The organism is Sphingomonas sp. 67-41 (assembly GCF_001899725.1).
Classification (GTDB): domain Bacteria; phylum Pseudomonadota; class Alphaproteobacteria; order Sphingomonadales; family Sphingomonadaceae; genus Sphingomonas; species Sphingomonas leidyi.
The window spans coordinates 57,407-115,077 of record NZ_MKWJ01000004.1 but is presented as its reverse complement, the minus strand read 5'-3'; the positions used below and the strand labels follow the sequence as shown (position 1 = coordinate 115,077).

Here is a 57,671-nt window from a genome sequence, read left to right as displayed (position 1 = left end):
CGGCGGCGGATCGGCCTGGCCCGCGCGCTGCTCTCGCGCCGGCCGCTGCTGCTCTGCGACGAGCCCACTGCCGATCTCGATCGCGCGAGCGCGGCGGCGATCGTCGCGCTGCTGCGCGAAGTCGCGGCGGAACGCGCGGTGCTGGTGGCCACGCACGATCCCGCCCTGGCCGCCGCCGCGCGGCTGGTGGTGGCGCTGTGAGCGCGCTCGCCCTCGATCCCGCCGGCCGCCGCTGGCTGCGCCGCGCGCGCATCGCCGCGATCCTCGCCGCGCTCGCGGGAGTGCTGCTGCTCGCGGTCTCGGGCTGGTTCCTCACCGCCGCGGCGCTGGCCGGCGCGGCGGGCCCGATGGCCGCGCTCGGCTTCAACTATCTGATCCCCAGCGCCGCGATCCGCGGCCTCGCGATCCTGCGCACCGCCGGCCGCTATGGCGAGCGGCTCTTCTCGCACCAGGCTGCACTGGGCGCGATGGCGGCCCTGCGCGCCGGCCTGTTCGCCAGGCTCGCCGCGCAGGACGGCCGTACCGGTCCGGACCTTGCCGGCGGCGATGCCAGCGCCCGGCTGATCGGCGATATCGATGCGCTGGAGGAACTGATCGTCCGCGAGCCCGTCCGCTCGGCGAGCTGGGTCGCGGCGGGCGCCGGCGTGCTGCTGGCCGGGCTCGCGGGCTGGGCCGCGGCATTGGCGCTGCTGCTGCTCCTCGCCGCGCTGCCGCCGCTGCTCGATCGCGCCGCACGCCGCCTCACCCGGCAGCCGGCGCACGATGCGGCCGAAGCGCTCGGGGCGCTGCGCACCCGCTATGTCGAATATGCCGCCGCCCGGGCCGAAATCGCCGCCTATGGCCTTGCCGATCGCGTGACCGGCGACCTGTCCCGCTTCGCTGCCGATCTCGATGCCGCGCGAGCACGCCTGCATCGCGGCGAGGGCGTGATCGCGGCGCTGCTCGCCGGCTATGCCGCGCTGGCGGCGGCGCTGGTGCTGCGCCTCGCCGACGCGCCCGCGCCGCGCGTCGCCCTCGCCTTGCTGGTGGCCGCCGGCGCGGTCGAGGCGATGGCCGGCCTGGCGCGCACCGCCTTCCGCCGGGCCGGGGTAGCCGCGGGCCTGCGCCGGCTCGACGCCCTCCTCGCCTTGCCCGAACCCGTTGCCGCACCGGCTTCCACCGAAGCGATGCCGCTTCGCCTGGGCGGGCTCGATCTCGCGCCGGGGGCACGGGTCGCGGTCACCGGCCGCTCGGGCTCGGGCAAGACCGTGCTGCTCGAAACGCTGGCCGGGCTGCGCGGGGCCGCGGTCGATGCAGCCGTCGGGGGGCTGGCACCCGCCGCCTGTTCCGGCGCCATGCTCCGCGCCCAGTTTGCGCTTGCGCCCCAGGATCCGGCGCTGATCGCCGGAACGATCGCCGACAATCTCCGCCTGGCCCGCCCCGGCGTCGACAGGGAGTCGATATGGGCCGTTCTGCGCGTCGTCGCGCTCGAGGATCGGATCGGGGGGTTTCCGGAAGGGCTCGATACGCGCCTGGGCGAGGCGGGCGGAACCCTCTCCGGCGGCGAGCGCAAGCGCCTTTCCCTCGCCCGCGCACTGCTTGCCGGCCGCCCCTGGCTGTTGCTCGACGAGCCGACCGAAGGGCTTGATCCCGCGACGGAATACGAGATGGTTGCGCGGCTCGACGCCTGGCTGGCGGCTTCCAACACCGGCCTGGTCCTCGTCTCGCACCGCCGCGCGCCGATTGGGCTGGCCGGAAATGTGGTGGCGATCGAGGATATCGCGACAAGTCCTTGCCGAACAAGGGTTTGACTCGGATCAAGGCGCTCCCGGCCCCGGCATGCGCAGGGAAGGCGCCATGTGGACCTATCATCCCGACCTGCTCGCCACCGCGGTGCCGCGCTACACCAGCTTTCCCACGGCGGCGGAGTTCGGCGACGATGTCGGCCCGGCCGACATGGAGCATGCGCTCGCCCGGGTGCATGAAGACGAGCCGGTCTCGCTCTATCTCCATATCCCCTATTGCCATGAGATCTGCTGGTATTGCGGCTGCAACACCGGTGCCGCCAATCGCGCCGCGCGCGTCGCAACCTATGTCCAACGCCTTGGCGAGGAAGTGGATCTTGTCGCGGCCAGGCTCGCGGGGCGCGGCCGGGTCACGCGTATCGCCTGGGGCGGCGGCAGCCCCAACGCCTTGGTCCCCGCCCAGTTCGACGCGCTGATGCACCGTATCCGCGACGCCTTTGCCTGCACGCATGCCACCGTCTCGGTCGAACTCGATCCGCGCGGCTTCGACTGGGGCTGGGCCGAGTGCCTCGCCCGCAACCGCGTGACCCGCGCCAGCCTTGGCGTGCAGACCTTCGCGCCGCACATCCAGCACGCGATCGGCCGCGTCCAACCGGTCGAGGCCATCGCCTGCGCCATGGGCCGCCTGCGCGCCGCCCGTATCGAGTCGATCAACTTCGACTTGATGTACGGCCTGCCCGGCCAGTTTGCCGCCGATCTGGAGGAGACCCTCGACATCGCGCTGTCGATGCGGCCCGAACGTTTCGCCGTGTTCGGCTACGCCCATGTCCCGCACCTATTGCCCCGTCAGCGCCGGATCGACGCGACCCGCCTGCCCGGCCCCGCCGCGCGCTTCGCCTTGGCGCGGCAGGCACATCGGCATCTGCGCGACGCTGGCTATGACCCGATCGGCTTCGACCATTTCGCGGTACCGCAGGATGCGATCGCGCGTGCCGCGCGCAGCGGGACGCTGCGCCGCAACTTCCAGGGATTCACCGAGGACCAGTCCGAAGTGCTGATCGGCCTGGGCGCTTCGGCGGTCAGTGCGTTTCCGGGTGCGTTGCTGCAGAACGAGAAGCGTGCCGGCCGCTATCACCTGTGCCTCGCCAAGGGCCGGCTTGCCACCGCGCGCGGCATCCGGCGCAGCCCGGGCGACCGCCGCCGCAGCGCGATCATCGAAGCGCTGCTCTGTCGCGGCGAAGCGGAATGCACGGGCCTGAGCGACTTGTCGGACACCCGCGCTCGCCTTGCACGTTTCGAGGAGCGCGGGCTGCTCGCATGGGCGGGAACACGCCTGCTCCTCGACAGGAACGCCCTCCCCTATGCCCGCGCCGTAGCCGCGGCCTTCGATCCCTGGCGCGCCGCCAGCGCCGCCCGATTCAGCAGCGCCGTCTGACCCGCGGCTTCGCTGGGGCGGTATGGCGAGACGAAACAATGGGCCACCCGCGGGCGGCCCATTGTCCATTGCATCTCCTGCGATGCGCGATCGTGCCTAGAAACTATAGCTCAGGTTCAGCGAATAGACCCGGCCCGTTTCGATATAGCCGCCCTTGCGGTCGTTGGAGAGATAGGCCGGCCGCTGGCTGGTCGTTGCCCAGTAGGTATGGGCGTTCAGCAGGTTCTCGATCGACGCACCGATCGCAACATGCTTGCCCAAGGTATAGCCGAGCATCAGGTTCATCTTCGATACGGGCTGGATATAGGTATCCGGCCGGCTGGAGCGCAGGTCGTACAGCTTGTCGCCCGTGTAGTTATAGTTGAGCGCCGCCTGGAATCCGCCGTGATTGTAGAACAGCTCGACATTGTACATGAGGCGCGGCGCCTGCGGCATGCGCTGGCCACGCCACTGGCCGTTCACGAACACCTTTGCCTGGGCCCGCTGGAGCGTGATGTTGCCGCCGACGCCCAGCCCGTCGAACAGTCCCGGCAGATCGCGGAAACTGTATCGACCGACCAGCTCGATGCCATAGACGTCGCCCTTCCCGCTCGTATCCAGCGTCGAGGTCTCCACGCCGTTCACCTTGATCGGGCTGCTGGTTCCCCAGACGTTGAGGTCGCCGCCCGCATTGGTGGTACCCGTCGAGAACAGCACATGGTTGATGCGCTTGTAATAGGGGCTGATCGAGAAGAAGTCGGTGCCCTCTCCCTTCAGCTCGACCGACGCATCGACGTTCCAGGCCGTCTGCGCGTCGAGATTGGGATTGGGAATGAACACCGACAATGTGCCGTCGTCGCTGAGCGAAACCTCCGTCGGCCCGAGCAGCAGGTCGAAGGCCGGGCGCGAATAGCTGCGGCGAACCGAAGCGCGATAGACGACGCGATCGCTCGGGCGATAGCTGGCGATCACGCTCGGCAGCCACTGGTTGTAGCTGCGCGCCGTGGTGACGAAGCCGTTGCCCGTCTTTTCGTTGCTCTGCCAATAGGTGCCCTCGAAGCGGTTATGCTCGAAACGCACGCCGGGAATGACCGTCAGATCGCCGGTACGGAACGTTGCCATGGCATAGGCGCCGATGCGCTGCTCCTTGCCGTCGAGCCGGTTCTCCTTCAGCTTGACCGGGTTGAGGCCGGCGAGCTTCGGCGTCGACAGGCGGCGAACCTGGTCCTCGATGAATTTGGTATCGAGCAGCTTGATCGGCACCTGCGCGGAATTGTGCATGAAGCCGCCCAGCATCTCGCCCGGAATGGCCGCCACCGACGGCCCTTGCGCGTCGTAGCGCGGGGCGTTGCTGCCATTGGCGAGCGGGAAGTAATATTGGAGCGCACCGTCGTCGCCCAGGCTGTTCGCATAGCGCTTGGTCCCTTCCGCCTTGGCGCCGGCCGCGATCGATTCGAGCCCCTGATCGGCCAGCTTCCAGGTCGCGTCGAGCTGCCCTTCCAGGCGGCGCTCCCAGGTATTCTCGAACTGCTGCGTCACATACCATTGTTTCAGCGTCGAGAGATTGAGCAGGGCCGCGCGCGCCGCGTCGGTCAGCACCACTTGCGGGCTGGTGCGATCGCCGATGCTCGTCACCATCCGCGTGATCGCTAGGCCGCTATTGTCCGCGGTGCCGATATAGGGCTTCCCGGCGAAGCCCGACTGGATGCGCAGCGGATAGTCCTGCTCGCCGCGCGAATAGGCGGCATGATAGTCGAGCGTGAGGTCGCCGATACGCGACTGGCCGCCGAACTTGGTCGAGAACAGCTCCTGGTTGGAGTGCTCGGTACGGAAATAATGGGTGGCGGTCAGTCCATAATCGGCGCGGAATCCCGCCGCGTCATAGGATCCCGTATTGCCGGGATTGGGGTTGATCTGGCCGGGCGCGAGATCGGTCTGGCGCAGCGCCGTCTGGTCCATCCAGCTCTTGAGCTTGTAGCGGCCATAGGTGGTGTACGAATAGAGATCGAGATCCTCTCCCTTCCAGTCGAGGTTCAGCGTGCCACCCAGCCGCTCGATCCGATTGCGGAAGACGTTCCACTGCACGCCGCGCGGAGAGATATTGTCCAGATTGTCGCGGATCATGCCGGGGATCTTGTTGTCGTACTTCTCCCAGTCAGCTTGCATCGCGGTCGATTCACCCAGCGTGTGCTTCAGGCCGTAATAGACCGACGCATAGATACCGAGATTGCCGAGACGCTGCGCCGTTTCGATCTGCGCCGTGCCGCCCCACGGATTCTGCCCGCGTGCCGCGGCGCGGCCTGCGACCTGGCCCTGCGCGCGGATCTGCACGTGGCCGGCCGGCAGGTTGAAGGCCGAAGCAGTGCGCAGGTCGATCACGCCCGCGATCGCGTCGCCATCGAAATTCGCGGTCGGCGCCTTGTTCACGCGCGCTTCGGCGACGGAGAAGGGCGACAGCAGGTTCATCGAGATGGCGCGGGTGCGCGCATCGGTCTGCGCGAGGCGCACGCCGTCGAGCATATAGGCATTATAGGCAGTATCGAGCCCGCGGATCGACAGATACTGCGCCTCGCCCGTCGCCGCCGCATTGCGCGACTGGTCCACGGAAGAATTGACGCCCGGCAGGCGCGTCAGCAGGTCCGCCAGATTCTGTTGCGGCTGCGCGCGCAATTCCTCGCCCGAGATGATCGAAACGAACGAAGAACTGCGGATTTGCGCGTTCTGCGTGTCCTGAACGGCGTGACGGCGGCCGTTGACCACGATGTCGTCGTCCTGCTTCTCGATCCGGTCCTTGTCCTGGTTCCCGCTCCGGTCCTGATCCGGTGCAGGGACGGGGTCGGCCGGCTTGATCGTCTCCGGGCCGACCGGTGCTGCCCAGGCCGGGCCAGTGGCGAGCAGCGCCATCGCCGTGCCGGACAGAAGATACAGCGCGCGAAGATGTGCCGTCGAGATGGTCATCATTGCTTACCCCCAAAGAAACTGGATCGGCAGCGGCACCTTGCCCGCCGCCGCCGGCCGGCTAGGGGCGGCCAATTACGCATTGATGACAAAATGACCGTATCAATTAATTTTTGACCATATCCTTGGGGATCAAATCGATTTCATCGCGCCATCGATCGCAATGTCATCAAATTGACCCTTCGAGGCCGCATGGGTTCGCGAATGATTCTCATGGCCCGCCCCCTCCTCGCCCTCTTCGCCGGCGGTGCCATGCTGCTCCCCGGCCCCGCCCTTTCGGCCTCGTCGCGGCCGAAGGGACTTGCCGTCGAGCGAGTCGTGATGGTCATGCGCCATGGCATCCGGGCGCCGCTTGGGGGCGAAGTGCCGGACGGCACGCGCACCGCCGCGCCCTGGCCGCGATGGCCGGTGGAGGAGAGCCGGCTCACGCCGCACGGCATACGCGCGCTCGAGACGATCGCCGCGGCCGATCGCCAGCGCCTCATCGCCCAGCGCGTCCTGCCCCGGAACTGCGCCGCGGCCGGCACGATCCGCATCCGGACCAACGTCTCCGACCGGACGATCGCCAGCGGCGAGGCCTATGCGCGAGGCATTGCGCCGGGCTGCGGCCTCGCGCCGGAGCATCTGGGGGCGGGCGCGATCGACCCCATCTTCGAGCCCCTGCGCGCCCGCGCCACGCGCTTCGATGCGAACGAAGCCGTCGCCGCGATCGAGCGGTTCACCGGCGGGATGGCGGCGCTTGCGAGCCGGCATGCCGCCGCGATCGCATTGCTCGACCGCGTATTGGGATGCGCGCCACGCAACACGGGCTGCACGCCGGCATTGCCGGCGCAGGTCCGCCCCGCGCCGGATGGCCATGGGATCGAACTCCAGGGCCCGATTCGCGACACCTCCGGCATCGCGCAGGTGCTGCTGCTGCAATATGTCGAGGGGCTACCCCGACGGGACATTGGCTGGGCGCGCGCCGATCCTGCCACGCTCGTCCGGCTCGGCGCGTTGCACGCGGCACTGTTCGACGTCTTCACGCGCTCGCCCTATATGGCCTCGCATCAGGCCTCGATCCTCGGGCGGCATGTGCTGGAGACGCTCGCCGACCCGGCAGGCCCGCGCATCGAAGTGCTGATGGGCCACGACACCAACGTCACCGCGCTGGCGGCCGTCCTGCGAACCAGCCTGTCCGCACCGGGCTATGCGATGGACGACGTACCGCCCGGCGGGGCGATTCTGATCGAGCAGTTGCGCGATCGGGAATCGGGGCGTCGATATGTCCGCCTTTCCTATCGCACCCAGTCGCCGGAGGTGCTGCGCCGCGGCGGCTCGGCCGCATCGATCGGCGCGCTGAAGATGGGGGGATGCGCGCGCCTCTGCCCGGCCGGCCGCTTCGACAGGATATTGCGCAGCCGTCTTGCCGAATGAGCGCGCCGCTCAGGCCGTCACCCATTCCGTCCGCGTCAATACCGCATCATAGCCATCGGGCGGCGGGCAGTCGGCAACCACAAGGTCGACCGACTGGAAGTCCGCGACGCTCAGCGTGCCATATCGCCCGAATTTCGAGGCATCGACGGCGATCAGCACGCTTCGCGCCCGCGACACCATCAGCCGGCAGACCCGCGCCTCCCCGGCATGATAGGAGGTGAAGCCGTGATCGAGGTTCACGGCCTCGACCGAGATGATGGCGAGCGAAGGCGTGGACAGCGACAGGAAGTCGGTCGCCGTCTGATCGAAACAGGCGCGATAGTCATAGTCCATCTCGCCACCGGCCAGCAGGACCCGGTTGCCGTTGCGCCCGCCAAGCTCGGTCGCCACGCCCACGGCATTGGTGACGACCGTCAGGTCGCGATGGTCGCGCAGGGCCTGGGCGACATAATGGCCGGTCGTACTCGCATCGATGTAGATCGTCTGCCCATCCGCGACGAGCGGCGCGACGGCGCAGCCGATACGGCGCTTCGCATCGGCATTGCGCTGGAGCCGCACGGCGAACGATCCCTCGGTCTCGACGCGCGCCAGCCGAACCGTGCCGTGCGCACGCATCACCTGGCCGCCCGGTTCCAGCGCGCGGATCTCCCGCCGGATCGTTTCGTCCGACACGTCGAGCGCCTTGGAGAGCGCCGGCACGCTCCACACATCGCCGGCAGCCAGCAGTTCCAGCAACCTTTGCTGCCGGCGAAAACGCTTGGTCATCATCATTCCATGGTTGGGAGGCCGAGTGCCGGAGCGCCGCAAGCTAGCGCACACGGACAAATGGTCAACAATCGATCGGATTACGCGAGGATGTAATCAAGATCGGGCAATCGACGGTCATGAAGAGCTCCCATATCGACCGCCGCACCTTCGTGGCCAGCGCCGGCGCCCTCGCCGCCGCGCCCGCGACGCTTGCCAAGCCCGCCCGCGCGCGCGGCACGCTCGCGGATGTCGAGCATGTCGTGATCCTGATGCAGGAGAACCGCTCCTTCGACCATTATTTCGGCACGCTGCGGGGCGTGCGCGGATTCGCCGATCCGCGCCCGGCCATGCTGCCTTCGGGCCGGACGGTCTGGGAGCAGCGGCAGGACGACAAGGATGGCGGCGCGATCATCCGCCCCTTCCATCTCGACACCCGCGCCACCGCCGCCGGCTGCATGCAGGGCCTCGACCACAGTTGGAAGGGAAGCCATGCCCGGTGGAAGGACTGGGACGTGTGGATGCCGGAGAAGGGCCCGTTCGCGATGGGCTATATGACCCGCGCCGACCTGCCCTATTATTACGCGCTCGCCGATCAGTTCACCATCGCGGACGCCTATCACTGCTCGGTCCACGGGCCGACCGGCCCCAACCGCCTCTATCACTGGACGGGCACCAGCGGCCTTACCGTCGGGCGCGATGGCGCGTTCATCGTCTCCAATGACGGCGTCGATCCGAACGAGACCGCCGATATGGGCCGCGACGATATCAAGGCGCATGCGCTGGACTGGACGCCCTATACCGCACGTCTCTCGGCCGCGGGGGTCCGGTGGAAGCTCTATCAGGAATACGACAATTACGGCGACAATCCCCTGGCGCTGTTCGCCCGGTATCGCGGGATCGCGAAGGATAGCGCCGAATATGCGGCGGCGCGTGCCTGGGTCGACGGTTCCACCCGCGCGAATGCCGGCACGTCGCGCGGGGAGCATCTGGTCCGCGCCTTCGCCGCCGACGTGATGGCGGACCGCCTGCCGCAAGTGTCCTGGATCGTCGCCCCCTTCCACATGTGCGAGCATCCCGACGCACCGCCCGCTTATGGCCAGGCGCTCAGTGCCCGGCTGATCGCCGCCCTCGCCGCCAATCCGAACGTCTGGGCCAAGACCGTCTTCATCCTCAACTATGACGAGAATGACGGTTTCTTCGACCATATGAGCCCGCCTCTTCCCGCTACGCTGCCGGGCATGGGGGCGAGCACGGTTGCGCTGGACGGCGAGGAATATCGCGGCCAGCCGGTCGGTCTCGGGCCGCGCGTGCCGATGCTGATCGCCTCGCCATGGACGCGGGGCGGCTGGGTGAACTCCGAACTGGCCGATCACACCTCCGTCCTGCGCTTCCTGGAGCGCCGTTTCGGCGTGCCGGAGCCCAATATCAGCCCCTGGCGGCGCGCCGTGTGCGGCGACCTTCTGTCGATGTTCGACTTCGACCTGTCGTCCGCCGCGCGCCGGGACATGTCCTGGTTCGCGGCGCTGCCGGCAGTGGACGGGTATGTCGCCGGCAGCGACGCTGCCTGCCGCCAGGCGAAACCGGCCGTCGCCGAAGCGCCTCCGCCCGCCGGCCAGGAACCGGGCACCCGTCCGGCCCGCGCCCTGCCCTATGATCTCGACCTGGAGCAGCGCTGGGAAGCCGGCCGCCTGCGCCTGGTCTTCCGCAACCGCGGCACGCGCGCGGCCATATTCTGCGTCACCGGTTCCGCCGACGACAATGGGCCCCGCCACTATACGGTAGGCGCGGGCCGGTCGCTCGACGACAGCTGGCCCGTCGACGCCGCCGCACCGCGCACGCTGACGGTGACCGGTCCGAATGGTTTCCATCGATCGATCATGACGGGTACGCGCCTCACCAGCCATGCCGAGCGGGTCGGCGCGGCAACCCACGTCCATATCGCCAACCGCGATACGGCGCCCGTGGCGCTGCGGATCGTTTCGCGCCATGCCGCCCCCAGCATCGGCCGGCTCCGCCTCTCTCCAGGAGAAGAAGCCACGGTGAAGCTGGCCCCCGTCGACGCGCATCGCTGGTACGACATACGCGTCGAAACCGGCAACGGCACCGTCCACGGGCTCGCGGGGCATTGGGAAACCGGCGCTCCGGGCATCAGCGAACCGATGACGGGAGAGCAGGCATGATCCGCACCCTCGCATTGCTGGCGATCGCCGCCGCCTCCGGCACCGCGGTGCCGCCACGCCAGGATCTGCGGCTCGATCAGGTGCAGCTCATCGGTTCGCACAACAGCTATCGCCCCTATCCTTCGCCGCAGCTGCGCGCGCGCCTCGCCGGTGCGGGCCCGGCGGAGTGGGCGGGCCTTGCCTATGGCCATCCCCCGCTCGAGGCCCAGCTTGCCCTTGGCTTGCGACAGCTCGAACTGGACGTGGCGCCCGATCCCGACGGGAGCGCCTATGCCGCACCCTATGGCAATGCCGATGCGGCAACCCGCCGGATCATGGCAGCGCCGGGCGCGAAGGTGCTGCACATCGCCGGCTTCGATACCGAGACGCACTGCCTCACGCTGCGCCTGTGCCTGGCGACCCTGCGGCACTGGTCGGACCAGCATCCGGGCCACGGCCCGGTCATGGTCCTGGTCAATACGGGGGATGCCGGCGGGGCGCGCTTCGATGCCGGCAACCTGGCCGCACTCGATGCCGACATCCTGGCGGAGATCGGGCGCGAGCGGCTCGTCACGCCCGACGATGTCCGACACACGCTTCCGACCCTGCGCGCCGCGGCGATCGCGCACCGCTGGCCGAGCCTGGCGCGGGCGGCCGGCCGCTTCCTGTTCGTTCTAGACGGCAGCACCGCGCATGAGGACGCCTATCGCGCCGATCACCCGTCCCTGCGCGGCCGGGCGATGTTCGGCTTCTATCCCGACGACGCGGACGAGGCGGCGGTGTTCAATATCCAGGATCCGGTTGCGGAGGGCGAGCGTATTCGCCGGCTTGTGCGCGCCGGGTTCATCGTCCGCACCCGCGCGGATGTGGGCCTGAAGGAAGCGCGCGCCGCCGATCGCCGGCGGCTCGACGCCGCCATCGCCTCCGGCGCGCAATGGATCAGCAGCGACTTGTACGAAGGCGCCACGAACCCGGAGCGGCTGGCCTATCGTGCCGCGCTGCCGGGCGGGGTCCTCTCGCGCTGCAATCCCGTCACGGCGCGGTGTTGAGGCGCCATGGCATTCTAAACGCGCGCCTCTCGCCGTCGAATGCCCGCAGCGCCAGCGACACCAGCACCGCACTCCCGGCGATGCCGGCATGGATCGCCCAGAATGTCGCTATCGGCACCCGCTCGTACAGGGCGCCCAGCGATCCGACCACCAGATTAGCGAAGAAGCCGTGCAGGTAGAATATGCCGACCATCACGCCTGCGAGCCGCTGCGGCGTTGCGCCGGTGATGATCGCCAGCCCCGCGGGCCAGACCAACGCCACGCCGAGATCGAGCAGCAGCAGCACCGCCAGCGGCCCCGCCATCGAACGTGATCCTGCTCCCGCCACCAGCGCGAGCAGGCCGTAGCCGAGCATCATCGCCGCGCATCCCATTGCGAGCCGGTCCCAGTCCCGCAGCGATGCGAGCCATCGCCAGCGCATCGTCAGGATGACCATCAGCACGGTGAAGATGCCGTCCGCCGAAGCGAACCAGGCCGGCGGCACGGACAGCCCCCATAGTGTCGGGCGGATCGCATCCGCCACCCATAGCAGGAAGATGTTGGACACCTGCTCATAGGCGCAGAAGGCCAGGATGACGACGAGGATCGCCCCGATCGCCGTCACCGGGCGATAGACGCGATCCTCGCCGGGCGCCGGGCGGGTGCGCACGTGCCGGGGCGTGGCCGGAATGGTGAGATAGATGCCGAGGCCGGCGAGCATGGCGACCCCCGCGGCCCCGAAGGCATAGCCCCAGCCAAGCGCCTGCGCGAGCAGCCCGCACACGAGCGGCCCCAGCATCACGCCGATGTTGAGGAACGCGAGATAGAGCGCGAACGCCCTGTCCCGCCGGCCATCCGATGCCGGGAAGAGTTCGCCGACCTGCGCGGCGAGATTGCCCTTGAGCAGGCCCGTTCCGATGATGAGCAGCAGCAGCGCCGGCAGCAGCAGATAGGCGTCGGTCAGCAAGAGATGGCCGCAGGAGATGAGCACCGCGCCGACGACGATCGCCGGCCGCCGGCCGACGAGGCGATCCCCGACCAGGCCGCCCAGGGGCAGCACGAAATAGGTCAGCGCCGCATAGAGCCCATAGATGTTGGACCCGAACGCCACGGGCGAAAGCGGGCCCCACACGGACTCGAGCATCGCGCGCAGCCCCGCCATGCCCCAGGGCAGCCCGGCGCCATCGGCCAGCACCTCCCGGACCAGGTAAAGCGTCAGCAACGCCTTCATGCCGTGGAGCGAGAAGCGCTCCCATAATTCCGTGCCGGCCAGTCTGTAGAAGACGGGCCAGCTTGCCGGCCCTGCCCGTCCATTTCCCGCGATACCCATGGGCCAATGGCTATGCGGAACGAATATAACAGGCGCGGGTCGGCTCCATGACAAGCCACGTAACCAACCGAAGCTCAGCGCGCGCCGGCGCCCCTTCCTCTTCCTCCGCAAGCGATTTCGCGGATCGGCGCGCTCACGCGATCAAGGGGACGGAAAGGAGCTTGGGGCGGGTCCTTGCCAGGTGCAGGATCAACTCGCCGAACAGACCGTTGGCCCAGGCGAACCAGTCGCGCGTGAACTTCGACGCGTCGTCCTTGTGGAACGCCTCGTGCATGAAGCCGGTGCCGGCATGCGTGGTCTTCAAGGTACGCAGGCACGCGAGGATGGTCGCATCGTCGCCGGAGGACAGCGCACGTACGATGAGCGACATCGGCCAGATCAAGTCCTCGCCCTGGTGCGGCCCGCCAATGCCTTCGCCGGCCTTGCCGTGGAAGAACCACGGATTGGCCTCGCTCCATGCCGCATCGCGGGTGCGCTGCCAGCGCGCGTCCTTCGCCGATACGCAGCCGAGCCAGGCCAGGCCCGACAGCGAAGGCACATTGGCATCGTCCATGAACAATGCGTTGCCATAGCCATCGACTTCATAGGCCCAGACTTCGCGCCCGTCGGGCAAGGTCATGGCTCCATATCGGGCAAGCGCCTGCTCGACTTCGCCTGCCAGCGCCGCCGCGTCCTGCGCCAATGCCGCGTCGCCGCGCGCCTCGCTCGCCACCGCCGCCAGCTCGCGCAGGGCAGTCATCGCGAACAGGTTGGCAGGCACGAACAACGGGAAGATGCAGGCATCGTCCGACGGGCGGAAAGCCGAATGGATCAGTCCGACCTTGCGCGTCGGCAGGCCGAGGCCGGCCTGGAGCGTCTCGCTCGGCTGCTTGTTGGTCCGCTGGAACTTGTAGGGGCCGGGCCCGTCCTTGCGCTGCTGCTCGCGGAAGGTGCGGACGATCGCCCGGGCGCTTTCGGCCCAGGCGGCATCGAACGGCGCCTTGTCCCCCGTCTCGCGCCAATAGCCATATGCGAGACGCACGACATAGCAGAGCGAATCGATCTCCCATTTGCGCTCGGCGACGCCCGGCCGCATCTCGGTGTCGTCCTCCTTTGCCCAGACCAGCGAGGTCTTCTCGTCGGGATTGTGCATGAAGGCGTTGGCATAGGGGTCGATCAGGACCGATCGCGCATGGCGGCCGATCAATCCGCGGAACAGCTCGCGCAGCGCCGCGTCCTGCTTCACCAGGTGAAGATAGGGGCGAACCTGCGCCGCTGAATCCCGCAACCACAGGCACGGAATGTCGCCGGTGATCACGAAGGCGTCGGGCTTGCTCTCCACGGTGCCCATCGCGACGGTCGTGTCGAGGGTGTTGGGATAGCAATTGCCGAACAGCCAGGCGAGTTCGGGGTCGGCGATCATCCCGGAAATGCGGGCGATCTCGCGCTCCACCGCCTGGCTGACGAACCGCCGCTCCGCCACGGGCGGGCGCTTGCCGGGAAATCCTGCCGCCCGTGCGATACCCATCGGGCCCAGCATCGCCGAAGTCGCGATCCCGCCGCCGGCCGCGAGCACCGCTCGCCTCGTGATGTCCATTACCGCAGCTCCCCTATGCCTTGACCATGTGCGGCGCTGCGCCGGCCTGCGCCAGCTCCGGCGGCGCCTTGCAGTGCTCGTCGATGAATGCCTGGTGCAAGGGCATGGCCCCGACGCAGTTCGCCAAGGTCGCGCGCGTCCGTTCGAGATACTCGGCCAGCTGGTGCTCGGGCATCTCGTCGACGATCGGGTGATAGCCGTGCGGCACGATGCGCTGGCCCAGCATCACCTGCACCCAGCTCGGCAATGCGAAGAAATCCTCCCCATTGCGGAAATAGCGGCCATCGCTGCGGAACAGGGCCATGGTTTCCTGCAGGGGCGCCGGGACCGACATGGTGCGGCAATGGTCCCAGAACGGCGTGTCGGCGCGCTCGGTCGCATGATAGTGCAGGATGATGAAATCGCGCACGCGTTCCCATTCGAACGCGGATTCCCGGTTGAATCGCTCGGCGAGCAGCGGATCGAAATCCTTGTTCGGGAACAGGCCGATCAGCCGCTGGATGGTCGACTGGGCCAGATAGATGCTGGTCGATTCCAGCGGCTCCAGGAAACCGGCGGCCAGGCCGGCCGCGACGACGTTCTTGTGCCAGAACTTCCTGCGCATGCCGGTGGTGAAGCGCAGCGGGCGCGGATCCGCGAGTGGCTTTCCGTCAAGGTTCGCGAGCAACGTCGCCGCGGCCTCATCGTCGCTGACGTGCTGGCTGGAATAGACATAGCCGTTGCCGCAGCGATGCTGCAGCGGGATGCGCCATTGCCAGCCGGCCCCGAGCGCAGTGGCGCGCGTATAGGGCGTGAGCGGGCCGACATTCTCGCACGGAACGGCCATCGCCCGGTCGCAGGGCAGCCAATGCGTCCAGTCCGCATAGCCGGTCTCGAGCGCCTGCTCGATCAACAGGCCGCGAAAGCCCGAGCAGTCGACGAACAACTCGCCCTCGATGCGCTCGCCGCTTTCCATCACGACCGCTTCCACGAAACCGTCGCCGGCGCGCTGGATCACTTCGACGATCTTGCCCTCGGTGCGCTGCACGCCCCTGCGCTCGGACAGGTTCCGCAGGAAGCGCGCATACAGGCTCGCGTCGAAATGATAGGCATAGGCGATGTCCGCGAGCGGCGAGCCCTCCGGTGCATTGGCCGGGCTAGGCATGAACCGGTTCAACGGGGCCGCCACCGTCTGTAGCGAATAGGCGCCAATCTCTGCCGCGCGCCCGGCAAGATATTGCTTCAGCCAGAATTGATGGAACGGCAACGGCCCGATGCCCTGGCCGATCTTTCCGAAACCATGGACATAGCTGTCGCCGAGCCGCCCCCAGTCGTTGAACTGGATGCCGAGCTTGAACGTGGCCTGGGTCTCGACGACGAAATCCGCTTCCTTGATGCCCAGCATCTCGGTGTTGAACGTCTTCATGTGCGGAACGCTGGCTTCGCCCACTCCGACGATGCCGACTTCCTCCGATTCGATCAGGCGAACGGAGGCTCCGCGCCCCAGATACGTGGCCAGCACCACCGCCGCCATCCAGCCGGCGCTGCCGCCCCCCACGACGACGATGTTCCTGATCCGGTTATCGGTGCTCATCGCTGCAAAGTTCCCCCTCATGGCATCGACCGACGGCCATGCCTCAAAGATGATCGCCGATCGTCCAGCCCATGATGCCGCCCCATCGGGCCGCGGCGGCATCCGGGCCCTCCACCCGTTGAGCCGCGCTTCTGTCGCCGGGGGCCTCCCCGCGCCCGCCGGACGCGAGGAGACTGGATGACCGGCCTAGAACTTATAGGTCACGCCGCCATAGACGATACGGCCCGAATAATTGTTGGTCCACAGCCGGGCCTTGGTGTCCTTGCCCAGGTGCGCGCGCTGTTCCTCCTTGGTCAGGTTCAGCACCGACGCGCTCAACACCAGTTGCTTGGTGATGTTGTAGGCCACGTTCAGATCGACCTGCTGATAGGGCTCGGAATAGATGCTGAGGCCGTTGTGCAGGCCGCCCACCAGCTCGCCGCGGCGGTTGTACGAGGCGCGCGCCAGGAACTTGTCGCTCTCGTAGAAGACGGTGGCGTTGAGCTGGGTCTTCGCGCTGCCGACGAGCGGCGACCTGGCGATTTCCTTCCCGTCCAGGATGACGGCCGCCATGTTGGTATCGTTGTAGGTGAAGTTCGCCTGGAAGCCGAGGCCGAAGTCCAGCGTGTGCTGGGCATAGACCTCGATACCCTTCGAAACGCCGTTGCGGCCATTGGCCGAAGTCGAGAAATTGCGGACGGTCACGGTATTGCCGCCGATCGTCAGCTGCTGGTCGCGAGTCACCGGCACGATGAAGTTCTTCACGTCCTTCCGGAACAGACCGACGCCCACGACCGAGCCGGGGTGGAAATACCATTCCAGCCCGACGTCATATTGCCATGCCTCGAACGGCTTCAGGTCCTTGTTGCTGCCGGATCCGCTCCAGCCCGGATCGGTGCTTCCGCCCGCCGCGCTGCGATCGGAACTATATTCCTGGGAGACGAAGTTGAGGGCGCCCGGAAAGGCGATATCCGTGTAGCCGGTCCGCGAGATCACCTTGGAAACGGCGCCGCGCAACACCAGCCTGTCGGTCAGGTCGACGGCATAGTTCAGGCTGGGCAGGAAGTCGGTATAGGTCTTGTCCAGCGTGTTGAGCTCGAAGGTCTTCTCCTTCACCTCATTCTTGAGGAAGCCGCTCTCGCAGCCCGGCTCGGTCGTGCACGGCTGCGGGGTGCCGCCCGGGCCGTCCACGAAATAGTCGAGGAAACGCTCGATCGCGTCGGTCGACTCGGCATGCTGCTTGGTCCGGGCGACGCGCAGGCCGATATTGCCGCGGATGCGGTCCGCCTTGAAGTTGAGCTGGGTGTAGCCGGAGAGGATCTTCTCGCCGACATTGTAGATGAAGTCGGGCTCCTCGTAGCGAACCGCGTCGCCGTAACGCGCCTTCAGCTGCGCGAGATAGGCCGGGAAATCGATTCCCGGGAAGACGTTGGCGTTGAAGCCGCCCTCGATATGGCCGAGCGCCTTGGCATAGAAATATTCCGGACGCGCCACCGATGCCTGGGCGTCACAACCATTCTGGTAGCGCGTGGTCGTGCCAGGGCAGTACCACAAGGTGTTGCCGGTATTGCGGTGCACCTTGCCGTCGCGATACTTGACGCCGGCCTGGATCGACTGCAGCCACGGGCTCTCGAACAGCCTGGTAAAGTCCGCCTGGACATAGTTTTGCGAAATCGACGTTTCCTTCCAGGAGGAATCGGTCGACCCAAGATCGATCTCGGCAATGCCGGCGCGCAGATTGTCCTGGAGGTCCGGCGAGAAGGTAGCCGATGGCGTGCCGGTCAGATTCCAGGCGCTGAGGCCGTTGCCCATCTGCCATGCGCCGTTGACGAAGCGACGGGGCTTGGCGGACATGCGGAAGTTCAACGACGGGCCGCCCTCGGACCAGGTCCGGCCGCCCACCAGGGTAGCGCGCCACGGACCGCTCTCCCAATCGACCGAGAAGTCGACCGTCTGCGACAGCGCCTTCTCGCGGCTATAGCCGCCCGAGAGCTGCGGCGTGGGGATCGTGCAGTCGTCGGGGCCCCATCCGCCCGAGGGCTTTCCGCCGGCCGCGGCTTCGGCCTCGTTGCAATAATAGGTCCGGCCCGCGAGCTTCCGATATTCCGCGCCGGTCGCGATGGTGCCGCTGGGATCGAGCGTTAGCCCGTTGAGCAGCCTGCCGCCCCCGTAATTTCCGTCCCACGAGACGCGGGCGAGATTCCATTCCGGAATCTTGAGCATGTTGAGCGCATAGTCCCCCTTCAGGTCGAAGCGGAAGTAATTGGCGGTCATGGTGAGGTTGTGGAAGGGCTTCAGCTGCGCGGTCGCCTGGATGCCCAGCCGCTCGCGCTGCTCGTCACGCACCGCGAAATTGACCGAAGTCGGCAGGAAGAAATCCGAATAATGCTTGCCATTCTGGTCGTTGAAGCCCGAACCGCCCCACCATTTCGACGGTTGCGGATCGAGTGCCTTGCCGTTGACGTCCACGGCGTTCCGCGCGTTGTTGTCGGAATACCAGTTCCAGCTTTCGGTGCTGACCTCCATGCTGCGGTTGGTGCGCCGCTGCCAGGTGGTGCCGACGAGGAAACCGACGGTCTCTGCCTCGTTGCGCCACGAGATCATGCCCGAAAGCTGCGGGTCGACCTTCGCGCTCGTATCGGAATAGGTGCCCTCGGCCGTCACGAAACCCGACCAGGCCGGCAGGTCGAGCGGGCGCCGGGTTTTCAGGATCACGGTGCCGCCGATGCCGCCTTCGTCGATCCGCGCCTCCGGCGTCTTGTACAGCTCGGCGCTGGACAGCATGTTCGACGGCAGGAGCACATAGTTGAACGAGCGCGTGGCCTCGTCGTTGGTCTCCGAGGACGCGATATAGTTGCCGTTCAGCTGGGTCAGCGTGAGGCCGGCCTGCAGGCCGCGAACGCTCACCGTCTTGCCTTCCCCGCCATCGCGGGTGATGACCACGCCGGGCACGCGTTGCAGCGCGTCGGCGACGTTCTTGTCGGGAAACTTGCCGATATCCTCGGCCGTGATCACTTCGACGATCGCATTCGCGTCGCGCTTCTGGCGCAAGGCCTGCTGGATCGACGCGCGGTACCCCGTCACGAGGATGGCCTCGCCCTCATCCTCCTGGGCTGCGGTCGCATCGGACCGCGCTTCCTGCGCATGCGCGATCCCAAGCGGCGCTACCGCGGCGATCACGAGGCTGGTGGTGGTCAGCAGAACTTTGCGGAACGTACCCGAATCGGATGCGCCCCCGACAGTGCGACAAAAGGCCATTGCCCCTCTCCCTTTCAAGCGGGCGGCCCGTTGACCGCTAGCCGCCATTTCCTCCCCGATTCCATCGTTCGCCTTGACCCTTTCCTGGGCGAGGCCGCCCGGCCGAGTTCGACGATCCAAATGTAATCGATTACAAAGTTATCGATTACATTTCCTTTGTCAAACGCTTTTATTGCAGTCGAAGCGAGCGATTGACACCGGTTTCCTAGGTCGGCGGGGAACAGCCGTCCCGGATGGTTATCTTCCCTAGATTCAGCGGCTTGGACTGCCCCCGATCAATCACCAGCGAAATTTGCCGTACGGCTTTCCCGGCGAACCGCCCGAGGCACCAGTGGCGTTCCTGCCACACTCCCTTCGCAGTCAATGGGTGAAGTGATTCGCTGCCATCGGCCATCGTCAGGCGCAGCGCATAGCCCGGCGACGCGGCGATCGCGGCCACCGAGAGCCCGGTCCGGGCATCGATCGGCAGATCCGTGAGGAACAGCGGCACTTCGGCCGGGTTGCCAAGCACGGCCTGGGGCGCCACGCGCAGCGAGCTGCCGCCCTGCCATGCGCGCTGGAAATCATAGCCGATCCGCAATCGCGCGGCGGGCGAATAGGCAAATTGCCAGCTCGGGAGCGGGTCTTGTCGCGCCATGTCGTGCCACGGACCGCCGACGACGCGCCCGTCCCGGAAATCGGTCAGGCCATGACCGGTGTTGAAACCGGTCTCGAACGGCAGCTTCGCGATCGTCGAGCGCGCCGGCACCAGCGCCGCGATGCCTTCCCACGCGCCGGTTCGCATCGCTTCCGTGGAATTTCCCGCGGCCATGTTGCGGTCGTCGCCGGCGAACAGCCGGACCTCGCCGTCATAAAAGGCTTCCGCATCCCGCGGATTGGCGCGAAAATCGCCGAATTCCCCGCCGGCATTGAAGTTGAAGTTCGGGGCGAAGAGCGCGACCGAGCCGAGGGCCGGCCCGTCCCCATGCTCGCGCAGGCCGCGCAGCCAGCTCTTGTTGCCGAACGCCTGCTGCGCATTGTGACGGGCCGGCCAAAGATCGGCACCGACGAACAGCGCATAGCGGTCTCGCCCCCGCGCCTCGGCGAGTTCCGCGCCCGCGCGCAATCCCGCGGGGGTCCACGCATAGTTGAGGAACATCGCGTCCGACACGCGCGTCGCGCCATCCTGCAGCAATGGCGCATTGCCGGCGGTATAGGCATTCTGCCACTGGACGCGGCCATCGGGCAGCATCGCGTCATACCAATGGATTTCCATGCCCGGGGGGGCGATCCGCGTCAGATACGCCATGAACCGCGTCATGCGCCGGGCAAGCTCGGGCGAGACGTCGGTCTCCTGGTTGATCAGCCAGCCGTCAAAGCCATAGTGGCGGGCGATCTCGACGAGACGGTCGGCGGCGGGAAAGCGCCCTTCGCCCTCCTCCCGCAGGAACGCCTCGAGCGTCTTCGCCGATCCGCCCCAGGCGAGCGGGGCGAAGAACGCGGTGCCGATCACTTTCACGCCGTTGCGGTGCGCGGTGTCGACCCATGGCCGGGCCGGGATCAGCACATTGTGCCCCGCAGTACCGGCAAACCACGACAACACGTCGATCTGGGCCCAATGGGTGAAGGTATAGAGATTGAACCGGGGCTGCGGCACCAGATAGTTGCCGAAATTGTTCATTCCGTCGGGGGCGAACAGCACGCGGACCTTCGGATCCAGCCGCGCGGCGGGATCAGGCCCCGGCCCCGGATCGACCATCCGGCCGGCGAGCGGCACGCGCGAGACATTGCCCGCATCGGCGAGCGGACCGGCCGCCTCCCACGCGAAGAGCTGCTCCACGCTGAGCGCGAAGGGCGGCGAGAGCGCCAGGGGCGCGTCCGCGGCGTGCGGCGCCCGAGCGAACGCCGCGGAGCCGGGCAACGCCAGCGCGATGGCGAATGCGGTGCCGCGCCACAAGGCCGCGCGAATGAGCCGGCGCGCCACTCAACCCTCTGCCGCCGCGGCGCGCCGAGCCGGCCCCACGAGCGCGGCCCGTGCCGGCACCGTCGCGTGCGTGTCGCTGACCGAAGTCACGCGAAGCGTCGCGGGATCGAAACGGCGGCCGTCGCGCACCCGCACCACCCGGGCTTCCCCGGCGAGCAGATCGAAGAAATTGTCGTCGAAATTGATGGGCGATCCCGGGGTATCGAGGGGAGCCGCGGCGATATGGACCGCCCGGGCGAACCGTCGCGCGCTGACCCGTACGACGTCGGGATTCAGGATTTCGATCTCGATCCCCGGCTCGGGCAAGGCCGAGGCGTGGACCGCCTCCGGGTGGACGATGTTCGAGGCCAGCGCCTCGCCCTGTCGGGTCAGCCGCAACGCCAGCACCGTAGTCGCGCGATCCAGCGCCGGCAGATCGTCGGCCGGGACCAGCAGAAGTTCGCGTGCCTCGTTCGCGCCGAGCCGGACTTCGCGCGCCGTGCGCCACAGCACGACACCGTCGAAATCGACCAGCTCGGCCACCAGCTCGACCGCGAGGTCCTCTGTCAGGTCGGACACGCCATGGATGCGGAAGCCGCCGTCGCGCGCCTCGGCACAGACCAGAACCGGCGCGAACGAGCGGGCGGCCTGATAGTGCAACGCCTTCCATTGCCCGTAATAGTCGATCCCCGACCAGGAGACTGCCGGCCAGCAATCGTTGAGCTGCCAGTAGAGGGAACCCATGCACATCGGCATGTTCCGCCGGTGCGCCTCGAAGGCGACGCGCAGCCCATCGGCCTGGAGCACCTGGCTGAGGTAGCAGAAATGCTCGAAACTGGTCGGTTCGCCGAAGGCCTCGCGCACGAAACGCCCGATGATCGCATCGCCCCGCCCATGTTTCTGGTGAACCGAGAGCACGGACGAGCCAAGCGTTCGATCCTCCGATGCGGTGAAGCGCTTCACGGAATCCAGCAGCGGATAGGACTGGAAGCCATATTCGCTCATGAAGCGGGACAGCCGCTCGCCATAGGTCGCGAAGGGCAGTTCGCCGTGCCAAACGCCCCAATAATGGCCATCGCCGCGCATATCGTCGGCCGGGTCGTTCCAGTGGCCGATGGGCGATGACGGAAAATAGAAGCGATCCGGATCGAGCCGCGCGACCACATCGGGCAGCAGTTCGTCGAACAGCCGGGCATTTCCCGCCACCATCGCCGCGAACTGCTCGGCGGAGTAGTCGAATTTCTCCGGCCATTCCCAATGGGCCACACCCAGGCTGATCTCGTTGTTGCCGCACCACAGCGCGAGGCAGGCATGATGCCGCAACCGGCGGACCGCCTGCATGGCTTCTTCCTCGACGAGCTGGAGAAAGGCCTCGTCCGAGGGATAGAGCGTGCACGAGAACATGAAATCCTGCCAGATCAGGATGCCGTGCTCGTCGGCGAGGTCGTAGAACAAATCGCACTCGTACACCCCGCCTCCCCAGACGCGGAGCATGTTCATGTTGGCGTCCGCCGTGTCGCGGAAGAGCTGGCGATGGCGCTCGGGCGTGACAGCTTCCTGGAAACTGTCCTGCGGGATGTAATTGGCCCCCTTCATGAACACCGGGCGCCCGTTCACCTTGAGATAGAAACACTCGCCATGCGCGTCGGGGTGATTGACCACTTCGATGGTGCGCAATCCGATCCGCTGCACCGTCGCGTCGATCGGGCCGTCCTTGTCGACCAGCCGCACGGTGAAGGCATAGAGACAGGCTTCGCCCAGCCCGTTGGGCCACCAGAGCCGGGGGTCGTCAATCGTCGCCGCGATCCGGTGCGACCGCATGCCCGGCTCGAGCGCCACGGGATGCCGGACGATAGGCATGCCCGGCCGGTCGCACGTCAGCTCCAGCCAAGCCTGGCCATCCGCCTGCCCTTCGATCTCGACGGTGAAGGCCAACTCGGCCCGTTCGGGCGACAGGTCGACGATCTCGTGCCGCAATTCGGCAATGCGCGCCTTGCGGACAAGGTCGAGCCAGACTGGCCGCCACACGCCCGACGTGACGTATTTCGGACCCCAGTCCCAACCGAAATGATAGGGCGCCTTGCGGACATAGACGCTGGCGTGATCCGCGGTCTTGTCGTTTTCCGCCGGGTAGAGCACGCCCTCGCGCGCGCGCCGCTCGGCACCTGGCGCAACCGGCGACTTGAACCGGAGCGCCAGTTCGTTGCGGCCCGGCCGCAGCAGCGCCCGGCACTCGGCCCGATGGACACAGAACATGTTCTCTGCCCGCAACAGGGGCATGCCGTTGAGCGCCACCGAGCAATAGGTATCGAGCCCTTCGAAGACCAGCGCGACGCTGTCGGCAGCCAGATCCTCGCCCGATATCTCGAACGCGCAGCTATATTCCCAGTCCTCGTTCTCGATCCATTGCAGTCGAAGCTCGGCGTCACGCGCGAACGGGTCCTCGATCACGCCGTTGCGCAGCAGGTCGGAGAAATTCGAGCCGGGCACGCTGGCCGGCATCCATGCCGTATCGCCGGCCCGGCGAAACACCCAGCCATCGGCGATCGGAATGCGCCGTCGCAGCGCGATATGTGCGGCCGCAGCCGCGGCAGAAGCGGTCATTGCAATAGGATCTCGTCAAGGAACAGCCATGCCTTTCGCCCGGGCGGGCTGAGGCCTGGCGGCATGGTGCCCGCGGAAAGCACGCGGACCTGATAATGTCGGAAGCTGCCGCGCACGGGGATGCGCAGGCGATCGACCGCCTGCCGGATCTCATGCGGTGCGGCTACATCGCGGCTGCCCACCAGCGACAGCGCCCCCGCTTCGCTTCCGGCCCAGATCTCGATCCGCCGCGGCACGAGGATGCCGTTCATTGGATCGTCGAGATAGCCGATCGTCACGCTGCGGACGGGCCGCGACCTGCCGAGATCGATGGTCGCGGTGATGTCGCCCAGCCGCCCCGACCATTTCTTGTCCCCATAGAAGCGGGTGCCGCGCTGCTGGTCGATCAGCATCGCGCCGTCGGCCCGGCCATAGGGCATGTCGGGCTCCGCGATGGCGATCCGCGGATAGCCGGGCCCGAGACCGACGGTAGCGGCGCGCGCATAATGCTTCTCGAAGATCGTGCTCATCGCCAGCCCTTCGCGCAGGGCAACGGCCTTCAGCACCGTGTCATGGCTGATCCGAAGCGGGCCGGCATAGCGCCGCGATCGCCCATCCGGCTCGCGGCCATCGAGGGTGTAGCGAATGACCGCGCCCGGCTCGGCGGTCTGCAGGACGACCGTGCGCGAACCGGCGAAATATGCCGCGGCATCGGAGTCGAACGGCGCCCAGGCGGCGCGATGCGGCACTTCCGCCGGCAGCTTGTCGTCGAACGCGCCTAGGCTGGTCTCCCGCGGATCGCTTCCCCATGCGCGGTTCGGCTTCGGCCCCATCTCGAACCGCAGCACGCCGCCGGCCATGATCCGCTCGTGCCGGATATAGCTATAGGGGTAAGGCTTGCCGTCGAGCGTCGCCGACTGGACGAAGATGTTCTCGGGCGTCAGGCCGTCGGCCTCGACGACGAAGGTCTTGCCGCTTTCGAGCCCGATCGTCGCGCGGCGATGATGGGGCGCCGTGATCTGATAGGTCAGGTCGCCCGGCGCGATCGGATAGAAGCCGAGCGTGGCAAGCAGATACCAGGCCGACATCTGGCCCAGATCCTCGTTGTTGACGAGGCCGTCCGGTCGATCGGCGTACATTTCCCGGACCAGGCGGTTCACATAGCGCTGCGTCAGCCACGGCTCGCCGACGAGATTGAACAGCCAGGCCATGTGATGCCCCGGCTCGTCCCCATGCGCATAGCGGCCGATAAAGCCCGAGATGTCGACATGCTGCTCGCCACCGATCGGCCGAGTGTCGGTGAAGATTCCCTCGAGCCAGCGCGCATAGGCTTCGCGTCCGCCGTGCAGCCGGATCGCGGCGACCATGTCGTGCGGCGTATAGCTCGAATAGGCCCAGATATTGCCCGAGACATAGTGCCGGTTCAGCGTATCCCAGGTGTCCATCGGCACCGGCACCCTGCTCCCGTCGGCCAGCCGCGGCAGCAGATAGCCGTTGGCCGGATCATAGAGCTGGCGCCAACCGGTCGCGCGCTCGGCGAAGAGCGCGGCATCCGCGCGCTTGCCGAGCTTCTCCGCGACGCGGCCGATCGCCCAGTCCTCGTAATTCTGCTCGGTGGTCTTGGAGACCGAGCTCGCCACGTCGGCGGGGACGAACCCATAGGCCAGATAGCCCGCCATGCCGTTCGCGTCATAGACGTTGCTGTGCTTGGTCGTGTCGAAGGCGCTGGCGCGAATCGCCGCATAGGCGGCTTCGGGATCGACGCCGGGAATGCCCTTCAGCACCGCGTCGGCGATCGGCGAGACGATGCTGTAGCCGATCATCACGCGATTGTCGTGGCCGACGGCCTCCCAGCTCGGCAGCAACAGGCCCTGCTCGGCATGGCGCGAGACCATCGAGGCAACGATCTCGCCATCCTTCTTCGTGTCGATGATGGTCAGCAGCGGATGCAGCGCGCGATAGGTGTCCCAGTTCGAAAAATTGCTGAACTGCGGGATCCTCGACTGGCGGACCTTGCCGTCGAGATAATAGGCCCCCGTGACGTCCGAGACCAGGTTGGGCGCGATCGCCGCATGATAGGCCGCGGTGTAGAACAACCGCTTCTGCCGCGCATCGCCTTCGATGGTGATCCGCGACAGGCGCTCCTGCCACAGGCGGGTGGCGTCGGCCAGCGCTGCATCGAACGTGCGGCCCCGCGCATCGGCATCGAAATTGGCCTGCGCACCGCCCTCGCCCGTATGTGACAATGCCACGGCGACTTCGACGCTATCCCCGTCCTCCGGCGCGAATTGCACCAGCGCCTTGATCGCGCGTCCCGTCCGGGCGCGCCCCTCGACCGGGCGGTCGTCCTCCGTCAGCCTCGCGCTGGCGAACGGTTGCGAGAAACGCGCGACGAAGAAGACCGAACGGTCGCCCGACGACTGGCTGATCGCGCGCTTCCAGCCGCGGATCTCATGGTCGGAGACGATCTCGACTTCGGTGCGATAGGCGTGGTCCCCCACGCTGTGGGTCGGATCGATCACCACATAACGTGCCGCATCGCCCCGATAGGTATAGCGATGAAAGCCGGCGCGCGCGGCAGCGGTCAGCTCTGCATCCACGTCCGGATCGTCCAGATGGACGCGGTAGTAACCCGGCCGCGCCAGTTCGCGCGCGTGCGAGAAGCGCGAGCGATAGCCCGAACCCGGCCGCTCCGCCGAGCCGGCGTCGGTCGAGGGCGAGCGCGTCGGCATCAGCAGGATGTCGCCGAGCGCCGAAAGCCCCGCCCCGCTGATATGCGTATGCGCGAAGCCTTTGATGTCCTCGTCGGAATAATGGTAGCCCGAGGTCCAGTTCCAGCCATTGCGGTCGTTCGACGGGCTGAGCTGGACCATGCCGAACGGGACGGTGGCGCCGGGAAAGGTGTGGCCATTGCCGCCGGTGCCGATCAGCGGATCGACATAGGCGACAAGGTCCTCGCCAGGCCTGGCCGCCACGGGTGCTTCCCGCGCGCCCGCGCCGACGGCCAGCAGCAATGCCGCGGCTACGAACCGCATGCCCGTCCGCCGAGTCATCGCGCAATCTCCGGCGCGGCGTCCAACCGCGCCATGTCGCTCGGCCAGTCCTCGAGCCGGCGGTACCAGGTGCGCCACAGGATCAGCCCGCCGGCGGATGCGACCGCGATTGCCGCCAGCAGGCCGGGGATATTCTTGAGCACGAGGAAGATGGGCACCGCCACCAGGCTGGTCTGGACGATCGTGCCCACCGCGATGTTGAACATGTCGCGCGGGAAGTTGCGGTTCGGCCGCACCCCCGGCCGCTCCTGCGCGAGCGCGCGATGTACCGGCCCCCAGAAGCCCCAGGGACGCACCCGGTCGTAGAAGGTCTTGAGCACCGCCATGTCGGTCGGCGGAGTCATCAGGCTCACGGTGACGGCAACGGTCCCCGCGACCAGGATCACCAGCGGGAAGAGATAGAGCGCCAGGACGGAGCCCATGTCGGGCAGCAGCGCCCCGAACAGGAACGGGAAGGTCATCGCACAGGCCATGCCGGCGACCGTCCCCCAGAAATAGCCATGGCCGTTGAACCGCCACCAATACCATTTGATCACGTTCGACGCGGTGTAGCCGCCCCACAGGCCCGACACGATCCATTGCAGGGCATCGTTGATGCTCGAGACGAACAAGCCGATCCCCATGCTGAGCAGGACGACGGTGAGCGACACGGCATAGCTCATCCAGATCATCCTGCGCTGCGATGCGTCCGGATTGACGTAGCGACGGTAGATGTCGTTCACGAGGTAGAGCGGCGCCGCGTTGAGACTGCTTGCGAACGTCGCCATGAACGCGGCGAGCAAGCCGGTGACGATGAGCCCGCGCATGCCGGTGGGCGCGAAGCTCTGGATCGCGGCCGGCAGGATGCTCTCATAGTCGATCCGCCCACCGGAGACGAGATCGAGCCGGTCGACGAAGACCAGTGCCAGCACCGTGAAGCCCGTGATCATCAGATAGCGGATCGGCATCAGCACCACCGAGACGAAACCGGTCAGCTTCGCCGCGTCGCGCGGCGTGCGGGTCGCCAGGATGCGCTGCATGTCATAGCTCGGCGCGGGGCCGGCGGCGCTCTTCAATATCCCCGAGAAGAGCATCATCATGAAAAGCGCGCCGAACAGGCCGTAGCCGTCCGCCGCGATCTTGGTCTGGACCTCGGGCTGGATCGCGTGCCAGTCCAGATCGAGCGACCAGCCGAAAAATGGGTTCATCCACCCTTGGGGCGTGGCAGCCACCACCTGTTCGGGCGAAACCAATGTCATGGCGAGGCCAGCGATGAAAATCGCCGCAATGGTCATGATCGAGAATTGCAGGACATCGGTCCACACGATCCCGGGCATGCCGCCGAGCACGACGTAGAGCGTGACCAGGCTGGTGAAGAACACCGCATAGATATTCGGCACCAGCGCGGGATCGACCGTCATCCCGCCGAGCAGCGGCGCCACCGTTTCCCACGGGATGAAGAGCTCCATGAACTTGCCGATGCCGACAAAGGCATAGGCGAGGAAGCCGACCACGCAGAACAGCGCGAAGACCACCACCGAAAGATGGGAGAGCCGGCTTCCCGCCCCCTCCCCGAAGCGCAGCAGGATCCACTCGGCCCCGGAGCGCACGTTCGAACGGCGCAGCCACAGCGCGAGGAAGGCCATCAGGAAGACCTGATTGAACACCGGCCAGAGCCAGGGGAGCCAGACGCTCTTCAAGCCATAGACGAACAGCAGCGTCGTCAGCCACATCGTGCCCGAGATATCGAACATCCCCGACGCGTCGGACAGGCAGAGCAGATACCAGGGCATCTTCTTGTTGCCGAGATAATAGCTGTCGATGCTCTGCGCCGCGCGGCGACGCACCACCAGCGCGATGACGAGCGTTGCCAGGAGATAGGCGGCGACGATCGCGCCATCGATAACGGTCAATCCTGCCCCCTCTCCAACGAACCCGTTGGCGCCGCGCCCGCCGGACCATTGCTATCTGCCCGGACTCGTTGCGCGAATCCGGATTTGCAATCGATTACATTTTTTGTAAAGCCCTTCTCGACAATATTGACAACGGGCCGGCCATCGCCCTCTTTCGTCATGAACGGCGCAGGATCCGGCAATGGGGGAGCGGATGGATGCGGGAAGCGCGAAGGGCAATCACACGGCGATGACCACCATCCTTGACGTAGCACGGGCAGCCGGGCTTTCGACGGCGACCGTGTCGCGGGCGCTCCGCGAGCCGGAGAAGGTGACCGAGAAGACCCGCGCGAAGGTGTTCAAGGCAGTCGAGGCCGTGAACTATCGGCCGAACATGCTGGCGCGCAACCTGCGTACCGACAAGTCCTTCACGCTGCTGGTGCTCGTGCCCGGCATCGCCAATCCGTTCTTCGCCAACGTCACTGCGGGGATCGAAGCGACCGCCTGGAAACGCGGCTATTCGGTGCTGCTCGGCGACACGCGCGATTCGCCCGAGCGCGAGGAACATTATGCCCGGCTGGTCGAGACGCGGCTGGCGGATGGCGTGATCCAGCTCAGCCCCGACTATGCGCCGGCCGAAAGCCGCCGCCAGGCTCCCTACCCCGTGGTCCATGCCTGCGGCTGCGAACTGACGGAGGCGCCTTCCGTCCGGATCGACAATGTCGGCGCGATGCAGGAGGTCGTCGCGCATCTGATCGCCCGCGGCCATCGTCGGATCGCGGCGATCAGCGGCCCGCAGGCCAATGCCCATGCCATCGACCGCCTCAAGGGCTATCGCCAGGCACTCGAGGCGGCCGGCATCGCCTTCGATCCGGGACTCGTGCTCCACGGCAGTTTCAGGATGCAGTCCGGCTTCGAGGCCGCGCGCGAGATTCTCGCAATGTCGCCGCGGCCCACGGCGATCGTCAGCATCAACGACGAAATGGCCATCGGCGCGATCCAGGCGCTCGCGGCCCAGGGCGTCTCGGTCCCCGCGGATATCGCGGTCACCGGCTTCGACGACATCGATTTCGCCGCCCATTCCACGCCGGCGCTCACCACCGTCAGGCAGCCCGCCGCCGAGATGGGCGCAAAGGCCTGCGAGCTGCTGATCGACTGGATCGAGGACAAGGCGCGAGACGAGGCGGTGCACATTCTGCCGCATACCCTGGTCGTTCGCGAGAGCAGCGGGTGAGCGCCCCGCCACGCGCCGATAGTGCCGGGAGCGCGTCCGGGCACCGCCCGCAGCCATTTCCGCCGCCCACCCTCAAATAAGGCTGGCCTCGCGATATGTAATGGATTACATTTCGTGCAACGACCGCGTCGCGCGGCGCAGCGGGTCCAGGGGGAGAGGCATGGAATGATCGTCGGACTGGATATCGGCGGTCATCACGTCGCCGGCGCGCTGCTGAACCGGCAGGGGCACGGGATCCTCGTCAAGAGCTACAGGCATAGCGAGACGCGCAGCGGCGCCGCCAGCGCGGAACTCCTCGATGCCTGGGCGCACCTGATCACGACGATCGCGCCGGACACCGATCGGGTCACCGGAGTCGGCATCGCGATGCCGGGCCCGTTCGACTATCGCACCGGCACCGCCTTCTTCGAAGGCAATGGCAAGTTCCAAAGCCTCTACGGCATCAACGTGCGCGACGAATTGCAGCGCCGCCTGCCCGCTTCGCACGAGATTCGCTTCCTGAACGACGCAACTGCCTTCGCGGTCGGCTGCGCGGCGATGGGTGCCACCGGGAATTGCACCCGCCTGCTCGCGATCACGCTCGGCACCGGGCTCGGCGCCGCGTTCCTCGATCGCGGCATCCCGGTGATCGAGGAGGAGCCGGGTGCGGTGCCGCCCGGCGGATGCCTGTGGAACTTGCCGTTCAAGCACGGGATCGCCGATGACTATGTCTCGTCCCGCTGGCTTCTGACCGAAGGCGCCAGGCAGAGCGGTCGTCCGCAAGAGAATGTGGCCAGAATGGCGGCCGACGCCCGGCAGGACGAAGTCGTGCGGTCCGTCTTCGCGGAATATGGCGCCAATCTCGCGGCCATCGTCGCGCCCTGGGCACGCGGATTCGGCGCCGAGGCGATCATGCTCGGGGGACGCATCGCCGGCGCGTTCGACCTTTTCGCGCCTGCCCTGCGCGCAGGGCTCGCTGCATGCGACGTCGCGACACCGATACTGATACACGAGAATACCGAAGACGCGGCCATTGTCGGCGCGGGCCAGATGTTCGCCCCCGCCTTCTGGGCCGAGGCGCGAACCCGGCTTCCGCGCCGGTGAGAAGGGATAGGGAGACGATGCGGATGGGGGGATTTGCAACGCGCATTCTGGGGCTCGCCCTGGCCATGCTCCCGGTCCCGCTCGCCGCGCAGCAGGCACCAGACTACGCCGACCTGGCGAACCCGCTCACGGGAACCGATTCGTCGTTCGAATTATCCTATGGCAACACCTATCCGGCGATCGCCGTGCCATGGGGCATGAACTTCTGGACGCCCATGACCAACAAGATGGGCGACGGCTGGACCTATCGCTACGGCGACCACAAGATCCGCGGCATCAAGCAGACCCATCAGCCGAGCCCCTGGCTCAACGACTATGGCGCCTTCTCGCTGATGGCGCTCACCGGTCCGCTCAAGTTCAGGGAAGACGAGCGCGAATCCTGGTTCTCGCACAAGGCGGAGACCGCGCGGCCCTATCGCTACGGCGTCTATCTGGCCGATTACGACGTGACCGCCCAGGTGACTTCCACCGCGCGGGCGGCGCATTTCCGCTTCACCTTTCCCGAGAGCGAGCAGAGCTGGATCCTGCTCGACGCGTTCGACATGGGCTCGATGGTCAGGATCCTGCCGAAGGAACGCCGGATCATCGGCTATGCGCGCAACAATCATGGCGGCGTTCCGGGGAATTTCCACAACTGGTTCGTCGCCGAGTTCGACCGCGATTTCGAAATTGCCGAAACCTGGGGGGACGGCTGGAAGCGCAACCCGGGAATCGCCCAGGCCGAAGGGCAGCATGTCGGCGCGATCATCGGGTTCAAGACGCGCAAGGGCGAGCAGGTCCATGTCCGCGTCGCCTCTTCGTTCATCAGCCCCGAGCAGGCCGCGCTCAACCTCGATCGCGAAATCGGCAAGGACAGCTTCGAAGCCACCGAGGCGAAGGCCAGGGACGAATGGAACGCCCTGCTCGGCCGATACAAGGTGGAAGACCCGGATATCGACGCGAAGCGCACCTTCTATTCGGCGCTCTACCGCACCCTGCTCTTTCCGCGCAGGTTCCACGAAATCGACGCAGCCGGCCGGACGATCCACTACAGCCCCTATGACGGCAAGGTGCATCCCGGCCCGATGTTCACCGACAACGGCTTCTGGGACACGTTCCGCGCGGTCTTCCCGCTATTCGCGCTGATGCACCGCGAAGTCGACGGCCAGATCATGCAGGGGCTCGCCAACACCTATGACGAATCGGGCTGGCTCCCCGAATGGGCCAGCCCCGGCCACCGCGACGTGATGATCGGATCGAACTCGGCGGTGAACATAGCCGACGCCTATCTCAAGGGCATTCGCGGCTTCGACATCGCCAAGCTCTACGAAGCGATCCGCAAGAATGCCGATACCGATCAGGGGCGGCCGAAGTCGCGGGACGGCAAGACGATCAGTTCGGTCGGTCGCGAAGGCGTCGATTGGTACAACCGGCTCGGCTATGTTCCGTACGATGTCGGCATCAACGAGAATGCCGCGCGCACGCTCGAATATGCCTATGCCGATTTCACCATCTCGCGGCTCGCACAGGCGCTAGGCAAGCCCCGGGACGCTGCCCTGTTCGCGGCACGCGCGCAGAACTACCGCAAGCTGTTCGACCCCGAGAGCGGGTGGATGCGCGGCCGCAACCGGGACGGAAGCTTCCAGGCGCCGTTCAACCCCCTCAAATGGGGCGATGCCTTCACCGAGGGCAACAGCCTCCACTATAGCTGGTCGGTATTCCAGGACGTGCAGGGCCTGATCGCGCTGATGGGCGGCGACAAGGCCTTTGCCGCGAAGCTCGACAGCGTGTTCGACAGCCCGCCCAAGTTCGACGACAGCTATTACGGCTTCACGATCCACGAGATCCGCGAGATGCAGATCGTCGACATGGGCAATTATGCCCATGGCAACCAGCCGATCCAGCACATGATCTATCTCTACAACTATGCCGGCCAGCCATGGAAGGCGCAGGCCAGGGTGCGCGAAGTGATGCGCAAGCTCTATTCGAGCGCGCCCGACGGCTATCCGGGCGACGAGGACAATGGCCAGACCTCGGCCTGGTACGTGTTCAGCGCGCTCGGCTTCTATCCGGTGACGCCCGGCGCGAACCAATATGTGATCGGCTCGCCCCTGTTCCGGCATGCCGAGCTGGCGCTGGAGAATGGCCGGACCTTCACCATCGAAGCTCCCGGAAACAGCGCCGCGAACATCTATATCCAGTCCGCCACGCTCAACGGCAGGCCGCTCGACCGCACCTGGCTGGGCCATGACGAGATCATGGCCGGCGGCACATTGCGCTTCGAGATGGGGCCGCGGCCGAACATGGCATGGGGCACGGGACCCGCCGCCGCACCCTTCTCGATGAGCGGGCGAGGCAAGCGCTGATGGCCGTCACGCTCGAGATCTGCGTCGACGACGCCGCAGGGGTGGCCGCGGCGGTGATGGGCGGTGCCGACCGGATCGAGCTGTGCGGCGCACTCGAACTGGGCGGCCTCACCCCCTCCCCCGGCCTGATCGAATATGCCGTGGCGACGGGCGTCCCGGTCCACGCGATGATCCGCCCCCGCGCCGGCAGCTTCGTCTACGACACGGACGAACTGGCGTTGATGGCCGAAGATATCCGACACGCGCTCGCGCTCGGCGCCACGGGCATCGTGGTCGGCGCATTGCGCCCGGACGATACGCTGGATTCGCGCGCCCTGGCGCGCTTTCGCATGGTCAGCCGCGATGCCGCGCTGGTGCTGCATCGCGCGATCGACCTCGTTCCCGATCCGATTGCCGCGGTCGAGGAGGCCTGCACCCTGGGCTTCGACAAGATCCTCAGCTCGGGCCAGGAAGCGACGGCGCTGGCCGGCGCGCTGACCCTCGCCCGGATGGTGGAGGCGGCGGACGGCAGGCTGTCCGTCATCGCCGGCTCGGGCCTCGCTCCCGACAATGTGGTCCGGATCGCGCGCGTGAGCGGCGTGCGCGAGGTGCACGCTTCCGCGAGCCAGCCCGGACGCCCCGATCCGCGCAGCATGGCCATGGGGTTTTCCGCCGGGCCCCGGCGCAGAACCAGCGCGGCGCTGGTCCGCCGCCTGCGTACCGCCATCGAGGAGAGCGCATGACGACAGCAGTGACTCGCCGTACCGCCATGGCCATCGGCCTGACGAGCGCGACCTTCGCCGGTGCGAGTTCCGCCTTTGTGCGGGGCAGCGACCCGGTCGCACTGGTTTCCACCTGGGATTTCGGTGCCGCGGCGAACGCCGCGGCGCTCGCTCGCCTCAATGCGGGCGGATCGCTGATCGACGCGGTCGAAGCCGGCGCACGCGTGCCGGAAGCCGACCCGACGAACCATTCGGTCGGGCTCGGCGGCTATCCCGACCGCGATGGGCGCGTGACGCTGGACGCGGTCATCATGGACGATGCGGGCCATATCGGCGCGGTGGCGGCGCTCGAGGACATCATCCATGCGATCTCTGTCGCCCGGCTGGTCATGGAGAAGACGCCGCACACGATGCTGGTGGGCGAAGGCGCGCGGCGCCTTGCCATCGAACATGGGATGAAGACCGCCAAGCTGCTGACGCCCGAGGCCGAGAAGGCATGGCGCGCGTGGCTGAAGACAGCGCAATACAAGCCCCAGGCGAATATCGAGAACCAGTTGCCGGGGCCGCCGGGCTCGGCGCTGAACCACGACACGCTGGGCCTGCTCGCGCGCTCGGCGGACGGCCGCATGGCGGGTGCCTGCACGACTTCCGGCATGGCCTACAAGATGCACGGCCGCGTCGGGGATTCGCCGTTCGCGGGGCACGGCCTCTATGTCGAGCGCGGCATCGGCGGCGCCACGTCCACGGGCGTGGGCGAGGAAGTCACCCGCATCGTCGGCACCGCGCGCGTGGTCGCGTCGATGCGCGCGGGCCTTCCGCCCCAGGCCGCCTGCCGGGAAGCGGTCGAGCATATCGCCCGCCTGCGCGGCGATGCGATACGGGAGATGCAGGTCGGCTTCCTGGCGCTGAGCGCGGCCGGCGAAGTGGGTGCCTTCGCGCTCCTCCCGGGATTCACCTACGCCGTGACTCGGCTTTCCGGGGAAACCCAGCTGCTGCCATCCGACAGCCTGGCCGGCGCACGCTAGGGACAAGCATTTTCAGGGGGGACAAATGACGACGAGACAATCGGCTGGCGTGACGGCGGCCTATGCCATCGTGACGTGCCTGTTCTTCGCCTGGGGGTTCATCACGTCGCTGATCGACCCGCTGGTGGCCGCGGTGAAGGGCATCTTCACGCTGACGGATTTCCAGGCCCAGGCCGCGGCCTTCGCCTTCTTCGCGGCCTATGGCGTGATGTCGTTCCCGGCAGCGGCGCTGCTCGCGCGCCTGAAGTCGATCCCGACCATCCTGAGCGCGCTGGGCATGATGATCGTCGGGTGCCTGGTGATGCTGGCGGCCGCCAATCTCGCGGTGTTCACGCTGGTGCTGCTCGGGCTCTTCATCCTGGCGAGCGGCATCACCATCCTGCAGGTGGCGGCCAACCCGCTCGCCGCGGCGCTGGGCGATCCACGCTACAGCCATCTCCGCCTGACGCTCAGCCAGACCTTCAACTCGCTGGGGACGTTCATCGGGCCACTGCTCGGCGCGCACCTGTTCCTGGCCGGCATCGAAGTGAAGGAAGGGGCAGTCGTCACGAAGGAAGTCCGCGCGCAGGCGCTGGCCGGCATCGATTCCGCCTATTTCTGGATCTGCGGCCTGATCGCCGCGCTCGCGGTGTTCTTCTGGCTCAGCCGCCGGGTGGTGACCGAGGCGGCGCCGCTTTCCACGGCCGAGCGCCGGGGGATCGCCAACCTGGTCGTCGACGCCTTCTCGTCGCGCTGGGCGCTGTTCGGCGGGCTTGCGATCTTCCTCTATGTCGGGGCCGAGGTGTCGATCGGCACGCAGATGGCGCTGTTCCTCAATTCGGATGCGATCTGGGGCCATTCGGATGCCGCGTTCGGCGTGCCGCTGCTCGGCTATGCGATGGGCAGCGACGGCATCCCGGGCGTCTCGCTCCAGGAAGCCGGCAAGGCCGTCGCCTTCTATTGGGGCGGCGCGATGGTCGGCCGCCTCGTCGGCTCGCTCCTGCTCACCAGGGTCAAGGCGCACCGACTGCTCGCGCTGTTCACCGCCATCGCCGCCGCCATGTGCCTCTACGTCTTTGCGGTCGGCGGCGTCACCGCCGGCTTCGTCGCGCTCAGCATCGGCCTGTTCAACTCGATCATGTTCCCCGTCATCTTCACTCTCACGCTCGAACGCTCCACCGCCAGCGCCGAATCCACCTCGGGCCTCCTCTGCACCGCCATCGTCGGCGGCGCCGTCCTCCCCCTGCTCGTCGGCCTCGTCTCGGAACACAGCAACTATGCGACTGCGTTCACCGTCCCGGCGCTGTGCTACGCGACGCTTTGCATGTTCGCCGTGGCCGCGGCACGCAAACCGAAGCTGCCGCGCGCCGAGCCCGCCGCGATCAGCCTCCATTAGGCCGCGTCGGAGGATCAATCGCAAAGGGGCAGATAGACCAGAAAACATGCCCCCGAGCGATCGGATCGGTTCGCCGCGACGATGCGCCCGCCATGCGCCTCGACCAGCTTCGCGGTGAGTGCCAGCCCGAGGCCGCTGCCGGAGCGTACCGCGACCTGCGATCTCGCCGCCCGCCAGAACGGCATGAACAGGCGGCGTTCGTCGCCTTCCTCGAACCCCCTTCCCTCGTCGGCAACCCGAAGGACGGCGGCAGCGCCTTCGACGGCCACCGATATCTCGACCGCGTTGCCATCCGCGCCATGGCGGATGGCATTGCTGATGAGGTTCATCACGACCTGGCGCATCCGCACCGGGTCTGCCCGCACCCGCGCGGGCTGGCAGGCCTCGCCTATCGTCAGGCCGGCCGCCTCGGCCTCGGGGCGAAGGTCGACGATCGCGAACTGCACGACCCGGGCGAGGTCGACCACGCGCAGGTCCAGTTCGAGGACATGGGCATCCGCATGGGCGAGCGTGCGAAGATCCTCGACGATACGCGACAATTGCTCGACCTGGCGCAACAGGCGCTCCGGCTCGTCGGTACTCGGGTCGATGAAGCCGTCCGTCAGCCCGTGGAGACGCCCCTTGAGAATGGTGAGCGGCGTCCGGAGCTCGTGCGCGATACCGGCGGTCAGGATCTTGCGCTCGCGCTCATAGGCTTCGAGGTCGGCCGCCATCCGGTTGAAGCTGTCGACCAGCTCCGCGGTTTCCCCTGCCAGGCCGACTGCCTCGACCCGCACGCCGCGCTCGCCCTCCGCGACCTGGCTCGCGGCAAGGCTGACCGCGCTGATCGGAGCGCTGATCCTGCGCGCGAAGACATAGGCGATGCCGCCACCGACGCTGGTCGAGACGATGCCGATCACCGCCAGGAACAGCCAGTCGCTCGGCAGCATCACCGAACCCGAATATTGCTCGTGGAGATCGAAGAACCGATCGCTGTCGGTCTGCCCCGAACGCACCAGCCGCTCGAACTCCGCGCGCGCCTTGGGCGGCATGCTGTCGCCGATCTGATGGAGGTGAAGGACAGTGGCGCCGTAATAGACCGCGACGCTCATCGCGATCGTGATGAACGTCATCATGCCGGCGAGCAGCCAGACGCGCGTGACGATACGGTTCAGCGCTCGGGCCAAAGGCGATATCCCACTCCGCGTACCGGCTCGATCATGTCGCCGCATCCGACGGCATTCAGCTTGGCCCGCAATTTCGACAAGTGCGAATCCACCACCCGGTCATAGGCATCGCTGTCGGGCGACGCCGCGTCCAGCAATTCCATGCGCGTGAAGGCGCGGCGCGGCTGGCGCGCCATGTGCGCGAAGATCTGGAACTCGGTGGGCGTCAGCGGCAGGCGCTCGAGCCCGCTCCCGTCCTCCGCCCGGCGCAGCACGGCATGGGCATCGATATCCACGACCAGGCTGCCGATGCCGATCGTCCGATGCGGGCTCGCTCCCTGCGCGCGGCGAAGCACCGCGCGGACGCGCTCGACCACTTCGGCCGGATTGAACGGCTTCACCACATAGTCGTCGGCGCCCATCCGCAACGACGACAGCTTCGAACCGTCGTCGTCGAGCGCGGTGACCATGATCACCGGGGTGCCCGCGCGATTGCCGATGGTGGTGAGCACCTCCAGTCCGTCGCCGCCGGGAAGCCCGATATCGAGGAGCACCAGGTCCGGCCGGAACTGCGCGTGCAGCCGGATCGCTTCGGATACCGAGAACGCGCGCTGGGTCTGATAGCCGCCCTTGTCGAGATAGAGCGCCAGTATGTCGCCAATTTCCCGTTCGTCCTCGACAATCAATATCCTGCCGCTCATCGCGCCTCCTGCGGCTGGCCCTAGTCGCTGATTGTGTAGGTTGGGTGGAGGCGGCGGGGATCGAAATGCGCCCCTCCATCAAGCCTCCATCGAATCCTCCATAAGGCTCCATCGATCTGCCGGAAGAAGCATGACGACGCGGCGATCATGCCGCCTCGGCAGACAGGAGATTTTCATGGTACCCGCTTTCCGCCACTGCGCCCTCGCCGCGCTCGCAATCGCCGCAGCCGGCATTACCCCGGCAGCCGCGCAGGATGAACCGTCGACCGGCGTCTATGGCGTGGCGCGGGCCGGCCTGTCCATCGACTCCAATGCGCGCCTCCAGGGCAACAACCCCACCGCCGGAACCACGCTCCAGCGCGACACCGACTATAAGCGCGGCTTCAATGGCGAACTCGGCATCGGCTATGATGCCGGCCCGTTCCGTCTCGAAGGCACGGTCGGCTACACCACCGCCGGCGTCGACAAGAAGCAGGCGGCCAAGGGCGGCTTCACTGCGGACGGGCGGACCAAGGCGCTCACCATCGGCGCGGCGGGCTATTTCGACATCGCGGCGAGCGAGCATGTGGTGCCCTATGTCGGCGGCGGGATCGGCATGTCGCGCGTGGACTCGCGCATGAGCCGCCTGAGCGGTTCGCCTGCCACCGGCAGCCGCTATTCGGGCAAGGACTGGGGCTTCAACTGGCACCTCGACGCGGGCGTCGGCATCGCCGCCACGCAGTCGACCACGATCGAGCTGGGTGCGCGCTATTCCCGGACCTCGTCCCTGCGCTTCGACGGCTTCAATGGCGCGACCAAGGCGCAATTCCGTCCGCGCATGTCGGGCTGGTCCGCCATGCTCGGAATCCGCCAGGCCTTCTGATGCACCGTGTCCGCATCCCGTCGGTACTGCTCCCCGCCGTCCTCGCGACGGCGGGGTGTGCCCCGAGCCTCGAGATCGGACGACCCGTCGCGCGCCTCCCCGCGCGCTTCGAGGCGGCAGCGCCGCATCCGAGCCCGGAGCCGGCGGCACTGGACCGGTGGTGGACGCTGTTCGGCGATGCGCAGCTGAACGATCTCGTCGCACGCGCGCTGCATGCCAATGCCGATGTCCGGCTCGGCCTGGCGCGCCTGCGCGAAGCCCAGGCGATCCGCCGGGCTGCGCTCGCCCCCTTCCGGGTCCAGGGGGACCTGCAACTGACCGGCGGCGTGCAGCGCAGCGAGAGCCTGTCCGGTCCGGACGTGCTGATCGGCGGCCCCGGGGGCACGTCGGTGACCTCCGGAGCCACGGTCGCGGCCGCCTCGCCGACATTCAATCTTTCCTGGGAGCTGGACCTGCTGGGCCGGCGCGACGCGGCGCGGGCCGCGGCCGACGCCGACCTTGCGGCCGCCCGCTTCGTACAGGAGGGGACACGGGCAACGCTCGTCGCCGATGTCGCCGATGCCCTGTTCGCGGCGCGCGGCCTCGCCGCACAGATCCAGGCGGCCCGGGAAACCCTGGCGATCCAGCGCGGGATATTGGCGGTGATGCACGCACGCGCCGATCGCGGCCTGGCGGCGCGCGCCGATGTGGCGCGGATCGACGCCGATGTGGCGCAGGCCGAGGCGCACGCCACCCAGCTGGAGGCCGAGCTCGCCGCGACCAGGCGCGCGATCCTCGTCCTGCTGGGCGAGGCCGACAAGGCGCTCGACACCCTGCCGATCGCCCCCCGCCTCGATCTCCCTCCCCAGCCGCCCGCGGCGCTGCCGGGCATGTTGCTGGAGCGCCGGCCCGACGTGCGGGAGGCCGAGCAGCGCCTCCGGGCCGCGATCGCACGCGCCGAACTCCAGCGCCTCGAGCTCTTCCCGCGCCTGACGCTCAACCCCGGAGCGGGACTCACTGCCACACGCGGCGGCGGCCTCACTGCCGTCAGCGCCTTCTGGACGCTGGGCGCGGGGCTCACCATGCCGATCCTCGACCGGGCGCGGCTGCTCGCCCAGATACGCGCCGAGGGCGCTCGTGCCGAACAGGCAGTCATCGCCTATGAACGAGCGGTCCAGACCGCCTTTTCCGAAGCCGATCAGTCCCTGCTCCGCCTGGCGGGAGACCGTGCGCGCGTCGCCCTGCTGGCACGTGCCGAAAGCCGCGCCGACGAGGCATATGCGGCAGACCGGCTGCGCTTCGCGCGCGGATTGAACGATCTTCCCACGCTGCTCGAGACCCAACGCGCGCGCAGCGCCGCACATCTCGCCAGTGCCACGGCCCGCGCGGAAACCCTCCGCCGCGCCGTCACCCTATTCCGTGCGCTCGGGGGCGGCTGGCAGCCCTTGCCGAGCGCCGCCTCACTTCCCGGGGAATGATGATGAAACGGCCCCTGTTCGTCACCGCCATCGCACTGACGCTCTCCGCTTGCGCAAAGGAAGCGCCTCGCGCCGACGAGGCGGAAGCGCCGCCGACCGTCGGGGTCTTCCGCGTGGCGCGTCGGCCGATCAGCGCGGGTGTCGATGTTTCGGGAACCATCGTCGCGCGCGAGGAAGCTGCGATATTGCCCGAACTGTCGGGCTATCGGGTGCTGCGCGTGCTGGCCGATGAAGGCGATCAGGTGCGTCGCGGCCAGCCGGTGGCGCTGCTCGACGGCGCGTTGCTCGCCAGCGAGGAGGCGCGCCTCAGAGCGCAACGCACCAGCGCGCAGGTCGCGGCGGAACGCGCACGATCCGAGCATCTTCGCGTTGCGGACCTCACCGGACGCGGCGTGATCGCCGACGAGACGATCGTGCAGCGCGGCTTCGAAGCGCGCGCCGCACAGGCGCAATTGCAGTCGGCGCAGGCCGCCCTGCGCGAGATCGTCGTCCGCCGCGGCCGACTGACGCTGCGCAGCCCCGTATCGGGGATCATCGTCCAGCGTTCCCTGCGCCCCGGCGACGTCGCCGGGACGGGCACCGAGCCGCCCTTCCGCATCGCCCGCGACGGCCTGTTCGAACTCGACGCCGAAGCACCCGAACACCTCCTGTCCAGGCTCGCACCCGGCGCGGCCGCCACCGTTACCCTGGCATCCGGCAGACGACTGACCGGCACCGTCCGGCGACTGGGCGAGCGGGTGGATCCCGCCACCCGTCTCGGCCGGGTCCGCATCCTCCTCCCCTTCCATCCCGGGCTTCGCCTGGGCGGCTTCGCCACCGCTTCGGTCGCGGGCGAAGCGCGGTCGGTCCGCTCGGTCCCGCTACGGGCACTCTCCTATGAGGGTGGGCCGTCGGTGATGACGGTGGACAAGGCGGGCCGTGTCGCGCGCGTGCCGGTGCGCACGGGCGCGCGGGGCGGCGGAATGGTGGAGCTGCTGGACGGGCCGCCGTCCGGCACGCCGGTCCTGCTGGGCGGAGGCGCCCTGGTCGTCCCCGGGCAGATCGTCAAGCCGGTGGAAGGCCAACCGTGAGCGTCGCCATTTCGGCCTGGTCGATCCGCAACCCGATTCCGGTCTGCGTCCTCTTCGCCCTTCTCACCCTGGCCGGCATCTGGGCGTATCTCGCGCTGCCAGTCAAGCAATTGCCCGACACCTCCTTTCCGATCGTCGCCGTCAACGTGACGCAGAGCGGGGCGGCCCCGGCGGAGCTGGAAACCCAGGTCGCCCGCGCGGTCGAGAATGCGGTTGCGGGCATTCCGGGGGTGAAGCACGTCTTCTCCGCCGTCACCAATGGCCATTCGGCCACTCTGGTCGAGTTCAGCATCGGCGAGAACCAGCAAAAGGCGATCGACGAAGTCCGCACCGCGATCGACCGCATCCGGGCGGACCTGCCGCGCGGCATCGATCCCCCGGTGGTCGAGCGGGTCGATATCGATGCCGTTCCGGTGCTGACCTATGCGGTCGCCGCTCCGATGTCCGACGTCGACCTGTCCTGGTACATCGACGACCGTGTCGCCAAGACGCTCCAGGCGGTTCCCGGCGTCTCGTCGATCCGCCGGCTGGGCGGTGCCAATCGCGAGATCGTCGTCTCGCTGCTGCCCGACCGCCTGGCCGCCTATGGACTCACCGCCTCGCAGGTCAGCCAGGCGCTACGCACTGCGCTGGGCGACAATGCCGGCGGCAGGGTGGAACTCGGCAAGAGCGAGCAGGCGGTGCGCGTCCTCGCATCGCCGCGCAGCGCCGAAGCCCTCCGCGCAGTCGAGCTGCCGCTCGACGGCGGGCGCAGCGTGCCGCTGTCCGCCGTGGCCGAAGTGGGCGACGGCGGCACCGAACCCCGATCCTTCGCGCGGCTCGACGGGCGTCCGGTCATCGGTTTCGAGATCATGAAGACCAAGCCGGCGAGCGACATCCGTGTCGAGGATGCGGCAAATGTCGCGATCGAGCGGCTGGCGCGCGAGAGCGGCGGCGTCCGCTTCACGCGGATCGTCTCCAGCGCGGACGAGACGCGCGCCGAATTCTCCGCGACGATCGAAGTGCTGGTCGAAGGGATGGCATTGGCGGCGCTCGTCGTCTGGCTGTTCCTGCGCACCTGGCGTTCGACGCTGATCGCGGCGGTGGCCATGCCGATCTCGCTCCTTCCCACCTTCGCGATCATGCTCGCACTGGGGTTCACGCTCAACCTGGTCTCGCTGCTGGCGCTTACGCTGGTGATCGGCATCCTCGTCGACGACGCCATCGTCGAGATCGAGAATATCGAGAAGCGGATCGAAGGCGGCGAGAGCCCCTATCGCGCATCGATGATCGGGGCGGACCAGATCGGCCTTGCCGTCATTGCCACCACCTTCGCGATCGTCGTGGTCTTCCTGCCGGTCTCGCTGATGGGCGGCATCGTCGGCCAGTATTTCCGCGAGTTCGGCATCACGGTCGCCGTGGCGGTGCTCTTCTCGCTGCTGGTCGCCCGCTTGCTGACGCCGCTGATGTGCGCCTATCTGCTGGTGCCGGCGCGAACGCCGCACGCGCGCAAGCCGATGCCCGGCTGGTATCGCCGCATCCTCGATTGGGCGCTCGATCATCCCGGCCTGTCGATCCTGCTCGCCTTCCTGTTCTTCGCCGGCTCGCTCGGGCTGGCTTCGCTGCTGCCGACGGCTTTCATCCCCGAGAGCAATCCGAAGAGCATGGTCTTCAACATGGCGGCGGCACCGGGATCCACTCGCGCGGACCTCGACCGGGCCAGCGCCGAGGCGACGCGGATCCTGAAGGGGCATCCGGACGTCGCATCCGTCTTCACCCGCTTCGGCGGCGAGGCGATGCACAATGGTTCGCTGACCGTCGTCTTCAAGGAGGATCGCGCCGGCACCGCGGCTGGCTTCAAGCGCCGGATGGCTCCCGCGCTGCGCGCCATTCGCGACGTTCGCATCACGCCGGGGGGCCAGAGCGGCACCGGCGCCGATCTCGAAGTCATTCTGGTCGGCAGCGATCCGCAGGCATTGGAGGCAGCCGCCCGGCGCATCCGGCACGAGATGCAGGGAATCGCCGGGCTGCGCAACGTGCGCGCCGCCGAGCCGCCCTCCTCCGCCGAACTGGTGATCCGGCCGCGCCTCGCCGAAGCGGCGCGTCTGGGCGTTACTGCCGAAGCCATCGCCGACACCGCGCGGGTCGCGACGATCGGCGATATCGACGCCAATCTGGCCAAGCTGCCGATCGATGGACGCAATCTGCCCGCCCGGGCGCTGCTGCCGGCCGCCGCGCGCCTGGATCTCGAGACGATCGCCGGACTGCGCGTGCCGGTCGCAGGCGGCGGCACGACCCGGCTGGACGCGGTTGCCGATATCGGCTTCGAGGCCGGCCCCGGCCGCATCGAACGCATCGACCGCGAACGTCGGGCAACGATCCAGGCGGATTTCTCCGGCCTGACCCTCGGCCAGGCGACCGATGCGGTGGCAGCGCTGCCAGGCATGAAGGCATTGCCCGCCGGCGTGCGGCAGCAACTCTATGGCGACAGCGAGGCGATGGCCGAACTGTTCGGCGGTTTCATCGGCGCCATGATCGCCGGCGTCGGCATGATCTTCGCGGTGCTGGTCCTGCTGTTCCGCTCCTTCTTCAAGCCGGTCACGATCCTCACCGCATTGCCGCTCGCGGTCGGCGGCGCGTTCGCGGGCCTGTTGCTGGGCGGGTTCGCGCTGTCGCTGCCGGCGATGATCGGGTTCCTGATGCTGCTCGGCCTGGCCGCGAAGAACTCCATCCTGCTGGTGGAATATGCGATCGAGCGCGAACGGGACGGCGTGCCGCGCCGGGCCGCGCTGGTCGAGGCCTGCCGCGAGCGCGCCCGGCCGATCGTGATGACGACCGTGGCGATGGCGGCGGGAATGGTGCCGACGGCCCTGGGCCTTGGCGAGGGATCGGAGTTCCGCCAGCCCATGGCGGTCGCCGTGATCGGCGGGCTGATCACCTCCACCGCGCTGTCGCTGGTGCTGGTGCCGGTCGTATACGAGACGATCGACCGGCTGGAGCGCTGGCTCGCTCCCAAATTCGGCCGGCTCGTCCGGCAGCCCGATCCTCGGGAAGTGGCCGCCCTCGAGGCTGGGGAAGTCCTGCCGGCGGCGGTGCCGACCCGACCATGACAACGGCATCGGCCCGCTCGACGGAACCACCATGTGCAGCGGGCGCGACATTCTTCATGTCCTGACGATAGGGGGCGAAATTGCGACTGCTTGTTCTGGGTGCCGGCGAAGTCGGCCGGGCCTTCGCCAGGGCCGTGAGGCTCTTCCACAGCTTCTCCGACGTCACCATCGCGGACCTGTCGGAAGACGCGGCCGCGCGGGCGGCCTCGCTGTGCGGTGCGCGCAGCATGAAGGTCGACATCGAGGATGCGGCCGCGCTGGGCGCGATACTGCGCCAGCACGACATCGTGGTATCGACCGTCGGCCCGGCGAGTCGCTTCGCGGTGCCGCTGCTCCGCCAGGTCATCGCGGCCGGTTGCCACTTCGTCGACGTGACCGACGATCCCCTGCCCACGCTCGACATGCTGGCGCTCGACGCAGCGGCCAGCGCGGCCGGCATCACCGCCATCATCGGCTGCGGCGCCAGCCCCGGCATCGCCAACCTGCTGGCCGTGCACGCAACTTCCCAGCTCGATCGGGTCGACCGCCTGATCACCATCTGGGGCAGCCGTGGCGACGAGAAGGAGAGCCCGGGCAATGGCGTGACCGCGGCGCTGCGGCACTGGGTCGAACAGATCAGCATGCCGATCCCGGTCTGGCGCAATGGCGGAATCGTCAGCGCCCGACCGCTCGAACGGGTCGAGGTGAACTATCCGGGAATTGGCCGCGTCTCCACGCGTCTCGTCGGCCATCCGGAGGCGATCACGCTGCCGCGAAAATATCCATCGCTGCAGGAATGCCTCAATGTCATGGATTTCTCGGGCTATGTGAACGCCGCGCTGGCAAGGGCCGCTCGCGGCATCCGCACCAGGGGCCTGACCATCGACGAAGCCGCCGCCCGGCTTGCCGCCGCGCTGGACGAACAGGGCGGCCGCTTCCGGCCGAGGGATGCGACGTCCTATATCTACCATGGCATCGCGGATGTCGTTCGAGGCAAGAAATGGCTTCCACCGCTCAGCGCGGTGGCGGAAGGCTGGCAGGGACGAAGGCAGATGGTCGTCGGCGCGGCATTGAACGGCGTCATCCCCGGCGGCACGGGCTTCCTGACGGCGCTGCCGGCGGTGATCGTGGCCGACATGATCGTCGGGAGAACGATCAAGCGATCCGGCGTCGCGACGCCCGAGCAACTGGTCGACCCCGAAGCCTTCTTCTTCGCAATCTGGCCATTTCTCATCGACGACCAGGGCGCACCGTTGTCGACCGATGAACCCGCGATAGCCGTGACGACCGCAACGACATCTTCCCCGATCCGCCGATCCCGCATCGCCAATGCCCGAGAGTGACCGGCGCGAGACCGTCACACCGCGATCTTCGGGGACGCGTCCTAGCGCAGGCCGTCAAGCTCCGCAGTTCGCCTGCTGCGTTTCCATTGCGCGATCGCCTCGCGCAGCGCGCGTACCCGTCCGGCGTCGGTCCGGTTCCGCGGTCCGCGCGCGAAGCCGAAGCCCAGGGCATCGGGATGCGGCGCCGGCCCGGGGCAACTCGCCGATGCATGGACTTCCCGGACGCCCGTATGCTCGAGCAACCACGCGACATTGTCCGAAGTGATCCCGGATCCGGCGATGATGGATAGATGCTCTCCGGCCGCCTCGACCATCGCCGCAAGCGTCGCTGCACCGTCGATCGCCCGGGGCGCACCACCTGAGCTCAGGATCTTGTCGTAGCCGAGTGCGGCGACGCGCCGCACCGCCTCGACCGGGTCCGCGACGAGATCGATCGCGCGGTGCAGCACGATCCGGACATCGCGCGCGGCTTCGCGAAAGCGTGCCAGCGCATCATAGTCGAGCCCACCCTGCGGCCGCGTAGCGCCGAGGACCACCCCGGCGATGCCGCACCAGGCGCCCAGGCGGATCTCCTCCCGCATCAATGCGATCGCCGCGCCATCGAGCACGAAATCCCCACTGACCGGCCGGATCATCATGTGCACGGGGCACCCCGTCGCGACCGCCCGCTCGACGAGCGCCGCGGACGGCGTCAGGCCACCCAGTTCGAGGCTCGCGCAGAGTTCGAGGCGATCGGCCCCGCCGGCCACCGCGGCATCGATGCCGGACACATCGTCGACGCAGATTTCCAGCAGCATATTCATGGACGGCCCCGACGCCGAGGGGGCGCACCCGCCAACGCGACCGTCATCGCCTGCCGAACGCTCCGATATCCGCGATCGCCAGTTCGCGGGCCGGCACCGCCACCGCCTCGAAGACGAGACGAAGGAAGCGCGCGGGCCTGCCGCTCGAAAGCGCGATCCGCTGGGTCGCCAGCGCATAGGCGATGTTGGAGAATTCACCCTCGCCTCCCGCCTCCCAGGTTCGACCATCGAGACTCGTATCGACCCGATAGCCCCGTGGGGGCGCGGCATCGGCACTCGGCTCGCGGGCGGGCGTCAGCGTGAACCCGGCAAGCGGCTGCACCGCGCCCAGATCGATGACGATTTCGGCCGGGCGGCCCGGCGTCGGCGCAGGAACCGTCCAGAGCGAGCTCGCATCGTCGTCCAGCAGGCGCCGGGGATCGCCGCCGGCGCTTGCCCGGACGATCGTCCAGCGCGCGCGCGACAGGATCGACGGATCGCTCGGCGCGATGGCCGCGAGCCGTGCGGGCGCGACCTGGCGGAAGAGCGCGACTTCGCTGATCGCCGGACAGGCCGGGGCATCGAGGATGCGCAGCCGGATGCGGCGCGCCGCGATCGGTTCGGAAAGCCGGATCAGGCGCTGCGCCCCGATGCAGCTGTGGCTCGCCAGCGTCTGCCAGCGCCCCCCGATCTCGGCATCGACCGCGAAGCTGGTCACGCGGACGCCGAGCGGCAGATATTCGCGCAGCCGAATGAGGTCGAACACGGTGCCGGGCGCGAGATCCAGCGTGAGGACCGGAGTCCGCACCGCGTCCGGCGTCGACCAATAGCTGTTCCGATCGCCGTCGAGCACCTTGCCGGCGCCGAAGGCCGCGCCCCGCTCGTCGCTGGCATGCGCGACCGCCCCCTTGGCCAGATCGCGTGCGAAGGTGGCGCGCATGGCGTTGCCAAAGGCGCGCAGCGACGCCAGGTCGGCGGCGGGGATCCGTCCGCTCCGGTCGGCAGGGATGTTGAGGTTGAGGTTGGTCCCGCGGCCGACGGACTCGTCATAGAGGCGGATCAGTCGCTCCGGATCCTTGACCTTGCCATCCTCGTCCGCATGGTAGAACCAGCCCGGCCGTATCGAGACATCGGTCTCCGCCGGCCACCAGAGCGGCGCGCCCCGGACGCCGGAATTCCCCTCCGACTGCACATAGGGATGATTGGGCATGGTCGGCCAGCACGGATCGCCGGCGACTCCCTTCTCATTGCCCACCCAGCGCACATCCGCGCCCAGGGGATCGAAGGTGCAGGCCATGGGCTGATACCGGTGCACCAGCGCGACGATCGAGGGCCAGTTGTAATAGGCGGGCGCATCGATCTTCCGGGCCTCGCGGGCGCCGCCATAATAGCCGTCCCCGCCATTCGCCCCGTCGAACCAGAATTCGAAGAGCTCGCCATAGCGCGTGCACAGCTCGACCACCTGCTTGCGGAAATAGTCGATATAGGCCGGCCGGCCATATTCGGCATGGTTCCGGTCCCATGGCGAGAGATAGATGCCGAACTTCAGCCCTGCCCGCCGAACCGCGCTTGCCAGCTCGCCGACGATATCGCCCCTGCCGCCCTTGTACGGCGCGTTGCGGATGCAATGCTCGGTCAGCATCGTCGGCCAAAGGCAGAAGCCGTCATGGTGCTTCGCCGTCAGGATCAGGCCGCGCATCCCCGCCGCCTTCGCCGCCGCGGCGATCTGATCCGGATCGAAGCCCGACGGATCGAACAGGCGCGGGCTCTCGTCGCCATAGCCCCATTCCTTGTCGGTGAAGGTGTTGATCGAGAAATGGACGAATCCGAACATCTCATGGGCGTGCCAGGCGAGCTGTCGCGGCGACGGCGTCGCGCCCCAGGGCGCGGGCGGTGCGACCCGGCCCCGCGCCCCGGCCGGCACCGCCGCCATCAGCAATCCCATGCCGGCAAGACCGCGGCGGGTGAGGTCGATCATCTGTCAGGGCCCTTTCGAGAATGGCGCATGCGAGTGCGCGACCAAGCCGGCATCCGGGCTCATGCCGGGAACTTGCCGCCGGACGGCGGGCGATCCTTTGGCGCGCGCCCGAACGCGGGATTGGGCTTCGCGCTCATCGTGAAGCGCAGCGTTCCGCCCCGGACGAGATCGGCATGCGAAATCCAGCTCTTCGACCAGGGACGACCGTTCCAGCTGACGGCGTGCACATAGGGCGTCGCCGCCGAGTTGCCGGGCGCCTCGATGGTGAGCGTGCGGCCCTGGGCCAGGGCGATGCTGGCGCGCGCGAAGAGCGGCGAGCCGAAGACATAGACCGCCTCGACAGGGTCCACGGGATAGAATCCCAGCGCCGAGAATATGAACCAGGCGCTCATCTGGCCGCAATCGTCATTTCCGATAATGCCCTTCGGCGCGTTCTGGTACATTTCGGTGCAAAGCCGGCGAACCATTGCCTGCGTCTTCCAGGGCGCGCCCGTGAACGCATAGAGATAGGGCGCATGCTGGTCCGGCTCGTTGCCATGGGCGTATTGCCCCACCAGCCCCGCAATGTCGGGCGGCGCATTCGCCGGCAGGGTCGACGGTGCGTCGAACAGCGCATCGAGCTTCGCTTCGAAGGCGGCATCGCCCCCCATGTGCGCGATCAGCCCATAGACGTCGTGCTGGTTGAGGAACGTCGCCTGCCAGCCATTCGCCTCGGTATAGTCGCGCCACCAGGGCTTGGGCATGTGCCCGAGCTGGATCGGATCATAGGGCTGCCACCAGCTGCCATCGTCGAACCGCGGACGAGCGAAGCCGATCTTGCCGTCGATCACGTTGCGCCAGTTCCCGGAGCGTCTGCGCAGCCGCTCCGCATCCTCCCCCGCCCCCACCGCGCGCGCGAGATGCGAGGACGCCCAATCGTCATAGGCATATTCCTGGGTCCGGCTCACGCTCTCGAAGACCTTGTCCGCCGGCACATATCCCTTGGCATCGTACAGGTCACGGCCGAGGCTGTTGTCCTTGTCGGGCACGGAGAAGTCGAAGCTGCGACGCCGGATCGCCGGCCATGCCGCGGCATAATCGGCGGAAATGCCCTTGGCCTGTGCCTCGGCGAGAGGCACCACGCCGTGCCAGCCGATCATGGTGCCGGTCTCCTTGCCCTGGAGCGGCCAGACGAGCGGGCCGAAGGGCGACTGCGCCGTCTGGCGGATCAGATCGTCGACGAAGTGCTTGCTCCGCTCCGGCGCGACAAGCGTGAGCAGCGGCAGCTGCGCGCGATAGACGTCCCAGAGCGAATAGCTGCTATAGGCAGCGGCATCGGCCGGCACTTGCTGGATCTTTCCGTCGAGCCCCGGATAGCGGCCATCGACGTCGGAAAGTAGCGTGGGCGCCAGCAGCGCGTGATAGAAGGCGGAAGCCATGACCACGCGCTGGTCCGGGGTGCCGCCCTCGACCGCGATCCCGCCCAGAGCCGCATTCCACCGCGCCGCCGCCGCGTTCCGCACCCGATCGAAATTCCAGTGCGTCGCGTGCGGCGCCAGGTTCGCCCGGGCCCCGGCGACGTCCACCGCCGAGATCCCGCAGCGGATCAGGATCGGCGCCGCGCCGGCATCGTCATAGAACAGCGCCGCCTTGACGCGCTTGCCGGCGACACGCTCGGCGCCGGCCGGCTGCTCGGCATCCTCGTCGCCATAGAATGCGATGCGATCGGGCTTGCGGGAGAATTGCATGGCGAAGAAGATCCGCCGCCCCTTGGCCCAGCGGAACACGCGGCGGCCGCCGGTAAGCGTGCCGTCGGCATCGAGGGCGAGATGGGCGTCGTCGACGAGCCACCCCTGGTCCGACTTGTCGCGTATCATATGCGACAGGTCGATCAGGATATGGCCGGGGCCCTTGGGGAAGCTATGGCGATGCCAGCCGGTGCGCTCGGTGACGGTGAGCTCCGCCTGCACGCCGCTCTCGAGCGTCACCCGGTAATAGCCCGGCTCGGCATGCTCGGCGGAGAAGCGCTGGCGATAGCCGGCATCCGGATCGGCGAGCGGGCCCGGCAACAGATGCAGCGGCCCCCGGGTCGGCACCACGAGCACGTCGAGCATGTCGCCGATGCCGGTGCCCGACAAATGCGTATGGCTGAAGCCCATGATCGAGGTGTCGCTGCGATGATAGCCCGAGCAGGTATCCCAACGCTCGACATCGGTATCCGGCGAAAGCTGGACCATGCCGAACGGCAGCGTGGCGCCGGGATAGGTATGGCCATCGCCGCCGGTGCCGATGAAGAGGTTGGGCGTTGCCGGCGCGATCGCCGGGACGGGCGGCAAGGCCGCGGCAACGGTCCCCAGGGCAGTGCCGGCGAAAAGCTGGCGGCGCGACAGGTTCATAGCGGTTCCTTCAATATCTGCGGGCGCACATCCGCCAGATGAACGATCAGCTCGCCGAAAAGGCCGTTGGCCCAGGCGAACCATTTGCGCGTGAAGATCGAGGGATCGTCCTTGTCGAAGGCTTCGTGCACGAAGCCGGTATCCGCATCCGTGTCGCGAAGCGTCTTCAGGCATCGCCGGATCGTCGCGTCATCCCTCGCGCTCAGCGCGCGGACGATCAGCGACATCGGCCAGACCTGGCCGCTTCCGACATGCGGCCCGCCAATGCCTTCGGCGGCGCGCCCCTTGAAGAACCAGGGATTGGCCTCGCTCCATGCCGCATCCGCCGTCCTGCGCCACAATGCGTCGTTCGGCTTCGCGCAGCCCAGATAGGCCAGGCCCGAAAGCGACGGGACATTGGCATCGTCCATGAAGACCGCATTGCCATAGCCATCGACTTCATAGGCCCAGACGCGCCGGCCGTCGGGCAGGCGCATGGTGCCATGCGCGCGCAAGGCGGCGGACACTTCCGCGGCAAGCGCCAGTGCTTCGGCCGCGAGCGCGGGATCGGGGCGCGCTTCGGAACATAGCTCCGCCAGTTCGCGCAGCGCAGCAACTGCGAACAGGTTGGACGGGATCAGGAAGGGATAGTGGCAGGCATCGTCCGACGGACGGAAGCCGGAGTGGATCAGCCCGATCGGCCGCGTGGGATTGCCCATGCCCCACAGCAAGGTCTCGGTCGGCTGCGGCGCCTGGCGGCGAAAGCGATAAGGGCCCGGATTCGACTTGCGTTGCTGCTCGCGAAAGGTGCGCACGATCGCCCGCATCGCCTGGGCCCAGGTCGCATCGAAGGCGCGCGCATCTCCGGTCGCGCGCCAATATTGATGGCCCAGCCGGATGACGTAGCAGAGCGAATCCACTTCCCATTTCCGCTCCGCGACGCCCGGCTTCATCTCGGTATCGTCGTCGACGGCCCAGGAAAGGCTGGTCCGCGCCAGCGGATCCTCCATGAACGCATTGGCATAGGGATCGATCAGCACCGACCGCGCATGCCGCGCGATCAGGCCGCGCAGGAGCATGGCGAGCCTGGCATCCTCCCTGGCCAGGTGGAGATAGGGCTTCATCTGCGCCGAGGAGTCGCGCAGCCAAAGGCAGGGGATGTCCCCGGTCACCACGAAGCTGTCCTGCTCGCCGGCACGCATGACCGTCGTGTCGAGCGTATTGGGCCAGGCATTGGCGAACATCCAGGCGAGCTTGGGATCGCCGATCCGGGACGACACGCGCGCTATCTCGCGTTCCACCGCCGGGCTCGTGAAGCGACGCTCGCTTATGGGAGGGCGTTGCGAGGCGAAGGACGGGGCCATGGCCCAGGACGGGCGCGGCGCGGCGAACGCCAACCCCGCGCCAAGCATGCTGCGCCTGTCCATCATTTCGGGAGTTCCCGTGCACTGCCCGACAGGATCGCCTCGACCCATTGCCCGGGTCCGTCGCCGGGCTGGCCGCCGCCGATCCAGACACGATATTTCCCCGGCAGGACGCGCCGGGTGCCGTCGCGCGCGACGCTCGACAAGCCGCGCGGATCGATCGCCAGGGAAACCGTCCGTCCCATGCCCGGCGCGAGCGACACGCGCGCGAAGCCGGCGAGCTGCCGTTGCAGGACGGGATCGGTCATCGTCAGCGCTTCGTCCTCGGCGGGCGGCACGACATAGGCCTGAACCACTTCCTCGCCCGGACGGCTCCCGGTATTGGCGACCCGGACGGTGACGGTCACGGGCTCGCCGATCTTGCCGGCCCGCGCCGCGGCGCCGGAATAGTGGAACCGGGTGTAGCTGAGGCCATGGCCGAAGCCCCAGAGCGGCTGCCCGGTGAAATAGCGATAGGTACGCTCCTTCATGCCGTAGTCGATGAAGGCAGGCAGGTCGCCGGTCGAACGATAGAAGGTCACCGGCAGGCGCCCGCTGGGATTGTTCGCGCCGGCCAGCGTATCGGCCAGCGCCGTTCCTCCCGCTTCGCCAGGATACCAGAGCGCGAGGATCGCATCAGCCTGGCTCGGGTCCACCGACACGGCGCTGCCGCTCGCCAGGACGAGCACCATCGGCTTGCCGGTCGCCCGGATCGCCTCGACCAGGCGCGCCTGGGGCTGGGGCAAGCCGATGTCGGTGCGATCGCCGCCGACAAAGCCCGGCACCTGGACCTGCAGCGCCTCGCCTTCGAGATCGGGCGAGAGGCCGACGACCACCACTGCGACTTCCGCCGCCCTTGCCGCCCCAACCGCTTCGGCCAGCAGCGGCTCGGCCGGCGGCAACCAGAGGAGACGGATGCTCTCATCCTCGCTGCGATGATCGAGCTCGAGCGCGATCGGCTGGGGCGATCCGTCGCTGTCGATCGTCAGCTCCACGCGCCCCTTGGGCAGCGCTCCCGCATGGAGCACGCGCCCGCCCAGGGTGAGCGTGGCCGTGTCGTGCAGCGTGCAGTCCTTCCAGCACTGGGCCTGGTCGAGCACCAGGCGATAGCGGCCGGGGCCCGGCGGCGCGAAGCGCCCGGTCCAGCGGCCGCGCCAGCCGGTGACTGGAACGCCGGGGCCGGGCGCGGCGCGGTTGAGGTCCAGGTCGATCCTGGGTTCGGTGCGTGCCAGGACCGTCTTGCCATCGACCTGATATTCGGCGCGCAGGTCCCGCAGCGCGGTACCCGGCATCACCACCGGCGCACCCTCCGCGAGGATCGAGCCCTGCGCATAAGAGACGCTGGCGAAGCGCTGCCGCAGGCCGGCCAGCGGCGTGACGGGATCTGCGGCGGTGCCGTGATAATTGCCCTGCAGCACGCCCAGATCGTCGGCATTGGCGCCGATGACCGCCAATCGGGTGCGCGGATCGAGCGGCAGCAGCCCATGTTCGTTGCGCAGCAGCACGATCGACTTGCGCGCCGCTTCGAGCGCGACCGCGCGGTGGCCCGGCGTCGCGACTTCTTCCGGCCGGATGGCGGACCAGCGCGAGTGTGCGCCAAAGGCAATCCCCAGGTCGCGCCGCGCCGACAGAACCCGGACCAGGGCGCCATCCACTTCGGCCTCGCGCAGCAGGCCCTGGCGCACCGCGGTGGGCAACGCGCCATAGGCGGAGCCGCAATTGAGGTCGGTCCCGCCCTTCAGCGCGGCCGCGGATGCCGCGGCCCCGCCCAGGCGATAATGGTGGAACAGATGGATGTTGGCGACGGCATCGCAATCGGAGACGGAGAAGCCCTGGAACCCCCAGTCCCGCCGGACCCGTTCCACCATGAGCGACGGCAATGCGCAGACGGGGACCCCGTGCACGGCGTTGTAGGCGCACATCACCGATCGGGCCTTGCCTTCGGTGATCGCCATCCGAAAGGCGGGAAGATAGGTCGCCTCGAGATCGCGCGGCGAGGGATCCACGTCGAAGCCGTCGCGACCCGCCTCGGGACCGCTGTGCACCGCGAGGTGCTTGGGCGTGGCGATCACCTTGGGCGCGCGCGGATCGGGGCCCTGCAGGCCGCGGATGAAACCCACGGCCAGGCTGCCGCTCAGATAGGGGTCCTCGCCATAGGTTTCCTGCCCCCTGCCCCAGCGCGGATCGCGGAAGATGTTGATATTGGGCGACCAGATCGTCAGCCCTTCATAGATGCGGCGATCGGCGCCGGCCGGCCGCGCATTGAAGCGCGCCCGCGCCTCGGTGGACACCACGTCGCCCACCCGGCGCAGCAGATCGGCATCCCAGGTCGCCGCCAGCGCGATCGCCTGGGGAAACACCGTGGCCGGCCCATTGCGCGCGAGGCCATGCAGGCCTTCGTTCCACCAGTCATAGGCCGGCAGCCCAGCCTCGGGCGCGGCGGGTGCCGTCGACTGGAGCTGCGCCGCCTTCTCCTCCAGCGTCATGGCCGCGACTGCCTCGACGACCGGATCGGGCGTGACCGGCGCGGCCTGGGCGAGCAGAAGCCAGATCATCGCGCAAGGCTCCTCAGGGTCAGGGCGCGGGCAAGCGCCGCGCGGCCGGCCCGCGACGCGATGGTGACGGTCACGGTCTCGCCTGGAAGCAAGTCGAATCCATTGTCGCTCGGCTGGGCAGCGATCGTACCGAAGTCGAGCATCACCGCGCGGACGAGCCCGGTGGTCGACAGCGTGAGGCTGTCACCGCTCCAGCGCGCCTGCAGGCCCGGCGCGGGATAGGCCATCTCCCCGGGCGGCGCGCGCTCGACAATGGTGCGATGCACGACTTGTCCGCCGATCAGCAGCTCGGCCACCGCGAAGCTGGCGCGGGCCGGCGCGTCGCGGAACAATGCGGCATCGTCGATCCGTGCGACTTCGGTCGCGGCCAGCGGCGGCAGGTCGATCGCGGCGGCCCGCTCCCCGAGCGGCTGCCCGTCCATCGTCATCGCGCGCACGCGCCAGCGCGCCGCGATCGGTGCGGTCGCATCGGACACCAGGGTGACGCGCGTCGCCGCGTCCTTGTGCTCGGCGACGATCGCCTGAGGCGCGAAGAAGCGCCGCGCAGCGAAATGGAGCAGCTTCCAGCGGCCGGCATGGTCGATGCTCGACCAGGAAATCCCCGGCCAGCTGTCGTTGAGCTGCCAATAGAGCGATCCCATCGTCACCTGCCGGCAGGCACGGTGATGGAGCGCCGCCATGCCGATCGCCTGGGCCTGGTTCACCTGGCTGAGATAGACGAAATCGGCGAAGTCGCGGGCGGGGCGCAGGCGCTGGTCGATATAGAATTGGAGCCGGGCATTGCCCTCCCCCGCCAGGAATTTCTGGTGCGCCTTGAGGACCGGGCTGTCGGGCGCCAGCGGCCCTTCCCCGGCAAATTCGCGGATCGTCGCGAGCCCGGGCATGGCCTGGAAGCCATATTCCGACATGAAGCGCGGGCAGGAATCGAGATAGCGCTCGACGGGCTTGGATCCGGACCAGACATCCCAGAAATGCCGGTCGCCGCTCGCATCGGTGTCGACGGGCCCCCGATAGTCGGTCGAGGGCGAGCCCGGCCAATAGGGAATCCCCGGCGCGTTGCGCGTCACTGCGTCGCGCAGCACCCGGTCGAACAGCACCGCCATGCCGACACCGATCCGCTCGCGCTCTTCCGGGCCCACGGCCTGCTTGAAAGCCTTGCGGTCCGACCAGTTCTCCCAGCCCGACAGGACTTCGTTGTTGCCCGCCCACAGGACGATCGACGCATGATTGGCCAGCCGGGCAACCTGCTCGTCGGCCTCGTTCGCCACGCTGTCCCGAAAGGCGGCGTCGGGCGGCGTCACCGCGCCGCCGAACATGAAGTCCTGCCAGACAAGGATCCCGAGCTCGTCCGCCGCGTCGTAAAAGGCGTCGTCGAGATAATAGCCGCCGCCCCAGATCCGGATCATGTTCATGTTGGCCGCCCGCGCATCGACGAGGATCGACCGCATCGTCCCGGCCGATACCCGGGCCGGGAAATTGTCGAACGGGATGAGGTTGGCGCCCTTGGCGAAGATCGGAATCCCGTTGATGCGAAGGCCGAAGGCGCCGCCTTCGCGCAGCAGCTCGACGGTGCGCAGGCCGATGCGGGTGGCGGCGCGGTCCGCGCCTTCCAGCTCCGCTTCGACGCGGTAGAGCGGCTGCTCGCCATAGCCGACCGGCTGCCAGCGCTTCGGATCGGCAAGGGCGACCGGGACGGAGACCAGGTTCCTTCCCGGCGCCAGGGCGATGGAACGATCGACCGTCACGGTCTCGCCGGCCGGCGTCGTCACCACCAGCCGCACCCGCCGCGCACCCGGGGCTCCCGCAACCACCTCCAGCCGCACCAGCAGGCGCGCCTCGGCATCGGAAAGCGCCTCCTGCTCGACCCTGAATCGATCGATCCGGGCAGCGTCCCATTGCTCGAGCCGCACTTCCCGCCAGATGCCGGCGGTCACGATGCGCGGGGCCCAGTCCCAGCCATATTGATATTTGGGCTTGCGGACATAGGGCGAGGTCTGGCGCCCCTTCGGCTCGTCCCCGAACGCGCTGTCATACTCTCCGGGAAGCGGATGCGCCTCGGCCAGCACCATCGGCTGGAGCCGCCGTATCGGCGAGGCGATCACCACGGTGATCTCGTTGACGCCCGAACGCAGAAGCGGCTTCGCATCCGCGCGCCAGCGGCGATGGGCATTGTCCGCGGCAAGCAGCAGCGTGCCGTTGACCCGCACTTCGGCAAAGGTGTCGAGACCGTCGAAGACCAGGTCGAGATGGTCGGCCGCGAGCATCGCGGGCGTCACCGTCATGGTCCGCTTCCATTCCCAGTCGGTCAGGCCGGCCCATTGGATCGCGCCCTCGTTGGTGCCCCGATAGGGATCGGGCACCAGTCCGGCCGCGATCAGATCCTGCTGCACGCTGCCGGGCACCGTCGCGGGGATCCAGCGCGCCGCGCGGGGATGCGCCGCGGCGGCCGCCTTGTCCGAAGGCGCGATCCGCACCTGCCAGCCGGTGTCCAGCCGGGTTATCGCCTTCGGCGCGGCGAACGCTCCCGCCGGGGCCAGCGCGAGCAGGAGCGCGGCAAGCCACTTCATTCGCCCTGCTCC

Annotated in this window: 36 protein-coding genes (2 of these 36 running past the window's edge); 17 read left to right on the top strand and 19 right to left on the bottom strand. The window is 67.9% G+C overall.

Annotated features, from left to right (window positions below; all coding sequences use genetic code 11):
- The 3 genes in view from BGP17_RS02280 to hemN are tightly spaced (at most 46 nt apart) and all read left to right on the top strand, a layout consistent with a single transcriptional unit that may run on beyond the window.
- Positions 1-201, top strand: the 3' end of a protein-coding gene (locus tag BGP17_RS02280) for an ATP-binding cassette domain-containing protein (RefSeq protein ID WP_286710872.1). Its footprint begins 1,323 nt before the window's first position; 201 of the gene's 1,524 nt are visible here — the last part of the coding sequence; its start codon lies off the left edge, out of view; it ends in the stop codon at positions 199-201.
- Positions 198-1,790, top strand: coding sequence for an ATP-binding cassette domain-containing protein (locus tag BGP17_RS02275; RefSeq protein WP_286710871.1), 1,593 nt, complete (start codon positions 198-200; stop codon positions 1,788-1,790). The genes BGP17_RS02280 and BGP17_RS02275 overlap by 4 nt, the downstream gene beginning before the upstream one ends.
- Positions 1,791-1,836: 46 nt before the next feature.
- A complete protein-coding gene (gene hemN / locus BGP17_RS02270) occupies positions 1,837-3,159 on the top strand; it encodes an oxygen-independent coproporphyrinogen III oxidase (protein ID WP_286710870.1) in 1,323 nt (440 codons plus the stop codon).
- 96 nt (positions 3,160-3,255) lie between these two features.
- Here the strand turns inward: hemN and BGP17_RS02265 are convergent, their stop codons facing one another.
- The gene (locus tag BGP17_RS02265; protein WP_286710869.1) at positions 3,256-6,099 is read right to left on the bottom strand and encodes a TonB-dependent receptor; all 2,844 of its coding nucleotides are present in this window, start codon (positions 6,097-6,099) and stop codon (positions 3,256-3,258) included.
- Positions 6,100-6,309: 210 nt separating this feature from the next.
- On the opposite strand from BGP17_RS02265, the gene BGP17_RS02260 reads away from it, so the two are divergent.
- Positions 6,310-7,512: a histidine-type phosphatase gene (locus tag BGP17_RS02260; RefSeq protein ID WP_286710868.1), complete on the top strand. Its 1,203-nt coding sequence runs from the start codon at positions 6,310-6,312 to the stop codon at positions 7,510-7,512.
- A gap of 9 nt (positions 7,513-7,521) precedes the next feature.
- Here BGP17_RS02260 and BGP17_RS02255 read toward each other — a convergent pair whose 3' ends face one another.
- Positions 7,522-8,277, bottom strand: a complete 756-nt coding sequence (locus BGP17_RS02255; RefSeq protein WP_167299223.1) for a DeoR/GlpR family DNA-binding transcription regulator — start codon at positions 8,275-8,277, stop codon at positions 7,522-7,524.
- Between the two features lie 119 nt (positions 8,278-8,396).
- On the opposite strand from BGP17_RS02255, the gene BGP17_RS02250 reads away from it, so the two are divergent.
- Both BGP17_RS02250 and BGP17_RS02245 read left to right on the top strand, forming a co-directional pair.
- On the top strand, positions 8,397-10,439 hold the full coding sequence (locus BGP17_RS02250) for a phosphocholine-specific phospholipase C (RefSeq protein ID WP_286710867.1): 2,043 nt from the start codon (positions 8,397-8,399) through the stop codon (positions 10,437-10,439).
- Entirely contained in the window at positions 10,436-11,467 is a 1,032-nt protein-coding gene (locus BGP17_RS02245) for a Ca2+-dependent phosphoinositide-specific phospholipase C (RefSeq protein WP_167299225.1), read from the top strand. The genes BGP17_RS02250 and BGP17_RS02245 overlap by 4 nt, the downstream gene beginning before the upstream one ends.
- Here BGP17_RS02245 and BGP17_RS02240 read toward each other — a convergent pair.
- The 8 genes from BGP17_RS02240 to BGP17_RS02205 all read right to left on the bottom strand — a co-directional run bounded on the left by BGP17_RS02240 (position 11,451) and on the right by BGP17_RS02205 (position 28,632).
- Positions 11,451-12,776: a POT-type proton-dependent oligopeptide transporter gene (locus BGP17_RS02240; protein WP_286710866.1), complete on the bottom strand. Its 1,326-nt coding sequence runs from the start codon at positions 12,774-12,776 to the stop codon at positions 11,451-11,453. The genes BGP17_RS02245 and BGP17_RS02240 overlap by 17 nt on opposite strands.
- Positions 12,777-12,909: 133 nt before the next feature.
- A complete protein-coding gene (locus tag BGP17_RS02235; protein WP_286710865.1) occupies positions 12,910-14,352 on the bottom strand; it encodes a glycoside hydrolase family 125 protein in 1,443 nt (480 codons plus the stop codon).
- A gap of 13 nt (positions 14,353-14,365) precedes the next feature.
- On the bottom strand, positions 14,366-15,925 hold the full coding sequence (locus tag BGP17_RS02230) for a tryptophan halogenase family protein (protein WP_286710864.1): 1,560 nt from the start codon (positions 15,923-15,925) through the stop codon (positions 14,366-14,368).
- 186 nt (positions 15,926-16,111) lie between these two features.
- Positions 16,112-19,162 carry a TonB-dependent receptor gene (locus BGP17_RS02225; RefSeq protein WP_286710863.1) on the bottom strand — a complete coding sequence of 1,017 codons (3,051 nt, stop codon included), beginning with the start codon at positions 19,160-19,162 and terminating at the stop codon, positions 16,112-16,114.
- Between the two features lie 205 nt (positions 19,163-19,367).
- On the bottom strand, positions 19,368-21,125 hold the full coding sequence (locus BGP17_RS02220; RefSeq protein ID WP_286710862.1) for an endo-beta-N-acetylglucosaminidase: 1,758 nt from the start codon (positions 21,123-21,125) through the stop codon (positions 19,368-19,370).
- Positions 21,126-23,708, bottom strand: coding sequence for a beta-mannosidase (locus tag BGP17_RS02215; RefSeq protein WP_286710861.1), 2,583 nt, complete (start codon positions 23,706-23,708; stop codon positions 21,126-21,128).
- Positions 23,705-26,740, bottom strand: a complete 3,036-nt coding sequence (locus BGP17_RS02210) for a GH92 family glycosyl hydrolase (protein WP_286710860.1) — start codon at positions 26,738-26,740, stop codon at positions 23,705-23,707. The genes BGP17_RS02215 and BGP17_RS02210 overlap by 4 nt, the downstream gene beginning before the upstream one ends.
- Positions 26,737-28,632, bottom strand: coding sequence for a sodium:solute symporter family protein (locus tag BGP17_RS02205; RefSeq protein WP_286710859.1), 1,896 nt, complete (start codon positions 28,630-28,632; stop codon positions 26,737-26,739). Before BGP17_RS02205 ends, BGP17_RS02210 begins: the two co-directional genes overlap by 4 nt.
- Positions 28,633-28,861: 229 nt before the next feature.
- Here BGP17_RS02205 and BGP17_RS02200 point away from each other — a divergent pair, with 229 nt between their 5' ends.
- The 6 genes from BGP17_RS02200 to BGP17_RS02175 all read left to right on the top strand — a co-directional run bounded on the left by BGP17_RS02200 (position 28,862) and on the right by BGP17_RS02175 (position 36,374).
- Entirely contained in the window at positions 28,862-29,845 is a 984-nt protein-coding gene (locus BGP17_RS02200; RefSeq protein WP_286710858.1) for a LacI family DNA-binding transcriptional regulator, read from the top strand.
- 165 nt (positions 29,846-30,010) lie between these two features.
- Positions 30,011-30,928 carry an ROK family protein gene (locus tag BGP17_RS02195; protein ID WP_286710857.1) on the top strand — a complete coding sequence of 306 codons (918 nt, stop codon included), beginning with the start codon at positions 30,011-30,013 and terminating at the stop codon, positions 30,926-30,928.
- A gap of 23 nt (positions 30,929-30,951) precedes the next feature.
- Complete coding sequence (locus BGP17_RS02190) at positions 30,952-33,273, top strand: GH92 family glycosyl hydrolase (RefSeq protein WP_380926249.1); 2,322 nt, start codon at positions 30,952-30,954, stop codon at positions 33,271-33,273.
- The gene (locus tag BGP17_RS02185; RefSeq protein ID WP_167299236.1) at positions 33,273-33,995 is read left to right on the top strand and encodes a copper homeostasis protein CutC; all 723 of its coding nucleotides are present in this window, start codon (positions 33,273-33,275) and stop codon (positions 33,993-33,995) included. Before BGP17_RS02190 ends, BGP17_RS02185 begins: the two co-directional genes overlap by 1 nt.
- Positions 33,992-34,999: a glycosylasparaginase gene (locus BGP17_RS02180; protein WP_243857165.1), complete on the top strand. Its 1,008-nt coding sequence runs from the start codon at positions 33,992-33,994 to the stop codon at positions 34,997-34,999. Before BGP17_RS02185 ends, BGP17_RS02180 begins: the two co-directional genes overlap by 4 nt.
- Before the next feature lie 25 nt (positions 35,000-35,024).
- On the top strand, positions 35,025-36,374 hold the full coding sequence (locus BGP17_RS02175) for an MFS transporter (protein WP_286710856.1): 1,350 nt from the start codon (positions 35,025-35,027) through the stop codon (positions 36,372-36,374).
- A 14-nt stretch (positions 36,375-36,388) separates the two neighbouring features.
- On the opposite strand, the gene BGP17_RS02170 is transcribed toward BGP17_RS02175, so the two are convergent.
- Positions 36,389-37,540, bottom strand: a complete 1,152-nt coding sequence (locus BGP17_RS02170) for a sensor histidine kinase (protein ID WP_286710855.1) — start codon at positions 37,538-37,540, stop codon at positions 36,389-36,391.
- On the bottom strand, positions 37,525-38,220 hold the full coding sequence (locus BGP17_RS02165) for a response regulator (protein WP_286710854.1): 696 nt from the start codon (positions 38,218-38,220) through the stop codon (positions 37,525-37,527). Before BGP17_RS02165 ends, BGP17_RS02170 begins: the two co-directional genes overlap by 16 nt.
- A gap of 175 nt (positions 38,221-38,395) precedes the next feature.
- On the opposite strand from BGP17_RS02165, the gene BGP17_RS02160 reads away from it, so the two are divergent.
- The 5 genes from BGP17_RS02160 to BGP17_RS02140 all read left to right on the top strand — a co-directional run bounded on the left by BGP17_RS02160 (position 38,396) and on the right by BGP17_RS02140 (position 46,020).
- Positions 38,396-39,082, top strand: coding sequence for an outer membrane protein (locus BGP17_RS02160; protein WP_167299240.1), 687 nt, complete (start codon positions 38,396-38,398; stop codon positions 39,080-39,082).
- A complete protein-coding gene (locus BGP17_RS02155) occupies positions 39,082-40,539 on the top strand; it encodes an efflux transporter outer membrane subunit (RefSeq protein WP_286710853.1) in 1,458 nt (485 codons plus the stop codon). The genes BGP17_RS02160 and BGP17_RS02155 overlap by 1 nt, the downstream gene beginning before the upstream one ends.
- Positions 40,540-40,541: 2 nt before the next feature.
- Positions 40,542-41,609, top strand: coding sequence for an efflux RND transporter periplasmic adaptor subunit (locus tag BGP17_RS02150; RefSeq protein ID WP_286710852.1), 1,068 nt, complete (start codon positions 40,542-40,544; stop codon positions 41,607-41,609).
- Complete coding sequence (locus tag BGP17_RS02145) at positions 41,606-44,698, top strand: efflux RND transporter permease subunit (RefSeq protein ID WP_286710851.1); 3,093 nt, start codon at positions 41,606-41,608, stop codon at positions 44,696-44,698. The genes BGP17_RS02150 and BGP17_RS02145 overlap by 4 nt, the downstream gene beginning before the upstream one ends.
- 80 nt (positions 44,699-44,778) lie before the next feature.
- A complete protein-coding gene (locus BGP17_RS02140; protein WP_286710850.1) occupies positions 44,779-46,020 on the top strand; it encodes a saccharopine dehydrogenase family protein in 1,242 nt (413 codons plus the stop codon).
- Between the two features lie 41 nt (positions 46,021-46,061).
- On the opposite strand, the gene BGP17_RS02135 is transcribed toward BGP17_RS02140, so the two are convergent.
- The 7 genes in view from BGP17_RS02135 to BGP17_RS02105 are tightly spaced (at most 59 nt apart) and all read right to left on the bottom strand, a layout consistent with a single transcriptional unit that may run on beyond the window.
- Positions 46,062-46,823: a copper homeostasis protein CutC gene (locus BGP17_RS02135; protein ID WP_167299245.1), complete on the bottom strand. Its 762-nt coding sequence runs from the start codon at positions 46,821-46,823 to the stop codon at positions 46,062-46,064.
- 43 nt (positions 46,824-46,866) lie between these two features.
- The gene (locus BGP17_RS02130; RefSeq protein WP_286710849.1) at positions 46,867-48,780 is read right to left on the bottom strand and encodes an alpha-L-fucosidase; all 1,914 of its coding nucleotides are present in this window, start codon (positions 48,778-48,780) and stop codon (positions 46,867-46,869) included.
- A 59-nt stretch (positions 48,781-48,839) separates the two neighbouring features.
- Positions 48,840-51,155, bottom strand: a complete 2,316-nt coding sequence (locus tag BGP17_RS02125) for a GH92 family glycosyl hydrolase (protein ID WP_286710848.1) — start codon at positions 51,153-51,155, stop codon at positions 48,840-48,842.
- Positions 51,152-52,564 (bottom strand): glycoside hydrolase family 125 protein, encoded by a 1,413-nt coding sequence (locus BGP17_RS02120; protein ID WP_286710847.1) that lies wholly within the window; start codon positions 52,562-52,564, stop codon positions 51,152-51,154. Before BGP17_RS02120 ends, BGP17_RS02125 begins: the two co-directional genes overlap by 4 nt.
- Positions 52,561-55,092, bottom strand: a complete 2,532-nt coding sequence (locus BGP17_RS02115) for a glycoside hydrolase family 3 C-terminal domain-containing protein (RefSeq protein ID WP_286710846.1) — start codon at positions 55,090-55,092, stop codon at positions 52,561-52,563. Before BGP17_RS02115 ends, BGP17_RS02120 begins: the two co-directional genes overlap by 4 nt.
- Positions 55,089-57,659 (bottom strand): beta-mannosidase, encoded by a 2,571-nt coding sequence (locus BGP17_RS02110; protein WP_286710845.1) that lies wholly within the window; start codon positions 57,657-57,659, stop codon positions 55,089-55,091. Before BGP17_RS02110 ends, BGP17_RS02115 begins: the two co-directional genes overlap by 4 nt.
- Positions 57,656-57,671: the 3' end of a beta-N-acetylhexosaminidase gene (locus tag BGP17_RS02105; RefSeq protein WP_286710844.1), read on the bottom strand. 2,294 nt of this gene lie beyond the right edge of the window; 16 of the gene's 2,310 nt are visible here — the last part of the coding sequence; its start codon lies beyond the right edge, outside the window; the stop codon is at positions 57,656-57,658. The genes BGP17_RS02110 and BGP17_RS02105 overlap by 4 nt, the downstream gene beginning before the upstream one ends.

What these genes read in the sequence shown, in the direction of transcription:
- BGP17_RS02250 (WP_286710867.1), top strand. Translation starts at nt 8,397, where the DNA reads ATGAAGAGCTCCCATATCGACCGCCGCACCTTCGTGGCCAGCGCCGGC.
- BGP17_RS02160 (WP_167299240.1), top strand. Translation starts at nt 38,396, where the DNA reads ATGGTACCCGCTTTCCGCCACTGCGCCCTCGCCGCGCTCGCAATCGCC.
- BGP17_RS02125 (WP_286710848.1), bottom strand. Translation starts at nt 51,155, where the DNA reads ATGAACCTGTCGCGCCGCCAGCTTTTCGCCGGCACTGCCCTGGGGACC.
- hemN (WP_286710870.1), top strand. Translation starts at nt 1,837, where the DNA reads ATGTGGACCTATCATCCCGACCTGCTCGCCACCGCGGTGCCGCGCTAC.
- BGP17_RS02180 (WP_243857165.1), top strand. Translation starts at nt 33,992, where the DNA reads ATGACGACAGCAGTGACTCGCCGTACCGCCATGGCCATCGGCCTGACG.
- BGP17_RS02120 (WP_286710847.1), bottom strand. Translation starts at nt 52,564, where the DNA reads ATGATGGACAGGCGCAGCATGCTTGGCGCGGGGTTGGCGTTCGCCGCG.
- BGP17_RS02225 (WP_286710863.1), bottom strand. Translation starts at nt 19,162, where the DNA reads ATGGCCTTTTGTCGCACTGTCGGGGGCGCATCCGATTCGGGTACGTTC.
- BGP17_RS02190 (WP_380926249.1), top strand. Translation starts at nt 30,952, where the DNA reads ATGGGGGGATTTGCAACGCGCATTCTGGGGCTCGCCCTGGCCATGCTC.
- BGP17_RS02150 (WP_286710852.1), top strand. Translation starts at nt 40,542, where the DNA reads ATGAAACGGCCCCTGTTCGTCACCGCCATCGCACTGACGCTCTCCGCT.
- BGP17_RS02215 (WP_286710861.1), bottom strand. Translation starts at nt 23,708, where the DNA reads ATGACCGCTTCTGCCGCGGCTGCGGCCGCACATATCGCGCTGCGACGG.
- BGP17_RS02210 (WP_286710860.1), bottom strand. Translation starts at nt 26,740, where the DNA reads ATGACTCGGCGGACGGGCATGCGGTTCGTAGCCGCGGCATTGCTGCTG.
- BGP17_RS02130 (WP_286710849.1), bottom strand. Translation starts at nt 48,780, where the DNA reads ATGATCGACCTCACCCGCCGCGGTCTTGCCGGCATGGGATTGCTGATG.
- BGP17_RS02155 (WP_286710853.1), top strand. Translation starts at nt 39,082, where the DNA reads ATGCACCGTGTCCGCATCCCGTCGGTACTGCTCCCCGCCGTCCTCGCG.
- BGP17_RS02240 (WP_286710866.1), bottom strand. Translation starts at nt 12,776, where the DNA reads ATGGGTATCGCGGGAAATGGACGGGCAGGGCCGGCAAGCTGGCCCGTC.
- BGP17_RS02230 (WP_286710864.1), bottom strand. Translation starts at nt 15,925, where the DNA reads ATGAGCACCGATAACCGGATCAGGAACATCGTCGTCGTGGGGGGCGGC.
- BGP17_RS02110 (WP_286710845.1), bottom strand. Translation starts at nt 57,659, where the DNA reads ATGAAGTGGCTTGCCGCGCTCCTGCTCGCGCTGGCCCCGGCGGGAGCG.
- BGP17_RS02200 (WP_286710858.1), top strand. Translation starts at nt 28,862, where the DNA reads ATGACCACCATCCTTGACGTAGCACGGGCAGCCGGGCTTTCGACGGCG.
- BGP17_RS02175 (WP_286710856.1), top strand. Translation starts at nt 35,025, where the DNA reads ATGACGACGAGACAATCGGCTGGCGTGACGGCGGCCTATGCCATCGTG.
- BGP17_RS02115 (WP_286710846.1), bottom strand. Translation starts at nt 55,092, where the DNA reads ATGATCTGGCTTCTGCTCGCCCAGGCCGCGCCGGTCACGCCCGATCCG.
- BGP17_RS02255 (WP_167299223.1), bottom strand. Translation starts at nt 8,277, where the DNA reads ATGACCAAGCGTTTTCGCCGGCAGCAAAGGTTGCTGGAACTGCTGGCT.
- BGP17_RS02245 (WP_167299225.1), top strand. Translation starts at nt 10,436, where the DNA reads ATGATCCGCACCCTCGCATTGCTGGCGATCGCCGCCGCCTCCGGCACC.
- BGP17_RS02265 (WP_286710869.1), bottom strand. Translation starts at nt 6,099, where the DNA reads ATGATGACCATCTCGACGGCACATCTTCGCGCGCTGTATCTTCTGTCC.
- BGP17_RS02165 (WP_286710854.1), bottom strand. Translation starts at nt 38,220, where the DNA reads ATGAGCGGCAGGATATTGATTGTCGAGGACGAACGGGAAATTGGCGAC.
- BGP17_RS02260 (WP_286710868.1), top strand. Translation starts at nt 6,310, where the DNA reads ATGGCCCGCCCCCTCCTCGCCCTCTTCGCCGGCGGTGCCATGCTGCTC.
- BGP17_RS02135 (WP_167299245.1), bottom strand. Translation starts at nt 46,823, where the DNA reads ATGAATATGCTGCTGGAAATCTGCGTCGACGATGTGTCCGGCATCGAT.
- BGP17_RS02235 (WP_286710865.1), bottom strand. Translation starts at nt 14,352, where the DNA reads ATGGACATCACGAGGCGAGCGGTGCTCGCGGCCGGCGGCGGGATCGCG.
- BGP17_RS02195 (WP_286710857.1), top strand. Translation starts at nt 30,011, where the DNA reads ATGATCGTCGGACTGGATATCGGCGGTCATCACGTCGCCGGCGCGCTG.
- BGP17_RS02185 (WP_167299236.1), top strand. Translation starts at nt 33,273, where the DNA reads ATGGCCGTCACGCTCGAGATCTGCGTCGACGACGCCGCAGGGGTGGCC.